Source organism: Petrotoga sp. 9T1HF07.CasAA.8.2, from assembly GCF_002895585.1.
Lineage (GTDB): Bacteria > Thermotogota > Thermotogae > Petrotogales > Petrotogaceae > Petrotoga > Petrotoga mobilis.
This window is the reverse complement of record NZ_AZRI01000025.1, coordinates 57,672-115,342: the sequence shown is the minus strand read 5'-3', so window position 1 is coordinate 115,342 and position 57,671 is coordinate 57,672. Positions and strand designations below refer to the sequence as shown.

Genomic DNA, 57,671 nt, shown 5'->3' with positions numbered 1-57,671 from the left:
GAATAGTATCGTTAGGGTTACGGAGAGAGAGACAGATGTTAAAATGGCTACATAAATGGCAATTTGGTATTTTATAGCTGTTTGTGGAGATGCACCTCCCAAAATCTGACCTGTCATCATTCCAGGAAGATATACGATTCCAACTGTAGCCATGCTCGCTATTGTTGGTCTAAGAGCAGATATCAATGCATTCCTTAAATATGGGAGTGTAGCTTCATAAACTGTGGCCCCATTACCCAAGGCAAAAAAATATCGTTGTTTATTTCTTTCTATATCTTTGTAAAAATTACTGATTCCAATAATATCTCCTGTTAAAGCGTTTCCCAAGAGCATTCCACCTAGGACAACGAAATATCTTGCAGTGAAAATATCATCCAATCTTAAAATTATAAAATCAAAGTAAAAAAGTACAATAAAATTAGAAATTGCAAGGGCAAAAAATACTGGCCAAATGAACCTTTTGAAATTTAAACCGCTGCTACCAATCACTCGAAATACAGCAAAAGAGATCATAAAAAATAACCAGCCTATATTCAACCATGTATAATCAAATTGGAAAAGATAAACTAAAATTAAAGACATGATGAAAAGCTGGATGCTCATTCTGATCGTTGAAATTAGAGTATCTCGGGTAATTTTTAAATTAAAAATATAACTCAAGATAATGGGGAAAAATATTAACAAATACGCCATTGCAAGTGAAAATAAAGAAATATCAGTTGTAGGTTCCATTATTATTCCCTCCCATTTCTATTATATTCAAACCTTCTTTATTTAACCATTCCTGATCATGAGATATTGCGATCAAAGTCCACTCTTTTTTCGATAATAAATATTCTATGACTTTATTTTTCATTTCTCTATCTAAAGAAGAGGTAATCTCATCTAGTAAGTATAATTTTTTGTTTAAAAGTGTAAAAATAGATATCAAAACTCTCTGTTTTTCTCCACCTGAAAGAGATTGGAAGTCTTTATCTAAAATATTTGTTGGTAGTTCAAAAAAATCAAATAATTTTATTAAATTTGATTCTTCAAAAGGTACTTTGAGATTTATTTTATAATTCAATATAGTACGAATTATTTCTCTTACGGTTCCATCAGAAACATCTAATTCCTGCCCGATGTACACAGCATCTCTTCTTAAATCCCATACATTTTTACCATTCAACTCTTCATTTTTGTATAGTAATTGTCCTTCATCTGGTTTAATGAATCCTAAAAGTAGTCTAAAAATAGTGGTTTTTCCGATTCCGGATTTTCCAAAGATAAGAGTTTTACTCCCTTCTTGAACCTTGAGATTAAAATTTCTTAGAACGTACTTATCTTGGAATTTTTTTGAAACATTTTTAAATTCGATCAAAATTATTCCCTCCTTATATCTAATGTCGATATCGGAAATCGATATTGTAATTATAACTCTTTTTTTCAAATTGTCAATAAAGATGTCAGTTTTTTCTATTGTTATGGTATAATTTTCTTTTGGAGGGATAACTATTGGTATTAATCAATTCACTGAAAAAATTGTTATGCCTTTGTACCTGATTACAATTAAAAGTAGTTCTTTATAAATTAGATAATTGTGTCTTAAAATAGCTTTAATAGATAAGTGCTTTGAGAGATTCAAAAAATGATAAAAAGAGGTGTGCAGGGTGATTGAAGAAGAAATTTCAAATAGCATTATTTTGGATATTGTACAACCTTCTATCACCTTTCCAGAAATTAAGTTGGAAAAAGGTAATTCGTTAGGTTTATATACCAGTGAGATTGAATTAATGACCTCATATTTCTTTAAATTAATTTCAGAACCTGAAAAGTACGCAAAAGAAGTTAAAATAAATGGATTTCTTGCAAACGGTATGAATTGGGTGGGAAGATCTTTTACTCATATAGTGGTCCCTCAAATTTGGAAAGATAGTATATACAATATACTTAAAAACAAACCTAAAAGGCGTCATTTGATATTTATAGGAGCAAAAAAGTGTGATATTAATTACGACGAGCTTTCTGACATTTCAACGATCATTTCTTATTATAAAAAGGATTGCAGTATATTAGTGATAAGTGATTCTTTTGAACTATTGCAAGCTACCACAGACAGGGTAGTTAATATGTTGGGAGAACCTATCATATCTGGATCAAAAGATTATTTCAAATGATAATTCAGAAAAAACCACTTTTCAAAGCTAAAATTTTTAAAATTTAGGAGGATTTTGATGGCTTTAACAATAGACAGAGATGAAATCATAGGTACTTTAAAAAGAGAAATACAAGAAATAACAGATATGCAGGAATTTCAAAATCTAAAATCTAAATATTTAGGTAAGAAAGGTTTAATCAAATCTCTAATGAACAGTCTTAAAGATATCGATGATGTAGAATTAAAAAAAGAGTATGGTAAAAGTGTAAATGAACTAAAAGAAGAATTAGAAACCCTTTTTGATGAGAAGTTAAGTGAGTTGAAAGAAAAAGAAAGAGAAGAAAAGGAGAAAAAAAACTGGGTTGATATTACGATTCCTGGGGCTCGTAGAAAGATAGGAAAAGAGAATTTGATCACAAAAACAAGGAAAGAAATTGAAGAAATATTCATCGGAATGGGTTTTTCAGTAGCTGAAGGTCCAGAGATAGAAAATTCTTGGTACAATTTTGATGCGCTTAATACCCCTGAATGGCATCCTGCCAGAGAAATGCAGGATACTTTTTATTTATCTTTGGACAAAGAAAAGTTATTAAGAACACATACTTCTCCCGTTCAAGTGAGAACTATGTTGAAAAGCAAGCCGCCTTTGGCAATAATATCCCCTGGAAGGGTTTACAGAAAAGATGAATTAGACGCCACGCATTCCCCCGTTTTTCATCAGGTAGAAGGGTTGTATGTTGATAGAAATGTTTCCGTTTCTCATTTAAAAATGTATCTTGAAATTTTTGCCCAAAAATTTTTTGGAAATAAAGTTTCTGTATTGTTGCGTCCGAGCTATTTCCCTTTTACCGAACCAAGTTTTGAGGTAGATATCAGTTGTATCTTTTGTGGAGGGAAAGGGTGTAATGTTTGTAAAAATACCGGATGGATAGAAATATTGGGAGCCGGTTTAGTTCATCCAAACGTTTTTCAAAGCGTTAATTACGATCCAAAAGTATGGCAAGGCTTTGCTTTTGGAATGGGGATTGAAAGAGTAGCGATGTTGAAATATAACATTCCAGATATGAGAGAATTATACAAAAACGACATTAGGTTTATAGAAAATTCATAATCAATTATCCGTCATTGGCAAGCAAAATTTTAGAGGGAGGTAACGATGAAAGTATCTTTAAATTGGCTTGAAGATTATATAAAAGTCACAAAAAATATCGAAGAATTAGTAAAAGAAATAAAACTCCACTCGGTAGATGTAGAAGGTTTTGAAAAAGCGGGGAATAATCTTAATAATATAACAGTTGGAGAGATTATGGAAATAACCCCACTTGAAAATGCTGATAATTTAGTAGTTTGTAAGATAGACGTAGGGAAAGATATCAAAAATATAGTCACCGGGGATCTTACAGTTAAGATTAGAGAAAAAGTTCCAGTTGCACTTCCTGGGGCAACTTTAGCAAACAATATAAAAATAGAAGAACGAGAATTCAAGGGAGTTATCTCTGAGGGAATGATGTGTTCTTTGAAGGAATTAGGTATATCTGGGGATGCGGATAAAATTTACAGAATAGTGGATGACGTTCCGAATGGAACGGATTTTGTAAAATTTTTTGATCTTTATGACCAAATTTTGGAATTAGATATACTTCCCAATAGGCCTGATTTACTGTCTTACTTAGGTGTTGCCAAAGAGTTAGAAACAATAGATTGTGGTGTGGGATTTAATTTACCTGACTATATAAAAATTAGTAAGGGTGAGGGGTTTCCGGTAAGAATAGAATATGAAAAATGTAATCGATATATGGCAACAGTTGTAAAAGATATAAAAGTTGGTCCATCCCCAATGTGGCTGGTTAAAAGGTTAGGAAGGTCAGGAATAAGAAGTATAAATAATATTGTAGACATAACAAACTATGTAATGTTAGAGACAGGTCACCCCATCCATGCATTCGATTTAGATCTTATAGGTGACCAAATAGTAGTTAGAAAAGCTAAAAAAGGCGAAAAAATCCTGCTTTTGGATGGTAAAGAGTACACCATGGAAGGGGAAGAAACACTTATAACCGATGGTGACAACATAATTGCACTTGGTGGCATAATGGGGGGAGAATTAAGCGGCATCAATGAAAATACGAAAGATATCTTATTAGAAGTTGCCCATTTCGATCCTGTCAATATAAGAAAGTCCTCTACTTACCATAAGATAACCTCTGATTCTTCGTATCGTTTTGAAAGAGGAGTTGATCCAAACGATAGTGAGATGGTTATGGGGAGATTGATTAAATTGATTAACGAATTGGCAGGAGGAAAGGTAGAAGGAGCTACAACGGATATATATCCTAAGCCTATAGAAAATAAAGAAATATTGATTAAAAAAAGTTTTATAAACGATAGGTTGGGGAAAGACTTAGCAGAAAAAGAAATTGAACAAATATTAAAAAAATTAGATTTCTCTTTCACAATAGTGGAAAAAAGTTCGCAGCAGAAGGCAATGGAAGATGTAGTCAAGATGATTGATTTACCTTGGGATATAATAGATGAAGAATGGAACGTTTCTATTCCCACAAAAAGGCCAGATATTACCCAAGATATTGATCTCGTTGAAGAGGTTGGTAGAGTTTACGGTTACTCAAAAATTCAGCCTGCTTTCCCAAATCTAAATGGATTGATAGGAAGTAAGAGAGATTTTGTTTCTTTTAAAGAGAAAGTAGCGAATATTATGTTGGCTAACGGTTATCATGAGGCAAAGACCTTTCCGTTGAACAATGGCAACAGAATGTGGATGGAAAACGAATTGGAGTTAAGATTGATTAATCCTATCTCCTCAGAATTAGAATACATGTCATCCAAATTGATATATGGTTTGTTAGATTCAGTTTCTTTTAATTATAGAAACCAAACAAAAGATATAAAAATGTTCGAAATTGATAAAGTTTTCCAAGCAGATAAAGACAGTGAAACAGGTGCAAAGGAGTTTACTAATCTCGCCTTTGTGTCAACAGGGAGAGAAAATAATGATGATTTCACGGATAAGAGAGAGGTTACATTTTATTCTGTAAAAGGTGCTTTAGAAAACTTATTAAATGAATTTCATGTGAAAGTAGAATACGTAAGAAGTGATCAACCTGGTTTTTTGAAAGCTCAAAGTGCTCGTCTATTTATCAACAACGAAGAAATTGGTTTTTTAGGTCTACTTGATCCGGTGATAGCCGATAATTATTACGAAATAAAAGACCCTATATATATCTGTGAGATAAATTTGGATAAAATATTTGAAGGTAAGAAAGAAATAAAAAGGGAATTCAGAAAAGTAGATTTTCCTGCTATCAAAAGAGAGTATTCTATGATTGTTCCTATAAACATCGAATTTAAAGAGATTCAAGAAATAATAATAAGTGTGGCAGATATCGTAGAAGATTTTAAAATTTTTGATGTTTACAGAGGAAAAAATATAGAAGAAGATAAAACAAGTATTACCGTTTCAATAGTTTATAGATCAGAAAATAAAACTTTGACAGAAGAAGAAGTCAATCAAGTCGAAAGATCTATTTTAGAAAGTTTGAACAATAAAGGGATCAAACTTCGAGAATCCTAGGCATACCATACACATAGACAAAGAAAGGAGAAAGAGATGCAAAGAAATGTCACGAGTTACTTAATAATGTTGAATGTTTTGATATTTATAATGATGTTTTTATTTGGTGGTTTTAGCGCTTTTTCTAACCCACGTATATACATACTTTTTGGTGCACAATTGGGTAATTTAATCACAGCCGGAGAATGGTTCAGATTGATTACATCAATGTTTGTTCATGGTGGGTTATTTCACATATTTTTCAATATGATCGCTTTATTTTACGTGGGTAACATAGTTGAAAGGGCTTATGGAAAAGAAAGATTTATCTCAATATACATGTTATCAGGTATTTTTGGTAATCTTTTAACCCACTTATTTTTACCTAGTGCAATCTCTGTAGGAGCATCAGGTGCGATATTCGGATTGATAGGACTACTTTTTGGGGCGGGATTTAGGCACGATACCCCAACTATATTGAGACCTGTAACAGGGACCGCTTTACTCCCAATTATCTTAATAAACGTGATCTGGGGATTCTTACCAGGTGCTAATATAAACAATTTTGCACATTTAGGAGGATTAGGAATAGGTTTTACCTTTGGTTGGTTAACACCTATAAGGTACACAAAGAGGAGTTACCAAGGGTGGAGAACGCTTTCTTACTTGTCTTACGGATTAATTATTGCAAGTTTTGTTTTACTTTTGATATTCGATTTTAGATACTACATATTTTAATTAAAACTCTTTTTTGAGGTGATGTATTTGACCATAGATGATTTGGTTGGTAAAAATGTCATAGAAGAAAGTATCAAAAAGATTTATGAAAAGGATAAAGAAATAAATTCAGTTTTGAGAATAGAAAAGGTAGAAGGGAATAAAGATGGCGACTATTTTGGCCTACCTTTTTTGGTCAAGGATAACATTTTAGTTGAAGGAACTAAAACAACAAACGGTTCTAAAATCCTTGAAAATTATAATTCTCCTTATACCGCAACTGCCGTTGAAAGGCTTTTAAAAGCAGGTTTTACAGTGGTAGGGAAAACTAATATGGACGAGTTTGCCATGGGTAATACCAACGAACATTCAGCCTTTGGAGCTGTAAGAAATCCTAAGGATTTGGCACGAGTCCCGGGGGGTAGTAGTGGAGGTTCAGCTGCAGCTGTAGCAGCAGGGTACGTTCCATTTTCTCTAGGATCCGATACCGGAGGCTCAGTAAGACAACCTGCCGCTTTTTGTGGTGTTGTTGGATTTAAGCCGTCATACGGTATGATATCACGATACGGTTTAACCGCTTTTTCATCTTCATTGGATCAAATAGGTGTTTTTGCAAATAATGTTAAGGACGTTAGAACTGTTACAGAAATTATGAAAGGAAAAGATCCCAAGGATTCAACCACGTTGGAGCACGATAAAGATCTGGTAAAAGATGTAGATATAGATTTATCCAAAACCAAAATTTGCATTCCAAAGGTTGTTTACCATGAAAATGCAGATAATAATGTAATAAAACAATTTGAAAGGGCTATTAACTTTTTGAGAAGCAAAGGAGCAATAGTTGACGTAAAAGACATACCGGAACTTGAATATTCAGTAGCAATTTATTATATAATAGCCCCTGCTGAAGCTTCATCCAATCTTTCAAGATACGATGGTGTCAAATATGGGTTGAGGAACGATGCCTTAGGTTTGAATAGAATGTATAAATCTACTAGAGAAGTTGGTTTTGGTATGGAAGTAAAAAGAAGAATAATGATGGGAACTTTTAATCTATCTTCTCTTTATTACGATCAATATTACTCAAAAGCCTCAAAAGTAAGAAAATTGTTGAGTGACAAAATAAAGGAAGTTTTAAACGATTATAATTTGATAATGACCCCCACATCTCCTGTTCTCCCACCAAAGATAGGGGAAAAGTTAAAACCTTTAGATTATTATTTAATGGATATTTTTACAATCCCTGCGAATTTAAATGGATCACCTGCCATAAGTATTCCTTTTGGTGATGTCCAAGGGTTACCTTTTGGTATACAATTCATTGGTCGATATATGAAGGATGAGGAATTATTAACTATAGCAGACAATTTCTTTAAAGAGACCTCCAGGGAGTTGAAAAATTATGTATAAAACCATTATAGGATTAGAAATACACGTCCAATTACTAACAAAATCCAAAGCCTTTTGTTCATGTAGTACAGAGCATTATGAAGCTGAGCCGAATATTAATATTTGTCCAGTATGTACAGGCCAACCTGGAACGTTGCCGGTATTAAACGAGGAAGCGCTTAAACTTGCGATAAAAGCTGGATTAATATTAAATGGACGTATAAATAAGTTTTCTAGGTTCGATAGAAAGAATTATTTTTACCCCGATTTGCCAAAGGGTTATCAAATTACGCAGTATTTTCATCCCATAGTAAGTGGAGGATACATAGACGTTGAAGGCAAAAAGATAAGAATAAGAAGGATGCATATGGAAGAAGATACGGCTAAGATGCTTCATGAAGGGGATCAGATTTCCTATGCTCAAGAAAGTTTAATCGATTTTAATAGGGCAGGCATACCTCTTTTAGAAATTGTAACCGAGCCGGATATAGAGACTCCTAAACAGGCAAGGATATTTATGGAGAAATTAAGAAATTTGCTTAGATACGCTGATATTTCAACGGGTGATATGGAAAAAGGAGCTTTGAGATGTGATGCAAATATTTCTATTCTCAACCAAAAAAACGAAGAAATAAGTAAAAGGGTAGAGATTAAGAATATAAACTCATTCAAATTTGTAGAAAAAGCGTTAGAATATGAAAGAGATAGGATTATTAATAATTTAGAAGAAGGTCGAGAGTTAATACAAGAAACGAGAGGGTGGGATGCCAACAAAAAAGAGACATTTTCGATGAGAACAAAAGAAGAAGAGATGGACTACAGATATTTTCCTGAACCAGATCTCCCCATCCTAATTTTGAACGATGAACTTATTGAAACAGTAAAAAAACTCATTCCTGAAATGCCAGAAGAGAAGACTAAAAGGTTTGTTGCACAGTACAACATACCTGAATATGACGCACAAATTCTCTCTTCAGACAAAGAGTTAGCTGATTATTATGAAAGATGCGTAGAATTGACTAAGGATGCCAAATTTGTTAGTAATTTTATCTTAACTGAGTTATTAAGAGAGATGAAAGAAAATGAGGATAGTATCGAAAATGTAAAAATTAAACCCGAGCATTTTGCGGAATTAAAAATGCTTTTAGATACAAATACAATTTCAACAAAGATCGCTAAAGATATTTTTCCCCAGATGTATAGAACAGGTGATAGCCCCAAACTGATCGTTGAAAAGAAAGGCTTAAAACAAATAGAAAATGAAGATGAGTTAAGAAAAATAATTGAAAATGTTTTAAAAGAAAATCCCGATAGTGTTGAAAAGTATAAGAATGGTAAAAAGAAACTTTTGGGATTTTTTGTTGGCGAAGTTATGAAGCAAACAAAGGGCAAAGCTAACCCTCAAAAAACGAACGAAATACTCAATGAATTACTTGAAGATAATTGAAAATCATCACGAGGTGATGATCCTTGAGAAAATTGTATTTTATCGGATTTTTTATGTTTATTTCAACAATACTTTTATCTTATGTAGGGTACACTCCCTTCGGTCCAGAGATAGAAAATAAAGGTGCGACCTTTACACTGTCTACATCGTCTTTTGAAGATTTTGGATTAGAGATCGGTTATTCCGATTACCACTCTTTATATATAGAAAATAAACTCTTCAACAGGACGATAAAACTGAAAACTGGAGAGTCTTTTTTTAATGTGTTTGTGAATGTACCAGTATACAACAGTGAATTTGGTGTAGGATATGAGTACAAACTTGAAAATAATTTTTTAGGAGTTTTGACAGTAAAAAATTTTCAAAGAGTTGAGGTTAAAAATGTCGACCACGATATATATAACTTCACTCAAGCTAAGTTCAATGCCCCTTCATATGCTATAGGAAATTTATTTCTTTTTAACAATAAAAATATAAATCTATTTGAAGTAAAAGCTCGAATATATAGGCCTATAGAAATACCAATTAGTTTAGGTTATTCAAATGGTTTCTATTTAAATGTTCCTCTCGTTAACCTAGACAGCTACTATGTAGATACAATCGACGTAGGAGCAGCGTTAATACAACAAAAATGGTACCCAAATATTGGATTTTCAGTTCCAATGAATATATTCGATCAGCAGTTGCATCTTGGTACAAGAATAGCTTTTGGTCAAGATTTTTTTTACGAATTTTATATTTATAATGAAAATCTTAAGTTGCCTCTACTTTTTTCGTTCAACGAAAAAGGAGGAGGTTTGTTTTTTGAATTCTAATTATATTGCATTATATTTACACATACCTTTTTGTGTGAGGAGATGCCTTTATTGTGACTATGTATCTACAACCGATTTATCCTTAAAAGAAGAATATTTTAACGCATTATACAAAGAAATCGCTTTGAAAGGTAAAAAATTAAAAGATAGGAAGGTTAGAACGATTTATTTTGGAGGTGGAACCCCATCTTTTACTGAGGAAGAGTTTATTTTGCAAACCTTTCGTTCATTACAAGAAAATATGGATTTATCTGATTTAAAGGAATTCACGATAGAGGTAAATCCAGAAAGTGTTGATGAGAAAAAAGTGCAGTTTTACAAAGAAATAGGGATTAACAGAATATCTATGGGGTTCCAGAGTACTTCTGATAAGATATTAAAAACCGTGGGAAGAGCCCATGATTTTAATAAAGGCTTAGAATCTTATAAACTTTTGGCATCTTTTTATGATAATATAAATGTGGATTTTATTCTTGGATTACCTTATGAAAATTTTGAAACGGTTAATAGTAATTTAGAGTTTATAGAAAAGATGAAACCCTCTCATATTTCTTATTATTTATTGGATTCTTCACACGATACTCCTTTAAAACATTTTCTTGAAACCAAGGAAATGAAACTTCCGGATGAAGACTTTGTATATGAACTTCTTGATTATATCTATGATCAATTGGAAAAATTAGAATATAACAGATATGAAATTTCAAGTTGGTCTCTACCCAACAAAGAATGTATGCACAATAAATTTTATTGGTATAACCTAGATTATGTAGGATTTGGGGTTTCCGCAGGAGGGCATATCAACAACGAAAGATATGTCAATACTTCAGATGTTAAAGCATATATTACAAAATTAAATAATGAGGAACTTCCATACGACACAAAAAATGTGAACGATGAGTTTACCGAATTGATAGAAACCCTTTTTTTGTCTTTGAGACTAACAAGGGGAATAACCTATGATTCTTTGGTACAAAGGTTCCCCAAAAATTTGGTTGACAATGTCTTAAATCAGTTAAAAAAGAATTTGGAAGAGTATATATCTATTGATGATTCTATTAAATTAACTACAAAAGGCTTGAATTTTTCAAGGTATGTTTTTGAGAATTTGTTAGAGGTATCTCCAACTTAAGGGAGGCTTATTTTTGGGTAAAAAGGACGAAGTTGAAAATTATTTGAAGAATAAAAATTTTAATGATCCCAACTTATTCAAAGAAAGGAAAGATTGGGACAGATATTTTATGGAAGTAGCGGATTTGGTAAGTAAAAGGTCCACCTGTTTGCATAGAAAGGTTGGAGCCGTAATAGTTAAAGAAAAAAGGATCTTAGCGACTGGTTACAATCAACCGCCATCTGGTTTTCCCCATTGCGATGATATAGGCTGCATAAGGGACGATTTGGGTATAAAAAGTGGAGAAAACCAAGAGATTTGTTATGGCCTTCATGCAGAACAAAATGCCTTGATGCAAGCTGCTAAATTTGGGATTAGTACTGATAACGCATCAATTTATATCACACATCAACCTTGTTCCGTATGTGCCAGGTTGATAATAAACGCTGGAATAAAAAAGGTTTATTATAGAGAAGGCTATCCGGATAGTCTAACACAATTGTTTTTTGATACGTGTAACATACAATCAAAAATTGTCGAATGATCAAAATAAATATCAAAATGGAAAGGTGGGATAAAATGCCTGTAGAGAGATACTTTAAATATTTAAGAAAAGACAGAATGACTCACGTCTGGTGCCCAGGATGTGGTAATGGAATAATAATGAAAAATTTTGTGGAAGCGGTCGATAATTTAGGTTTAGATAAAAATAAGGTGGCAGTTGTATCGGGTATAGGATGTTCTTCAAGAGTCACCGGGTACTTAGATTTTAACACTATGCACACGCTTCATGGAAGGGCTATTGCCTTTGCCACTGGGGTTAAATTAGCAAAGCCAGAGTTTAATGTGGTAGTAATGGGTGGAGATGGAGATATACTGGCAATAGGTGGAAATCATTTTATTCACGCTTGCCGTAGAAACATGGATCTAACAGTTATTATATTCAACAATTCTATTTATGGAATGACAGGTGGGCAATATTCACCTGAAACACCTGCCGGAACCTACGCTTCAACTTCCCCTTATGGGAATTTAGAAAACGAGTTTGATGCAGTTAATCTTGCTATAACTTCTGGTGCCACTTACGTCGCTAGATCAACCGTTTTCCATTACATGTTATCCGTTAAATACATAGAAAACGCCTTAAAGCATAAAGGTATGTCGGTTGTTGAAATAGTTACAAATTGTCATACTTATTATGGGAGATACAACAAAATGACGGAACCTACCCAAATGTTGCAATATTTTAAAGATAACTCCGTAATGCTAAGCAAAGCCAAAAATATGGATGAAAATGACTTGAAAGATAAGATTATAATAGGTGAATTTCTGAATGTTGAAAAAGAAGGGTACGTTGATAGGTATGAAAAATTAAGGAAAAAATTGGTTTCACAGGAGGTATCGCCGAAGTGAGTAGTTTAATTAGTACACCTAATTCGGTCAGATTCAGTGGAGAAGCCGGTCAAGGTAACATCTTAATGGGAATAATATTTGCAAAAGCACTGGTGAAAGAAGGATTTTGGGTTGTTCAATCCCAGCATTATGGTGCACAGGTAAGAGGAGGACTTTCTTATTGTGATGTGCTTTTTGATCAAGAACCTATAGATTATCCTGAAGCTAAAAATTTTGATATATTGTATTTGATGCATAATGTTGGTTTAAATCATATTGGAAATCTTAAAAGAAATGGCATTTTATTCTACGATGAAAAATTCGTTGAAAGTATACCTCAGTATGTAGAAAGAATCACCAAGAAAATAATCAAGGTTCCAGCTTCACAAATAGCAATAGAAGAATTCTCAAACAAAAATGTCGCAAATATGGTAGGATTAGGGGTTCTTTGCTCAGTAACTCAGATAATAAGTTTGGAAAGTCTTATAGAAGAAGTCAAATTGAACGTATCGAAAAATTATATAGAGATTGATGAAAAAGCCATCAAAATTGGCTATGATTTGTGCAAAAAAAGGTATCCGTTAGAATCAACTAAAATGTATAAAAAATTAGGGAAAGGTTATGAATAAAAATAATCAAAATAGAAGTCTAAAAAAAAGTTTTTCTTACGCATTGCAAGGGCTCATCGAAATTTATAAATCTCAAAGAAACTTTAGAATACAAAGTTTAATAGGACTGATAGTATTAATTGTTGCTATTTTTGCCAACTTAACTCAAGTAGAGTTTATACTTTTAATATTCACAGTCATGCTGGTGCTGATCATGGAAACAGTGAATACTGTAACAGAACAACTGTTGGATTTTCTTCATCCTTTTTATAGCTCTTCGGTAAAGATAATCAAAGATGTTTCTGCTGCATCGGTTTTTATAACTTCCATCTTCGCAGTTGCAATTGGAATAATTATCTTCGGTCATGCTTTTTTCAATCTGAACCCTAAATATGGTATAATTTTAGCAATAGTTTTTTTGCTTTTTTTGAATTTATGTGGCTTTATATATAAAAAAAGAGAAAAATAATGAGGAGGAAGATACTTGGATCAGATAAGGGTCTTAATAGTTGATGACTCTGCTTTCATGCGAATGGTTCTAAAAGACATTATAGATAAAGAACCTGACATGAAGGTAGTTGGATTGGCTAAAGATGGAGTTGAAGCTGTAGAAAAAGCTTTATCCTTAACACCAGACGTGATTACTTTAGATGTTGAAATGCCTAAAAAGAATGGACTCGATGCTTTAAGTGAGATAATGTTAAAATCTCCAACAAGGGTTATTATGGTGAGCAGTTTAACTTCAAAAGAGGCCTCTATTACGATAGAATGTTTAGAAAAGGGAGCTTTTGATTTCATTCAAAAACCGGCTGGGAGTACTTCTTGGACTATAAGAGACGTTCAGGATGAATTATTGAGAAAGATAAGAGAAAGTATGAATGTCTCAATAGAAAAATTGAAAAGTATTCATTTTGTCGAAACCAAAAAAGTAAAGAAAAGTAATAGAGTAAATATTTTGGGAGAAAAAGTTTTATTGATAGCAAGTTCAACAGGAGGTCCTCGTTCTTTAGATGTTATAATTCCGCAACTACCTGAAAATTTAAATGTTCCTATAATTATTGTTCAACATATGCCCGCAGGTTTCACAGCTTCTTTAGCTTATAGATTAGATAAAATTTCAAATTTAAAGGTGAAAGAAGCCGAAGATGGTGAATTTTTACAAAAGAATGTTGTATACATTGCTCCAGGGGATTTTCATTTAGGTTTAAAGCAGGAGGATCATAAAATTAAGTTGTTTTTAGATCAAAGCGATAAAATTAATAACGTAAGGCCTTCCGCTGATTTTACTTTTGATTTAGCTGCTGAGATTTTTAAAGAAAATTCAGTCGCAGTTATTTTGACAGGAATGGGAAGAGACGGTGCAAAAGGGGCATTTAAAGTTAAACATTACGGTGGGAAGGTTATAGCGGAGTCTAAAGAAACTTCCGTAGTTTATGGAATGCCGAAAATCGTCGCACAAGAAGGTTATGCGGATTTTGTTCTTCCCAATTACGATATTGCAGAAAAGATATTAGAAATCTTAATTGATCAATCAAGGGGGATAAAAAGATGAGTAAAAGGGTAATTCAGCGGTTAATAATTTTTGGCTTTTTATTTCTCTCTTTTACTACCTTTGCAAAAACGCTTTATTTTCAATGGAGAGAGGTAGATCCGGCTTACTATTTTGAAGATGGAGAAAATCTATATGTTAATTTAAAAGTCATTTCTGAAAAGAGTGGAAGAACTTTAGATGTATATAATGATACCTTGATTTATGTAAAAGATAGTAAATGGAACGTTTTCATTTTTCCTCAGAATAGTTTAGCAATTATTAACAGCACCGAATCTATTCGTTTCGATCCAAATGATCTAAAAGTGGTTGATGGAGAAATTTATATAACTACAGAATTGATAGCGAAGTTGATCAACTTAGAACTAATTTCTAATGATTCTGCTGTTTACTTGAACTTGCCGCTAACTCAAGTAAGTTCAATAAAAACAATCATACAGAAAACTGATGCCAGAATAATAATAGAACTTTCTTCAAGTCCTGAAGATGTTGGAATATACCCTTTAGTTAATAAATCCGGATATTTAATAAAGATAAAAGGAGCCGAAATCCCTGATTCTTATTACTATGAAGAATACAACAATAAGATCAATTACATAAAGGCATATCACTATTCACCAACAGAAGTTTGGATACAAGTAAAACTGAACAACTCCGCTGATTTAGAAGAATTAATTGAAGAAAATAGAATCATATTAGACCTTTCTTTTAAAGATACAATTACCTTGCCTGTTTTAGTCTTGGATCCAGGTCATGGGGGAATAGATCCGGGAGCTGTTGGTCCTAACCAAACTTTTGAAAAAGATATTACTTTAAAAGTAGCAAAAAGAGCTCAGGAACTTTTGAAACCGTACAGTGTTAACGTTTATTTGACTAGGACAAATGATGTATACGTTGATTTACACGATAGAGCAGTTTTTTCTAATGAAAAAGGTGCAGATTTATTCGTTAGTTTACACTTGAATGATTATCCTCAAGATACAACAGTTTATGGATCGGAGGTTTACTATTTTGATTTTTCAGAAAGCGCATATGCGAGAAGAATAGCCTATCGGGAAAATTTGGATTTTAATACTGATAAGACTCTCATAGAAACATGGGTAACGGATAAAGAAAACAGTCTAGATGAAAGCGAGAAGTTTGCTAATATATTGGGAAATTATTTGAATGTAAATGGAGTTAAACTTAGGGGAGTTTATACTGCGGAGTTTGCTGTTTTGGCTTATACTAGAAGCCCCGCTGTTTTATTTGAAATGGAATTTATCAGTAACCCTAAAGTAGTAGATGAGTTTACGAGTGGAAAATATGTGGATGTTTTTGCTGAAATTATTAAAAATGCAGTTATTGATTTTTTTAGCCTAAAATAAAACATTGGGGGGATACCCCCCAAGACCCCCCTAGAACCTTTAAATCTATTTTAAGAGTTGGGAGGACATTTTCAAAGACTTGGGCCATTGAAAACCAAACCCCCAAAGACCAAAAACAAAAAACAACAAGAGTTAAAATCTAGGTTTGGGAGTTCACCAAACGGGGATACCCCCCAAGACCCCCCAAGAACTTTAAATTTATTTTAATTATTTGGTTTGCAAAAGGCAGCAAACAAAGGCTTATGCCTTTAAGAACCAAGCCCTCAGATAAATTTTAATTCTATTTTGATTAATTGGTTCGCACAAACCAGCGAACAACAGAGGAGGTAAATTATTTGCAAGAGAAAGCAAAAATTCCCACTGATATATTGATTTTTCTGGTTTTATTTGCTTTAATACCTTTTTTAATGGTACCCAATTTGGTGTATGAGTATTCTACTCAGAAACATTTAGTTTTTTCTTTGTTCATGGTCGTTATTCTAATTTATTATTTGTTCAAATATTTTTCTAAACCTGTTTCAATAAAGTTCACTTATCCACACATTTTTTTATCTTTTTTCAGTATTTCTGCCTTTTTATCTTTGATATCAGTTTATATGGAGAATAAATATTACCTACCCAAGTCTGTCGGAATAGCCTTCTACATAGTGCTTATTGTGTTTTTTTCTTACGTAATTACTACTCGTTTTGGAAAGGATTTTAAATTTATTGAGTACGGTCTTTTTATTTTTATGGTTACAGGGACTGTTATAGCCATAGATGGACTTTTGAACAAGTTTTTAGGCTTTGATTTGTTCTTTGGTAAATATGGGGATCCTTCCCAAAGAATAGTATTAAGAACGACTATCGGAAACCCTAATTTTGTTTCAGACTATTTAGCTCAGCTGTTACCAATTTCTATATATTTTACTTTAAGGAAAAATACTAATACCTACATTAGAATATATGCTTTAGCGAATGTTTTCATAATGTATTGGGTTGTTTTGTTGGCACAAACTCGTTCAATTTACCTTGCGACTTTTGTTGGTTTAGGATTTGCTATAGTATCTTACCTCATTTCAAATAAAAAAGACACCTTGAAAAATTATGTAAAAAGTAATGAGTTTAAAATATGGGTGATTTTGGTTTTATCTGTTTTAGCCTTTTTATTCCTTATGTTTAATTTTGAGACGCCATTCAACAGAGGTGGAGAAGTAATCGCGGCAGATCGTTTCGCAGCAATGGCTTCTGTTTCTTCTTGGGATGAAAGAAGTTTGTCATGGCTTTCCGCTGTAAAACAATTTGCAGATGAGAACCATAAAAACCATTTTATAATTGGAAGTGGAATAAATACATATCCAGTGTATGCGGTTCATTACTTAGCTGAGGTACAGGCAGAAAACCCCGAAAGGTTTTTATATGCATGGAATAATTTTAAAAGGGCTCACAACGACTATCTACAGGTATTGGGAGAGACAGGTATTTTAGGTTTTTCTTCAATAGTGTTAATGCTCGTAAGTTTAATGGTGGTATACTTTAAAGTTTTAAAGCTCGAAAAAGATGATGACAACAAAATCCTTTTATTTCCCTTATTTGGATGGAGTGCCACGATCATGGTAATCCACGCATTTACAGAGTTTGCATTTCACATGCATCCCAACCTTATATTAAGTGTATTTATCCTCTCAAGTGCTGTATCAGAACAGTTCCATCCACATGTGAAAAGCTTAAATATCAAAAAAAGTCAGTTTGTGATTATTCCTTTAGTTGTGGTTGGAGTAGTAGCGTCTTATTACAAAATAAACGAGGTTACATCCGAGGCCCTCTTCGTTAAAGGAAATCGTGAATACAATTCAATGGTATCTCTTATTAACGCTACTGAAAGTCAAATACCAAATATTATAAGCCAACTTGAATCTCAAAAATCCACTCTTCAAAAACAATTAGCAAATTACACTCCAGGAAGTGCAAATTTTCAAAGGATAACACAGAGTATAAACCAGATAGAGACGCAGATAGAAGATTATAAAAATATGCAGTTATCATATGAAAGTAGAGCTGAACAAAGCTATAATAATGCTTTTGAATATTTTCAGAAATCATTAAAATGGGACCCTAATTTTGGTAAATCGGCATTTTACCTGTCCCAGCTTTTAACGTCCAGTATTCGGCAAAATTCTCTTACTTATGAAGATTTACCTAAAATATTTGAAAAAGAAATCGATGGTTACGATTTTATTATCGAAGAGTTTAATGGCTCACTTGATTTAATGCCATTTCCTGATAACATTTTGAGAGACACCGTAGAACCGATTTATTCTATCGACCTAAGCAACAATGCTAAACAGATTACATTAAAAATTCAAACCCTATACGATGGCATAAATCAATTGGAGTATTCATACTTATCATTCAATGAAAAAAATGCCTATAGATTGATAGGCAGAATATATTATAACATCGTAGTTCTATACGAACAGTTAAAAAATTATATACCACTGGATAAGTTAGAAGTAGTAGAAGAACTTCAAAATGAAGCTTACAGTAATTTTCATCATTGGGAGCAGCAAGCTATTTACATCCTTCCTGGTGGTTGGAATAGGTTCCCTGAATGGGAAGACGTTTATTATGAATATTTGCTGTTAACTGCAAGGCTGATAAACATATATCCACAAGATGAATTAATAAACAAAATAATTTTTATAACCCAGAAAGAGGGAGAAGCGGACTATTACATGGCACAAAAATTTAGAGGGATACCAGATAGTTCCTTAAAATTGTTATCTGAGTTATACTCAACCTTGAGGGATGAAAATTTAAAAAATCAACTAGCAGAAAATGTTGTTAGCAATTATGAGGCTGTTTACAACTATTACAAGGGTCAAAAAGAAGAAGGATCTCCTAATTATACTAGATATCAAGATAGAATCGAAAGTTTCTTCAGTGATTACGAATTTTTTACAAGAAGGTTGGTAAAGTAGTGAACAAGGTAATGACATTTTTGTTGCTGATATCTTTGAGTTGGTTTTTGATCGTATTTTCTGTTTATTTGAAAATAAACTCTTATGGATACACACTTGAAGGTAGCTTGAAAGATTTCTACGTTGAAAATGCTTCTTTGATGAAAGTTATGCCTTTTATAGAAGATGGTCACATTGAAGAAGTTGAATTGAATGGATATAAAATTTATAAGAAAGATGATAAAATTATTATAAGGAAAGTTATTGAGTAATGTTGAAAAATATTCTCTCAAAAAGTAGGAGTTTTCATGAGCAATGATTGAAGAAGTTATAAATTCTTTTGATTATATAGTTCAACTGAAAGAAAAGGGTATGATAACTTGGGAAGAGATCTTCCCAAGTTTTTATAGCATTGCAAAAAATAATTTCAAAGTAATTAAAGAAAATGGCCTTTTAGAAGATGTTAAGAAGATTTTGGCTTATACAAAACCTCTTAAAACATTGTCAGAAGAACGTAAAGAAAGGCGTCTAGAAGGCTTAAAGGATTCCTTAAAGATTTTAAAAGAGCGGTATTTAGTTGATGAAGTTTTGGAAAAACCAGAAAAAAAATTGGCACCACTCACCGATATAAAATATATAAAAAAAGTAGGAACAAAAAGGGCTTTAATTCTAAATAAATTAGGTATTTTTTCGTTAAAAGATTTCTTTTACTATCCACCTAGGGATTACGAAGACAGAAGAAAGGTGGTAAAAATATTCAACGCCAAAGAGGACGAAAAAGTCGTAATAATAGGAAATGTAGTAAAAAGTGAAGAAATCAAAATAAATAAAGGTTTAACTATTTACAACTTTTCTGTGGAAGATGACAGTGGAGTCATAATCGTTACTTTTTTCAACCAGGATTACGTTAAATCTTATTTAAAAAGAAGTGTGAAATCCGCTTTTTATGGAAAGATAGAATATTCATACGGTATGAAACAGATGAAGTCTCCAGATTTTCAAGTGATTGAAAGTGATGAGGATTTCAAAAGTGAAATTCTGCCGGTTTATCCATTAACCTTTGGTATCTTCCAAACAACTATGCGAAGAATAGCAAAAGAAGCCATCCAACAGACATATTTTTTAGAAGAATTTTTACCTGAAGAATTTGTTCAAGGGTTCAATTTGTTAGATTTGAAAAAGCGAATAAAGGGAATTCATTTCCCTTTAAGCATTTATCATAAAGAAAGGGCTTGGTACTCTTTAAAATACGAAGAGGCAATTTTATTTGAATTAGCAATGATCTATCTAAAGTTAAAGATGAAAGAAATGAAAAAAGGTGAGACGAAAGAGATAAAGGGAGAATTATCAAAAAAATTTCTCAATACTTTAAATTTTGAACTCACACAAGCCCAAAAAAGAAGTTATGAAGAAATAAGAAAAGATTTAATTTCTCCATATCCTATGAATAGACTTTTACAGGGAGATGTTGGTTCTGGTAAAACCGTTGTTTCAGAACTAGCGATTATAGATGTTTGTGAAGCTGGATATCAAGCAGCAGTTATGAACCCTACCTCTGTTTTAGCTAAGCAACAGTTTAAGAAGCTTTCAAAAGATTTAGAGCCGTTAGGTTTGAAAGTAGTTTTGTTAACAGGAGATACTAAGGAAAGCGACAAAATATTAATAAAAGAAAAGCTAAAATTAGGAGAAATTGATGTTGTAGTTGGTACTCACGCAATTATTCAACAGGATGTTGAATTTAAAAAACTAGGGTTGGTGGTGATTGATGAACAACATAGATTTGGAGTGAATCAAAGACTTGAACTTATTAAAAAGGGGAATCATCCAGATATTTTGGTAATGACTGCTACTCCCATTCCTAGGACTTTGGCAATGACTTTTTACGGCGACTTAGACGTTAGCTTAATTGATGAGATGCCTAAAGGTAGAAGACCTATTAAAACAATACTTATTGCTGAATCCAACAGAAAAAGTTTGTATGAATTTGTTAAAGAAGAATTGGATCAAGGGAATCAAGTTTTTTTCGTGTATCCATTGATAGAAGAATCTGAAGCCTTAGAATTAAAAAACGCTATCAGTATGTATGAAGAGCTAAGTAAAGTATTTGAAGAATATAAAGTGGGGCTTTTGCATGGGAGGCTTTCACCTTCAGAAAAAAATGACGTGATGGACAAATTTGTTCAAAAAGAGTATGATATATTAGTTTCGACATCGGTAGTAGAAGTGGGGATAGATATCCCTGATGCTACGGTAATGGTCATCGAACATCCCGATCGTTTTGGATTATCTCAATTGCATCAGCTCAGAGGAAGAGTGGGCAGAAGTGATAAACAGTCTTATTGTTTTTTAGTAATAGATGATGATGCCAACAATGAGATAAAAAGTAAAATGAACTCCTTTTCTAAGACGTTAGATGGTTTTGAAGTGGCAGAAATTGACTTAAAATGGAGGGGACCAGGAAAATTCTTTGGAGTGGAACAGCACGGGATACCAGAATTTAAATTTTTGGATTTAGTCGAAGATATAAATATAATAGAGAATTCAAGAAAAAAGGTAGAGCGATTTTTAGCAACTATCCAAAGTTTCGATAGATATCCTAATTTAAAACAAGAATTGCAAACAAGATATGGAGATTCAATACATTTGGTCAACGTTCTATAGGGATTTTTTGGCTTTTAGGAGGAGAGTATGAAAAAGGATAAAGTCTTTTTAAACACTTTGTGGGTTTCGCTAACCTCTTTTTTAGTTATTTGTATAGTTGTCTTACCAAAAAGTTTTTCTGGGGAATGGTATTTCAGCCCTGTTTTAGTCACAGTTGGTCCATTAGAAATAAGATGGTATGGACTGTTAATTGCTTCATCCATACTGTTGGCAACTTTTATTGCTCAAAAAGAAGCTGAAAGAGAAAAAATAAATGAAGATGATCTTTTCACCGCTGTTTCTTTGGGAATTATATTTGGGATTATAGGTGCAAGATTGTATTATGTTCTTTTTAATCTTGAATATTTCTCTCAAAATCCTTCAGAAATTTTTAAGATTTGGCATGGAGGATTGGCTATACATGGAGCGATATTGGCTGCTTTTTTGGTAGTTTTTTTGTATACACGTTTGAAAAAAAAGTGTACCTTTACATTTCTTCAAGGATTAGATTTATTCACCTTTGTTTTACCGTTAGCTCAGGCTATTGGAAGATGGGGTAATTTTTTCAACCATGAGGCATACGGTTCACCAACAAATCTTCCCTGGAAGATGTACATTTCATTACCGGATAGAATGCCAGGGTATGAAGCCTATGAGTATTTTCATCCAACATTCTTGTATGAATCTGCATGGAATTTGTTGGTATTTCTAATATTGTTTTATTTTATTAGAAATAAGAGAAAAACATATGGAGAAGTGACTGCTCTGTATTTAATTCTTTATTCTATTGGGCGAATTCCTATTGAAAGGTTAAGAACGGACAGTCTCTATATTGGGGATCTACGAGTTGCTGTAGTTATAAGCATTATATTGATAGTGTTGGGTTCTTTGCTTTTTGTATACCTCAGAAATAAAAGAGTAATCGTCGAAAAAAAGGAGTGAATATTGATTGATAAATATTCTATTGATAGCTTTAGGTATTTTTCTCTTAATAAGAGGTGCAGATAGGTTAATAGAAGGTGCCCTTGGATTGACAAGAAAACTAGGTGTTTCCGAACTATTTGCGGGTTTGACGGTGGTGGCCTTTGGTACCAGTGCGCCGGAATTAGTTGTTACGATTTCTTCGTCTATAAAAGGAGCCAGTGTAGGTTTAGGAAATGTTCTTGGCTCAAATGTTGCAAATATTGGTTTAATTTTGGGGATCTCTTTTTTAATTTCGCCAACAAAAATTCAAAAATCTACAGTAAACATAGAAATGCCTTTTTTGCTTATTATTTCAGTGGTTATATTTGCAATGATAATGGAAGGGAATAGTGTTCTAACTAGATACGATGGTATGATTTTGATAACCTTTTTGTTTATTTTTATGGCTTATCTTTATTATATGGCAAAAAATGATCAACAAGTCAGGAAACAACTTGTTGAAAATGAAGAAATGAAAAAAGTTGAAAAAGAAGAGTCTTGGGCTAAAATAATCACTTTTTCTGCCTTGGGGCTGGCTATGTTGATAATAGGGGGAGAATTGACGGTAAGTAATGCAGTTATATTTGCTAAAAGTATTGGGATCTCAGAATCTTTGATTGGGGTAACTATAGTTGCTATAGGAACTTCCCTTCCGGAATTAGTTACCGCTATTGTCGCAGCAGTCAAACATTCGGATGATATAGTGATGGGAAATATAGTTGGTTCCAATACGTTCAATATCGCTGCCATACTTGGTATATCAGCGCTAATAAATGGTGCCAGGGCAGATAGACCGGTTACTTTTGATGTATCGTATGGGCTTTTACTGGCATTGGTCTTGTTGTTTGGTGCACTGATCAAAAAAGATAGAAAAGTTGGAAGAGGTTTGGGCTTCATACTGCTTACTTTGTATGTAATTTACATAATCATTAGCATTCAAATTGGGTAACTTTTCTAATTGTTGAGGAAGGAATGAAGATGAACTTCTATAAGAAAAAAAGGACTTTACTCGTTATTTTTGTTTTTGTTTTATTTCTATTTTTTTTCTTTTATCCAGTAACTTTTGTTGATGAAGAAGATAATAATATTAGAATATTTTCGACGGGGTTAACAAAGGTAATTTTCTATCAAGATATAGAACACAGTTTTATAGAAAAAAGTATCTTTTTTTACGCACCAATTCCTTTTGAAGAGTTTGCCTTGTTAAATGTACAAAACAGTTTTTTGCTACGACAAAATGGAGATACTTTAATTCAAAGGCAAAGTAACGATTCAACGGCCATGGTTTATTTCAAAAGTAAAAATACTCTTTATAACTATGATAATTTTTTCTATAACAAAATATGGTTGGAAGATAGGATTGTTCAATCTAAAGATTTTTTGGAAAATATTTCAGAAATCGATGAACCTATGTATATTCTTTATATGGATCAAAGTAGGTCTTTTCAAGTTTTACCAAGTGTTTACGTTGTTAATTCTGTCAAGGATTTAGTTCATGAGTTATCTCATTATTTTTTTGGTTACAAGGTGAAAGCTTCCTCAACGGATACTTGGCATGAAATATTAGCAGAAACTAATTCATTATTGTTTCTTAGAGAAGTTTATCCAGAGGAGTATCTGAAAGAGTTAGAACTCAAAAAATCAGGTTTTTATGATGAACCTTATGGGGAAAGTGTAATATCTTTCATGGAAAGATTGGATTTTGACAAAGAAAAAATATTTGATATAGAAAGATACATTTTAAATAATTTTGATAGATTAGATGACAAAAGGTTTGAAAATTTAGTCGAAAACATTAATTAAACAACGAAGGTGTTAGAAGTGAAAAAAATTCTGTTGGTTTTTCTCCTTGCCCTTTTAGGATATTTTTCTTTTTCATTTGACTATGTTTTTTTGTTTATAGCCGATGGAATGGGAATTCCACATATGCAGTTATCTAATATGTACAAACAATATTTATACACAGATCAACTGCACATGCTTGAACTACCTTACTATGGAATGGTTGAAACTTCTTCGATTAACGGAGTAACGGATTCAGCAGCAGCCATAACGGCAATTTTATCTAAAGAAAAAACCTACAACGACAGGATAAACATTAATCCTGATGATGAAAAGATACTGCCCATTACTTATGAATTAAAAAAACGAGGGTACAAAATTGGTGTCATAACAACTAACACCATCATCGATGCTACCCCGGCGGGAGCTTATAGTTTCGTTGAAAATAGAAGAGATTACCAAGAGATAATGCAAGATCTTTTAGAAAGCAATTTTGATCTTTTCATAGGGGGAGGAAAAGCTTATTTTAAGGATAGAAACACAAAAGAGTATGGATATTTATACACAGAAGAACTAAGTAAAATTCCGTTTCCTGGTAATGAAATTGTTATGTTGTATTATGGAAATTTTACTTTTTTAACAGACGATCCGAAAAGAGTTACGTTAGAAGAAACTTTAAATTATGCGTTGAGTAAATTTAAAGGTTCTCCTTTTTTCATTTTGATAGAGGGGGGAAGAATCGATCACGCTGCACACGCACATGATACTTATTCATTGATAAACGAGATATTAGATTTTGACAATGCAGTAAAAGTTGCTATCGATTTTTATAAGCAATATCCTCAAGAAACCTTAATCATAGTAACTGCGGATCATTCAACAGGAGGTTTGAGTTTAGGCGATGGTTTTTTGGCGCTGAATAAGCTTCAACCCACTGAGTTTTCTTATGAAAAGCTGATAAGTACATTTAACCAATCTAAGAACTATGAAGAGTTTCAAGAAAAATTGGGTTTGACGCTTGATTTAGAAAAAGAGTTTTACGATACCAAGAATTCAGAAGAAAATGTAACTTATCAATCGCCAATAATCAAAAGTTTTTATGAAGCGTTAAACGATGCTGTGGGTATAAATTGGAGTACTTTTGGGCATACATTAGATTACGTACCTCTTTTTTCCAACGTTCCATTTGATAAAAATATAATATCAAATAATGAAATTTTTTCTATTTTTGAGATTTATTGACTTAAATGGGGTTAAACGACTTTAATCGCTGCTAATTGAAAGTAATTGCCTATAATTAGATTTTGAGAAAAAAATTTCATGATGTATAATATCTCTACAGAGCACTTTTGTAGGTTACCCTCCCTCCTGGAGTGTTCTGTCCCCGGAAGAATTCATTTCCAAATTAGGGCCTTATTAAGGCCCTTTTTTTAAGGTTTAAAAAAGATTAGAATTTCAATATCACCGTAATCTCTTACTTCTTCTCTAATTAAATTTTTAGGTATATAATCAGATTTTTCATTCTTATATTTTTCAATAATGATGTAGCCGCCGTTTCTAATTAAAAATACATTTGAATCTATGAATTTCAAAAATTCTTGGACATAACTGTTATTAAAAGGTGGATCAGCAAATATGTAATCAAACTGTTCATTTGAAAGTTTTGTAATAGATTTTCTAAAATCTGATTTTATAACTTTTATTTTATTTAGTACCCCTAAAGATTCAGCGTTTTTTAAAATCGAGCTCACGGCCTTAGTCGAAATATCAACCATTGTAGAACTTTTTGCCCCATTACTTAAAACTTCAAAACTCATTATGCCGCTACCTGCAAAAAATTCTAAAAAATTAGCTCCTGTAAAATCAAAAATGCTTATCAGAGCTCTTCTTAAAGTAGCGGGAGTATATCTCGTCCTACGATCATCAACTGTTTCTATATTGGTATTCTTAAATTTGCCGCTTTCAATCTTCAAAGCCATTTTTACACCTCATACAAACAAAGAAGGGCTTCATTAAGCCCCTTTCGTTTTTGGAGCGGATGACGGGACTCGAACCCGCGACTCCCAGCTTGGGAAGCTGGAGCTCTACCAACTGAGCCACATCCGCATTTGAAATTTTTATTTTAAATCAAATATATTATACCAATAATTTAAAACAAAATCAATATTTAATATTTTAATTATATCTTATCCTTGTTAACGTCATAAAATAATTTATGAAAGAACTTTTGTAAATTGTTTTGAGAAATCTTTTTTGTCTCTAATTCCTTAGTTATATCAAAAAGGCCAACATCTAAATCATCTTCAAATAATAATTCTTTTTCTTCTTTTTTCATTATCGAAGAAAAGTTATTTTTTATCTCAGAATCAGGTTTTATGACATTTTCCAAATGAGAATACTCTTCTTGGTTCTTTCCATTACTTTCCGCTTCAAGATTAGCTGGTTCTTGAACTCTACTTTTGTCACCATTACCTTCTAACTCATTTAGAATTTCTTCAATCTCTTCCAGGCTTGATTCTTTCAAGATATCGTTTATATCCTTATCAAGTTTATTCTCAAGGTCTTCTATCTCACTTACTTTGCCATCTTTTTGGTCTTTGGATACAATAGCTTCTTCTAGTGAAGGGTCTTCATTTGAAGTTATCCCAATAAGTTTTTTTAAAGGGGATGATACTTGCCAAACGTTTTTTATGTATGGTTCATTAAATTGGTCTATTGTTTTGTATTTGATTCCTTGAGTTTCTACTTTGTTTATATTGGTCAGAGTTTCCATATTATTTAACTCGTTCTCTCTTTTCTCAAAAGTAACATGTCGACGAATCAAAAAAACAGTAAAAAATGAGGCAGCTAAGGAAATAGCAAATATTATTAGCATTATGGTAAAAAAGGTTAAAAGATTAAAGTTTTGCTGTTCTTCTTCCAACGGTTGAGTATTATTAATTTTTAGGTTTGATGTGTCTAAAAGCTCTGATTGTTGAGATGTAGATTCAATAACACTTAGAGCTTCATCCACAATGGGGATACCTTTTAGGGGTTGCAAGTATATTTTAGCTGTGGCATAATCTTTGTTGTGAAATGCAGATAATCCTAGATACATTTTTATTTCTGGTATTTCACTTTCTAATCTAGGTGATAGTTGCAAGGCTTGCTCAAAAAAAATTTGAGCTAAATCATATTGGGCATTTCTATAGTAGTTTAAGCCGTTCATATAGTATTCGTAGGCAACTTCGTAATTATCAGCAAATATTAGCATTATGTGGAGCAGAATTATCAACAGAGTGATTGCTTTCTTAATGTTGACACACCTCACAAGGAAAAATTAATTAGTTCAATTTGGTTATTTTTGGTAACCATCCATCCTTTGCCCCTTTTATCGATGAGGACATCAATTATATTAGTATCTGATCTTTGAAAAAAACCGGGGAAAGTAGCTTCTTTTAAAAGTAAGTAACTCACATGATCTTTCCCAAATACAAATAATTTATCATTAAATATTTGTAATTTTAATTTTCCTATGTTTCCGTCTTCTATGAGTTGTAACCCATTTTTTGAACTATCCCACAGAACTAATTTATAGTTTGAAAATAAAATAAAATAGTTATTGTTATATAAAGCAAAATCAGTAATCTCTCCTAACTGAGTTCCCAAAACTTCTTGAATTGTAGAATTATTTATCATTTCCACAATATCCATGTTTTGTAGTTTTGATATTTTATCCTCAAAGATGACATATACTTCCCCATTTATTACTTTTAATGATATAAAATTGCTGCCTTCATTTATCAGAGAATCGTTGAGATAGACATTACAATTGTTTGGTTCATATTCCACACTTAAAAACCCTACATTTGGTAAATAATAAATTTCGGTACCTTTAGAAGGTATTTGTGAATTAATTTTATCAATTTTGCCGTTTTCATTCAAAATGTATACTCCATCAACAGTAGATATATAATACTGGTTGTTGAATACTAATCCACCCATAATTTTATTTGAAAATATTTTTTCTAGTTTGCTGTTGTAAATAGCATTAGGACTTTTAAAGTAAATATTTTCTCCTACTTCGATAATGCTCATTGTATCTTCGTCTATTTCTCCTTGCTTTATTGGATTTAGTAAAATTGTACTTTCTTTATACGCTGAAGGGAGTTTAAAAGTAGAAATAATAGTTGGGCGGGGATTTTCACTTTGATCTGGAGTTGGGGTACCTTCTACTGTTTCGTATGTGTATTCGACGAAATTATCATCTGTAAAGGGCTCCACTGAATATGAAGGGACGGATTCTTCTAAAAAATTAACTATTATATTCAAAACATCTGAATCATTGTAAATTTCATAAAAGCTCTTTTGAGAATAGTAAGTTTTATCAGTCCCTTCTAAGTTAGCGCTGTCAACACTTACTATTCCATCTCCCTTTCCTCGAACAAATTCTGGATACAGCCTGGCAATATATTTATTTGATAAATCTTCATCAATTGCGGGACTAGTACCAATAATCGTTAAATATCTGATGTCATTTCTTGTGCCAAAAGAGTTTAATTTGTTCAGAAATTCAGAGTCAGGAATAAGATCTTCATAGTACGAATTTATTTGATCAAGGTAAGAACCAATTTGCAAAGTGATTTTTAATATCGTGCTATCCTCAACATTAAACAATTGAGATAAAATATCTGTATTTTTTCCAAAGAGTAAATTGAAAAAAAGGGGGTTTGCTAGGTTACTTCCTTTATTTGGAGTAGAAATGAGTACTAAATTTTCAACATTTTGAATTGTTTGAGTAGACTCCAAAGCATATCTAGCAATTAATCCGCCAATGCCATGTGCAATAATGTCAAACTTTTTATTAGGAAATCTAGAAAGTTCTTGAGCGAGACGCCTTCCTTCAAATTCAATGTAACTATCAATCCCTGTTCTTTCAACAAAACTGATAAAAGAATCGTTGTAATTTTTACTTCTAGTAGATGTCAGTGGGTAATTGTAACTCCAAATGGTTCTATTTGGAAAAAGGGATGACCAAAAAGATTGTGGATAACCATTTTCAGGTACATTCATTATCTTTCCTAAGAAATTAATATCAGTTCCAGGAATTAAAATAATATCAGGTTCAAGGGTTGGTGGCGCTTCTTTTATAACCTTGAGCCCACTGGATGATTCTTCTGGAGATTCAATGACTAGACCTATATAATTTACTTTAGTTATTTGGAATGTTTGCGCTTCTATGTAATACTCGTCATCTATTTTTACTATTTTTTCTCCACTGAATTCAGAGATAACAGGAGGTTCTTCCTGTGTGATGTAAGCCAAGGAGAAATTGACGAAGTTATCTCCAAAGTAATTATCCTTTGGAATCTTGTATCTTAAGGTAATTGGTAAAATAGAGGATTCATTACTTTCATCTGAGAAAGTAATTTTATATATTTCACCGTAAAAATTTTTGTAGTTGATCAATTCTTGATATTCCGCAGAACTTTTATCCACAACGCTTATATCAATGTGTTTCTTTGAAGGAAAAGCAAAATCAGGAACCATTATTTGAATATTGGTAGAAGAAGGAGTTATCTGATTTGGAGGCAAAAATATGTTTTTAAAAATAATAGAAAAAACAAGAATTAAAATACCTATTACAACAATCGATAAGAGAATTTTGTATTTTTTTTCCATATATTTAATTTTATTTAAAAAGTTGAAAGGTTTGAATTTTATAGCTCAGTCAACTCCTTTTGAGACTTTTACCTTGTTTCTATAATCTTTCGAACTTCTTTCAAAAGTTGAGATAGTTCTTTTAGATTTAGGTCTTCCAATTTTTGTAAAACATTTATATAAATATTATCGGCTATTATTTGTGTTTCTTGAAAATTATAAAAATTTAAAAGAGTTTTTTTGTTTGCATCTTTATTAGTTTCTTTTCCAATATCTTCTTCTTTAGTAAAGATATCTTTTAGATCATCGAAAATTTGGAAAGAAACACCAAAATCAGTTCCTATTTTATTCATCTCTTTAGCAAGCTCTGCTTCCCCAGCCATTAAAAAAGGAGATGCAAAACAAAAACCAAAAATCGCCCCTGTTTTCTTTGAATACATCTCAAGAATTTCTTTCTCACCTACATTTTTATCTTCTTTTTCGAAGATTAGATCTTCCATTTCTCCTTGAAATAATTTTAAAATGGTTTTTATAAAATAATCCACTAAGAGAAGTTTGTTCCCTTCTTTAATATTATCTAAACCGGCAACAATCTGTAGTGGGAGAGTGAATCCATAATCTCCAGCTAGTATGGCTTTATATTCTCCAAACTTTAAATGAGTAGTTAGAGCTCCTCTTCTTAACTTTGCATTGTCTAAGGCAGGTAGATCATCATGTATCAAGGATGATGAGTGTAAAATTTCGACAGCTATCGCAATGTCAATTAAATTCTTTTTATTTATAGAGATTATTTGTCCGAAGTTATATATTATCCAGGGTCTAAGTCTTTTGCCTCCATTTTCTATGTAATAAAACAGTGGCTCTTTTAAATGATCTTCCAGGTCCAAATTTTCGAAAAAATTCTTTATCTTCTTGTCAAAGAAATCTTTAAACTCTAATAATTTTAGAAATTCCATTGATTCACCTCGTGCTTTTAGAAAAAATTATTCGTCATCTTCATCTTCAGTTTTATTTTTATTTTCGAACTTCCTTCTCAGTTCGTCTATATCGAAGTTTTCAATATCTTGTCTGAACTCGCTTTGTTCTTCTGCGTTTATAAAAGAAGCTTCAATACCGTGTTCGGATACTATTTCTTCGTCTATGTAAATAGGTAAGTTATTTTTTAATGATAAAATTATGCAATCAGAAGGCCTGGCATCGATATAGATCTCTTTTGAACCACTATCTTTCAGGACTAATTTAGCGTAATAAATATCCTGCTTGAATTGGTCAATTTCTATCTTAATAGGTTGAGCTTTAAGTTGTTCGATAATATTACCAATGAGATCGTGCGTTAAAGGTCTTTCAAAATCTTCGTTTCTCAATATTAAAGCCAAAACACCAGCTTCACATGGCCCAATCCATATTGGTACAACAACGTTTGTATCTTCTACCTTTAAAAAAACTATCGGTGAATTTGAAACTTTATCTATTCCCATAGTAACATTGCTTACTTTTTTCATGTTTGAAAACCTCCTTTAAAAAACTGAAATTACGCTCTTGTTTCTTTTAAAGCTAGTTGAGGTTCGCTTGTAATATTTTCGCTGATTATGCTTTTGAGACATTCTCTTAATTCTCCTTCGCTAGCGAAAAGTTTTGGCTCGACTGGTTCATGTATGAATAGATTAACATTCGAAGGTTTGATAAAGACGCTTCCTTTTTTGCTCATTTTGATAGTTCCATCTATTGTGACAGGTAATAGTTTTATATTATATCTAAAAGGGATTAAAAGAGCTCCCTTTTTAAATTCACCTACTTGACCATCTAAACTCCTTGTTCCTTCAGGAAAAATAGTTATAATTTCCCCTGATTGAGATATTTTTGCAAATTTTTTAAGAGCTATAGCGCCACTTTTTGAATTATTCCTATCTATGAAGATAGAGCCAAGTCTTTTGATGAAATTTCCTAATATAGGAATCATAGAAAGCTCTTTTTTTGCAATAAAAGCTGTGGGATATATATATCCTAAAATTAAAGGAATATCGAAAAGGCTTTGATGATTCGCTACTACTACATAAGGGCCTTGCTGAGGAATATTCTCTTCACCATGAACTGAAATCTTACTATTTAAGAATTTAAAAGTAACTTTTCCAAACCAAGATACAACCTTTCTAATATATTCTTGAGAGACTTTGTGTCCCTTTCTTTTTTCCAAGATATTGGCTTTTATCAACACATAACTTCCATATACAATTACAACTCCGAGAAATCCGATAATTAACCATATTGTGAAGAATATTGCCTTTATTGTTTCTAATACCTTTTTCATGAATTGTCCTCCTTTTTCTTCCCTTTTCTTTAAGATACATGAGACTATGATTCAAAGTGATCAATTTATGAGACTTTACTATCTTCAATCTTATACTTTTTAACTTCATCTAAAGCATCTTTTTCCAATTTACTTAGATGTTGTAAAGAATCCTCAATTGATTTTATGTAATTTGTATTTGATTTAGTGGCAGGTTTAGAAGGTATAAATACGCTACATGAATCTTCGTATGGTAAAATAGATGTTTTATACAATGCGAATTTTTGGGATAATTTAATTGTTCCGTTTTTTGTTAAATCTTTTGAAGATGTACCAATGGGTAATCCGCTTGGTCTTTTTAAACGATTGTCAAATATAATCGTACCTTCTTTTCTAATATCTATTTCTATATCAAGCTCCGGGTTATTTAAGTCAACTTTTAGTTTAGGGAAATTGTTCAATATAAATTCACCTATTATTCCAGCAAATTCTTGACTGTTGTAGGGAAGAGATTTATTGGCTCTATTGACGTTTATTTTAAAAGTACTATAATTGTTGCTTTCAAGAGATTTTTTGCTACTTCGTAGACTTTATTTTTAAATGAATCTATATTTAATTCAGTTTTTTCAGCTATTGAAGATGAATGTATTCCAAAAATCTTTTTTAGAGTATCGATATCTTTAACGGTTATTCCCATATTTTGTTGAGGAATTAGATATATTCTATTGTTGTTAACCTTGAAAATGAAGTTTTGGGAAATTTTGCTTTGGATGTTGTTTTTAAGTTTATGCATAAAAGACATTTTATTTTTATTTTTTAGACTGATCTCGTCAACCCTTACTACTAAAAATAGCATTCATTTGCCACCTTATAATTTATAAAAAATATTTTCTTCAACTAAATTATAACATAACTGGGTTTTTTCAACTATATTTTTTTAAGAGTCACTTTGGAAAATATTGAGGAAAAGAGTCGACCAATTCAAAAAAACAAAAAAGTAACTTTTTCAACGAAAATATGTAATTAGAATATCTTTTCTGAAAATATTAAGTTAAGAACATACGATTGTTATTTTATTTAATATATGTGCTTTCTATTGACTTTAAATAAAGGGTTATGACTTATTATAAAATGTACGTTATTAAATTAGACAAATTCAGTCATATTTGAATTATTTTTCACAATAGTTTATAATTTAACTGACTGACCAGTCAGTCAGAAAAGAGGTGATCCAAATGAACACGGGGTTAAAGATTTTGGATAAGCAAGAACGAAAAAAATACATTGCAGAAAAAACGTTGGAATTAATAAGCGAAAAAGGTTTGTCAAATCTAACGATGGAAGATGTCGCCTCTTCGTGTAACTTATCTAAGGGTTCTATATATAACTATTTCAAAAATAAAAATGCACTAATTGTTTCTGCTTTTAGTGCTCTTTTAGAAAAAGTCCAAGGTTTTTTCGAAGAAAATGAATCGATGCCCTCTCAGGATTGTGTGGAAGCAAGTGCTGATTTTTATGCAAATCTTTATTCGCAAATTTTAAATACTTTTCCTTCAAAAGAATTGATGCGATTGTTTGAAATTTTAATAAATTCTACACATGATCAAAGTATGATGAAAATTTTAACTCAAACATTCAAAGAAAATTACGGAAAGATCCTTGGCAAATTTGAAAAATTATTTAATTCAAAAACGAAAGCTTTTATGCTGCAAGCGATGTTTGATGGTTTAGTTATATACAGGGCCGTAGGAATAGAATTTTCTAATGATGAAATAAAGAATAATTTTAAAAAAATGATTTTAAGTTTTACAGAAGATGACAAAAATTAGGAGGTGTCCGGTATGGCAGTTGTGGACTCAATGAAAAATATGTTACTTAAACAAAGTTCTAAATTAATAACCAACGTTGTAAGACATTCTGATGTGGATCAACTTGGGAAGTTGTTATGGACATTATCAAAATTCTCTAAGGAACCTGCAAAAAGTGGGCTTAGAAAATTAGCAACTGGGGCAGAAAATCATGATCCGATGCTGGAGAATTGGGCTAATTTGTTCAAGAAATCTAATCCCAAAGTTGTTGAAAAAATAATAAACAATCTAATCATTAACGAATTTGCAGTTGGTGAAAAAACGAGACAGGATAAGATGCATGAATATGGGATAGTCCTTCCAAAATTAGCTGTGCTTTCTCCAACATATGCATGTAACCTCAGATGTGTGGGTTGTTACGCTGCTATGTATGGTCACAAGTATATGCTTTCCAAAGAAGAAATTTTTGATGTAATAAGACAATTCAATGATTTAGGCATCTATTTCTTCATTATAACAGGTGGAGAGCCATTTGTATATCCTTATCTATTCGATGTACTAGAAGAGTTCAGCGATTCTTACTTTTTGCTTTATACGAATGGAACGTTAATTAATGAAGAAAACGCTAAAAAATTAGCTGAATTGGGTAACGCTACATTGGCTATATCAGTAGAAGGATATGAAGCTGATACCGATTGGAGAAGAGGTAAGGGTGTTTTTGAAAAAATTCAAAACGCTTGGAAGCTCTTAAGTGAAAATGGGGTAATATATGGAGCCTCTGTCACAGCAACAAGAAAGAATCACGATGCAATAATGAGTGATGATTTTTGGGAATATTTAAAAGAAAACAATGTGAGTTATGCATGGGTTTTCCAATTTATGCCCGTAGGAGCAGATGCTTCGATGGATTTAGTACCTACTGCCGAACAAAGGTATGAAAGATTCTACAAATTGGAAGAGTTAAGGTTAGGTGGAAAGTTTGCGTTTGTTGCTGATTTTTGGAATCATGGTTTCTTAACTAACGGTTGTTTAGCAGCGGGAGCTAAATATTTACATATAAACGCCAAAGGTTATGCTGAACCATGTGTCTTCCAACAGTTTGCCGTGGATAATATAAGGGAAAAACGAATTATAGATATTTTAAAATCACCATTTTTTGAGGCTTATAAGAGGACCATTCCCTATTCCAATAATTTATTTAGACCATGCCCCATAATAGACAATCCAAAAGTATTCAGGGCAATGGTAAAGAAGTTCAACGCTATTCCACAACATCCTGGTAGTGAGCGAACCGTGAATGAATTAGCTCCTGAATTAGACCAACTTGCCGAAGAATGGAAAAAATATGCCGATAAACTTTGGTACGAAGAAGGCTACGCTGAGAAGTATCCTTCAAAAAGAGGTGTATATAACTACAAAGTAAGGATGAGAAGATATTCAGAAAATGAAGAAAAATTAGCACTGGATAAAAAAGCATAATATTGATTCTTCAAAAGTAGTATTATCTTTTAAAATAACGGGTATTTTCTACCCGTTATTTTAATTTTTCAGTTAATAATACTTAGGTTTGATATGGTATAATATAAAAAATAAAAGATTATTCTAATAAGATAGAGAGTTATAGTACATAGTCCTTTCTTAGAAACGAGGGGTGGGAAGAAAAGGGCATTATAGCAAGTGTGGGGTTTCCATAATAGTAAAATAATAATGGTATTAGGAGGAAATCGATGGAGTACGATTTTTTATCTGTCACATTAAATCCTTCGCTGGATAGAGAAGTTATAATTGATAATTTTGAAGTAGGTAACATGTATAGAATAGAAAATCCTTCAAATTCCAAAATGGAACCAGGAGGTAAGGGTATTAACGTTTCAATAATGCTATCTAATTTGCAAATGAAATCGATAGTAACAGGTTTTTTGGGGGGACACATAGGTAGGGTTATTCAGAGTAAGCTTTCTGCGTATGAAAATATAACGATGAATTTTGTTTATTCAGAAGAAGAAAGTAGAGAAAACATTGAAATAATAGATCCCTTGAAGGAAGTAATGACTCTAATAAACAGTAAAGGTCCCTTCATTAATGATGAAGATTACGATCATTTTTTAAGGAGATATAAAAATTCTCTTTCATTAGTGGAACATGTCGTAGTGTCAGGAAGTGTTCCTCCTGGCTTGAAAACTGATGTTTATTCCGATCTGATGTTTGAAGCTAAGAAAAGAGGAAAAACTACTTACATGGAATCAATTGGACCGTGTTTTGAAAAAGCTATTTTAAATAATTGCCCTACCGTTGTTAGACCAGACTTTAGAAGAAAAGCAGAAATTTTCGGGAAAACCCTTGAAAGTATAGATGATTTTATTGATGCTTCAAAAAAAATTATAGAAAATGGTGCCAGATTAGTTGTTATGAGTTATCAGATTTTTGGTGATGTGATAACAACAAATGAGGGTGTCTGGCTTTTTAATCCAGAAGAAAGGATTGAGAAATCACATCTTTTTGGAGCAGGAGATGCATTTATGTCGGGAATAATATATTATATTATAAATTATAATTTTAATTATTTTGAAGCTGCAAAATTCGGTATGGCTAGTGCCATTTCCAAAACGGATTATATAGAAAAAAAGATAGGAACTTTAGAAGATATAAAAAGAAGTTTAAGTAGGTTTTCCATTGAAAGATTAGAATAACAAAGAGGTGTTTACCTTGAAAGCTAAGGAAATAATGGAGAGAGATCTAACGTCTTTAATGGAAGATGAGAAAGTAGAGCGTTTTATTACGGTATGTCGTAGGCATAATTTATCTGCGCTTCCCATAGTTACAAGTGATTTTAGACTGGTGGGATATTTAAGCGAAAGTGGTATCATTGACGCCTCACTTCCGGGGTATTTGAAGCTTATGGAAACTACTTCTTTTATACCGGATAGCCATCAATTTTTTAATGGATTAAAAAAAATATTGGATCGTCCAGTATCTGATTTTATGATAAAAAAGCCATTTAAGGTTTACTTTGATGATACGGTTTTACATGTAGCAGATGTAATAATAAAAAATAAATTAAAGGTTCTGCCAGTTGTTGATGACAATGAAAGATTAGTGGGGGTTATTAGAAGAATAGGTTTACTTAGTAGAACATTGACTGGTGAAATAGAATATGAAGCGTAAAGTTTCTTTTATTACTTTTGGATGTAAAATGAACCAAGCTGAAAGTCAAGCGATGGCCGAGAAACTATCTCCTCATTTTGATATTGTATTTGAAGAAAAAATGGGTAAGAGTGATATCTACGTTTTAAACACTTGTGCCGTAACTTCAGAGGCTGAAAGAAAGGTAAGGCAAACAATTAGGAGATTAAAAAAATCAAATGAAAATTCCAAGATTATAGCTACAGGCTGTTATTCTGTATCTGATCCCGAAGAATTAAAAAAAGTAGGCGCCGATTTGGTCTTAGGTAATTTAGAAAAAAAACAAATAGACCGTTTATTGTGTGAAGAAGGTATATACTCAGATAAATATTTTTGGTTCCATAATGAAAAATATGACATATTAGTTCCCAACGAACCGTATGGTGACAGAACACGGATCTTTTTACCTATTGAAGAAGGATGTATTAACTCATGTACATTCTGTAAAATAAGATTCTTGAGAGGATTAAAAATAGTCAGTTTACCAACAGAAGAAGTTATAAAAAGTATAGAAAAATTTATTGAAAAAGGGTATAAAGAAATAGTGCTAACTGGAACAAATTTGGGATATTATGGAATGGACAATTCAGAAACCTTAGAAGAACTATTAAATCAAATCGGGAAGAGTTTTGCTGATAAAGAAATTAGAATAAGAATAACGTCTCTATATCCTGAAATAATTACTGACAATTTGTCTACCATATTGAATTCTTATCCAATATTTGAAAAACACATACACCTTTCGATTCAACATTTTTCTGATAAAATTTTACAATCAATGCATAGAAAATATAATAGAAAAATGATTTATACAGCCATCGAAAACTTAAGAAAATACGACTCAAAGTTTTCTATTACTTGTGATCTCATAGTTGGTTTTCCTGGTGAAGATGAGGAAGATTTAAGAATCCTGTTTGATTCAATTGAAGAACTTAAGGTTTTAAAAGTCCATAGTTTTAGGTACTCATTACGTGAGGGAACTGTAGCAGCTAAGATGCAAAATCAGATACCTGGAAATGAAAAAAAAGACAGACTTTCACAAATGGATAAAATTGCTGATCTCTCAAGAAAAAATTACTTGAATGATATGTTAGGGTCTAGAGTTAAAGTATTAACAGAAAGTAGCTCAAAAAAAGGTCTTTTTGGATACGATGAATATTACATCCCCCATAATGTTCAATTTCATGAGAAAAAAATTGAAAAAGGTGAGTTTTTTAGTACGGTGATATCTTCTTTGTCTAAAGAAAATAAAGGGGTGGTATCGAATGTTCTATAATGGTAAAGAGTGGGTAGAATTTCCATTGGTTAGTGGAGATGATGAAGGGTTCGTGAATGGTTATTCGATTTATGATGTACTTAGAACTTATTCAGGTATTCCTTACAATTTAAAAAGACATTATGATAGATTGAAACGATCTGCTGATTTTATGGCATTTGAAATACCACCTCTTGAAAAGATAAAAATAATTTTAAATCAGGCAAAAAAGATTCATAATTATGAAGAATTCAGATTTAAAATATATGTAACTCCTTTCACTTCTAAATATAAAACATTTTATTGCTTTGTTGAAGAGTTGAAAGAGGATGTAGATTTGATCGAAGAAGGTGTTGTAGTTAATATAGCGAGAGAAAGAAAAACTTCGTCTCCTATTATTCCTTATTATGTAAAAACACCTTTAAATGGTTCAATCAAATACATCCATAAAAAATATGATTATTATTATGATTCCATCGTTTTAAATGAGTTCGGTAATGTAACCGAAGGTACATACTCTAATATTTTTTATGTCAGTGGAGGTGTTTTATTGACTCCTCATATTTCATCGGGGATATTACCAGGGATAACTAGAGAAGATGTCCTTGAGTTAGCAAATGATTTATCTTTAGAAGTTGAAGAGAAAGCAAATGTTCAAGTATGGGAACTTTTATCTGCCGAGGAAGTATTTCTTACCCACACTTCAAGAGGTGTAGTACCTGTTAGAAGAATTTTTCCTGATTTTACTTTTACTGTACCTGGTGTAGTAACGGAAGCTATTCTTGACAATTGGAAAGATTTTATAACAGAAAAAATAGAAGATTGAGAGGAATACTTTACTATTAAGATGGTCTAAAATGGAGGAAAAATTTGAAGGTGTTTTAAAACAACTTTCTAAAAAAAATTTGGTTTACAAAAAAATATATATAATAAAAAGATTAAGAGAAGAATTACCTAAGTATATTCCTGAGAATTTATCAAAAAATGTAACAGTTAAAAATTATCTCTTAAAAGATAAGATAGTGGAAATAGCCTGTGCTGACAATTATGTTAAACAGGAAATACTTTTTAGGGAAAAATTATTATTGAACGCGATAAATTCTATTCTGGAAAATGAAACGATAAATAGAATTAGAATTGTTTCTTGAGAAACGCTTGTGGAGGTGTTTAAATGGTAGAAAAAACTTATTCTGGAAACGATATAAAGGTCTTGAAAGGGTTAGAACCTGTTAGGTTAAGACCTGGAATGTACATAGGATCAACGGGTAAAACAGGGTTAAACCATATGGTTTATGAAATAATCGATAACGCCATAGATGAGCATGTTAACGGGTTTTGTGATACAATTCGAGTTACTTTGAATGAGGATGATTCTATTGAAGTTGAGGATAACGGAAGAGGTATACCTGTAGATATACATCCAACTGAAAATAAAAATACATTGGAGTTAGTTATGACTTCGCTTCATGCTGGTGGAAAGTTTGATAAAAAAGCCTATAAGGTTAGTGGAGGACTTCATGGAGTAGGAGCATCGGTTGTTAACGCTTTGTCCGAATATATGGAGGTAAAGGTTTACAGAGACGGGAAAATATACTATCAAAAGTATGCAAGAGGTGTTCCTCAAACAGATGTAATTATTGTAGGCGAAACAGACAAGAGTGGGACTGTTGTGAAATTTCTCCCTGATAAAGAAATATTCGATGATGGAGATATAACTGTTGAATCACGATTAATAGAGAATAGGTTGAAAGAAATAGCCTTTTTAAATCCTAACTTGAAAGTTATCTTTGAAGATAGAAAAAGAGATTACAAGCAAGAATTTCATTTTCTTGGCGGTTTGAACGAATTTATAAATTACATCTTGAAACGGCGGAAGATGAATTCTATTTCCGAGCCGGTTTACATGTACGGATCATATCAATATAGTAAAGTGGAGTCAGAAATTCAAGTGGAAGCAGCTTTTGTCTATACGGATTCTGAAGAAAGCGAAGTAATCTCTTTTGTGAACAACATTAGGACTATCGATGGCGGGGAACATGAATCTGGATTCAAACAAGCTCTAACAAGATTATCAAATGAATATGCAAGAAAGTACAATGTTTTAAAGGAAAAAGACGAGAATTTTAGTGGAGAAGATGTGAGAGAAGGATTATTAGCCATAATACATATAAAAATGCCCAATCCTGTTTTCGAAGGTCAAACAAAGGGAAGATTGGGATCTAAAGTTGCCAGAGAAGCAGTAAATCAAATAACTACAGAGAAATTATCTTTATATTTTGATGCAAATATAAAAGAAGCAAAAAATATTTTTGAAAGAATGTTTTTAGCATATAAAAAAAGACTTGCTGCTAAAAGAGCCAGAGACAGCATTAAAAGAAAAACAATATTCGAAAATACAACTCTACCAGGCAAATTGGCAGATTGTACATCGAGGGATTTAAACGAATCAGAACTTTTTATAGTTGAAGGAGATTCGGCTGGGGGAAATGCCAAACAAGCTAGGGATAGAATGTACCAGGCGATTTTACCTTTGAGGGGGAAAATTCTAAATGCAGAAAAAACTGATTTTTTAAAACTTTTAAAAAATGAACAAGTTTCGAATATTATCATTGCATTAGGAACTGGTATAGGAGAAGAGTTCAATTTGTCTAAATTGAGATACGGTAAAATCATTATCATGACTGATGCAGATGTTGATGGCGCACATATTAGAACTTTAGTGTTGACGCTTTTTCACAAATACATGCGTTCTTTAATAGAGGAAGGATATGTATACATTGCTCAACCTCCTCTGTATAGATTTGAGATTGGTAAACAACATTTTTATCTTTATTCCGACGAAGAACTTGAAGAGTTGAAGAAAAAATATGGGGATAAAAAATGGAGAATACAAAGATATAAAGGATTAGGAGAAATGAACCCTGACCAATTGAGAGAGACCACTATGGATAGAGACACTAGAAAACTTGTAAAAATAAAGATGGAAGATTTAGAAATGGCAGAAGAGATGATAGAAATACTCATGGGATACGATCCCTCTATTAGAAGAGAGTTTATTGAATCTAATGCTAATAAGGTGAAAGAGCTAGATATCTAGTGCAATGGAAAAAGTTAATCTTAACCTTTTTTTACCTTCTACTTTTAATAATTTGTGTTTACAATCTCCTCCCTTTTTTTGAAACTCAAGAAGAATTTTTTGTTTATAAAGATAAAGTAGAAATTGAGAAAAGTATTTATTACGTAGAAATAAATAATAGATATTTTTATTTTGATATTTATGATAAAATAACATTTGTTAGCGATCATCCCTATCCAAAATTCATCAAAGTAATTTTTTCGAAAGATAAAATAAAAAAAGAAGAAGAACTCAATTTTGTCAAAAGTATTTGTTGTAATACGTCGATTAGAGAAATAAATTTTCCGAATAAAGAAATACTTTGTTATAATAACATTAGAATTGAGTACCTTGAATTACCAGAAATTAAAGATTTTTTGATCACTCTTAGTAATATAGAATTTTTGGGACCTGGGAATTATTTCATTAGTAACCATAGTTTCTTTAAAATCGATGATCGGGGGCTTTAGTATGGCTAAGAATTATTTGATTGGAATAGATATCGGTAGTTTTTTTCTAAAGGGAGTACTTTTTGAAATAGAAGAAGATGGAAGTATTGTGCCAATTTCACTGAGTAAACTTCCAGTGGACGGTATCATTAATGGTGAAATACAAGATATGGAATCACTACGTAGATCAATTGAAACGCTTATAGAAAAGTTGAACCAGGAGTCTCCAAAGAAGATTAAAAATCCAGAAATTATTGTAGGATATTCCACTAACTCTTTGAATATCACAGAAGAGCATTTTACTGTTGAGTTTAGCAAAAGGACAGAAATAAGAGAAGAGGAACTCAGAAACATCAAGAAAAGCATTATCAAAAAATACACAGACGAGGGAAAAATAATTTTAGATTCAAACTTTGTGAAGTTTCATATCGACGAAAAAAAAGTAAAAAATCCAGTTTCTTTTTTTGCTGAAAAATCTTTAACTACAACACTAAACATTGTATGGGTAGATGAAAATTCCTTTTCGCTGTTAATTAACGTCTTAAAAGATATTGTCTATACTTCTGAAATTCCTATATACGATTCAACTTTATCGAATAGTTATATAATTACCACCCCCAACGATAGAAATGTCGGCATCACTGTGATAGACTTTGGGTACAATTCTTGTAGAATAATCATCTTTAAAGATGGAATTCCAAAATTATTCTACACTTTTCCGTATGGAATTAAATATGTATTAAAAGATATCTCCAATATACTCAAGGTTTCTGAAAGAGAGGCACATAGGTTATTGGAAGAGGAAGGGGCATGTTCAAGAGAAACGAAAACAATGAAAAAGGTGAATTTCCAATTATTGACAGGTAGTGGGTATTCTTATGTTCCTCTAAGTCTTTTAAATAAAATTATTTTTGCTCGAGTCAGAGAAATTATAAGCAGGTTAAATGGAGAGCTCTCAAAAATAGGTTATGAAAGAACTTTTGAAGTAGGTGCTTTACAGGGAGGAATAGTATTGACCGGGGGAGGTTCGAAAATAAAAAATATTGAAACCACCGTTAAAGAACTAATGGGTGAAAATTTCAGGAAAAGTTCCATAGTATCTTTTGACTCGTTCAAGAACATTCCAGAAGAATTAGCTAAGGATCCGGAATTTCAAACTGTTTTTGGGTTAATAGAAAGGTACAGAATCGATTTGTTAGAAGAAAATCTTTATGAAAAAAACAAAGAGACGCGTTCAGAATCCTCCAAAAGAAATAAATCTTCCAAAAAAACAACATCCACCTTAAAGACTTTTTTTAAGAAAATAACGGGAGGTGAAGAAGAAGATGCCCTTTGAAATGGAAGAAATCAACAAACGAAATAAATTGTTTAGTAGGAAAACGAGTTATAAGATAAAAGTAATAGGCGTTGGAGGAGCAGGGAATAATGCTATTCAAAGAATGATAAAAAAAGGCATTGATGATGTAGAACTGATTGCTGCAAACACGGATGTACAGGTATTAGAAAATAATGACGCACCTACAAAAATTCAATTGGGTAAAGAACTGACAAAAGGTCTAGGTGCCGGTGGAGATCCAGAAATTGGTAAAAAATCAGCTTTAGAAAGTCAGGATGATTTAAAAGAAACTTTGAAAGATACAGATCTTTTATTTATAACCGCGGGTTTAGGGGGAGGTACAGGAACAGGGGCTGTACCTATTATAGCTGATTTAGCTACACAAATGGGTATTTTGACTGTGGCAATAGTTACCTTACCTTTTCACTTTGAAGGATCAACAAAAGAAAGAATAGCTTTGAAAGGGTTTCAAGAAACTAAAAAGTATGTGGATAGTTTAATTAAAATATCAAACGATAAACTTATAGATAACGATGATGATATTCCAATTGACAAAGCCTTTGAGAAAGCTGATGAAATACTTATTCAAGCAATTACTGGTATTTCCGATTTGATAACCAAACCAGGTATGATCAATTTAGATTTTGCAGATGTAGCGTCGGTATTACGCATAAAAGGTTCTGCGATGCTTGGTATTGGACTTGCAAAAGGAGAAAAAAGAGCTGAAGAAGCTATAAAAAATGCATTGAATAGTAAAATTTTAGAGGATCCTGTAAGGAATGCAACAGCTGCTTTAGTAAACATCGCGGGTAAGACTCCAACCACACAAGATGTCAAAATTGTCAATGAAATTTTACGTTCATACGCAATTGATGATGCACGACTAAAAATGGGAATTACAATTATAGATTTGCCTCCTGAAGTTATTAAGGTAACGGTTATAGCATCCGGTTACGACAAATTGCCTGGAGAAGAAAACTATCTAGATCTTTATGAACAACCAGCATTATATAGACAGTTTGGAAAAGGTGTGGTTGCCGAAGAAATATCCAGATTGAACAAGTATTTGCAAGATCATGTAGAAGAAATTCCAGGAGAAGAAGTCCAACAACAATAACAATAATAATGAAAAAGAAACCCTCTAATTTCTACCTCTTGTATAATAAAGACCTAAAGAATTATGAAGTAGAAGAAAATATTTTAGACAACTTTTTGAAAAAATATGACGATGAAAATATTACAGATTTTCATTTTGAACCTCATGACGAAAAGGTAGGCGTTAAAGCCAGATACTGTGGAGATTTAATAACTTTAGAAACTATGGGGGCATATGAATACGAAGTAGTGCTAAACAAATTGCTTATCAATTGTGGGTACGATATAGTAAAAGATTTTGAAAATATTGATGGTTCTTTTCGTTTCCAGAACATCAATTATAGAGCTTCCTTTGTTAGATCTTCTGGAGGAATAAGTTGTGTCTTAAGAAAATTGAGAAACATAAACGACATAAAAGTTTTCATGGAACCAATGATTCTTTCTAACGTCGAAAAATTAATTGATCAAAAATCAAAAATGCTTATTTTTTCTGGTCCTACAGGGTCTGGCAAAACTACAACGATGCAGTACATAGTTAATAAGTTCAAAAAAAGGAGAAAAGTTCATAGCATAGAAAATCCAGTAGAGTATATTAATCCAGGTATAATTCAAATAGTATCAAAAAACGAGGAAGACAAAGCAGATATTTTAAAATATATATTGAGACAAGATCCTGATTTAATAGTTGTGGGCGAAATTAGGGAGGAAAATTTTGCAAAATTGTTATTTGAATCTTCGATAACAGGTCATTTGGTATTTTCCACGTTACACGCTAAGAATGTTTTTTTAGTGCTTCAAAGGTTGAAGATGTTTGGAATAGAAGTAAGAAATCTCTCTGAAAGCTTAGATCTCATCCTTAATCAAAGATTAATCCCTAAAAACTGTCCTTTTTGCCAAGGAAATGGATGTGAACACTGTTATAATACAGGGAAAAAAGGTTTTATAACTGTTTTTGAAGGTTTGATAATTTCAAAAAATTTGAAAAGAGACATATCACAAGGTAAGAGTATTAATTTTGTAAGTGAAAAATACAAAGATTCTGATTGTTATATAGATCCGTTGCCCACACTTCGGGAATTTTTTAATAAAGGGGTAATCAATGAAGATCAGTATTTAAGTAACTTATCTTCCTTCTAAATAATATTGAAAATAGTGAGATGAATTCATGCAATATTTTTCAAAAAGCCCGGAAGAATGGCAAAAGTATGATGAAGAAAGGAAAAAAGAAAGAGAAAGAAGAGAACAATCTAAAAAAAGAATAATTAGATGGACATTTTACATCGTTATATTTTTGTCCATGTTAGTGTTCATATTTATTATTATGGGGCGTAGAGGTTCAAGATTTGATTTACCTTACAATGTAGTTATAAAAGGGATTCATATCAATTTAGAATCAAAAGAAGAATATTACTATCCAGATAATTTAGATATAAAAGTTACTATACAAAATACCAACAACAATGATTCTCATGTAGAAATTAATAACTTTTCATTTTTGATAGTAAATCAGGAAAGTTCTGAGGTTGAATACAGTTATGTGTTCTCACAACCTGTAGAAGCTGATATCTCACCGTATAAAACAATTTTAGTTTTTGACCTGTTAAGAGAAAAGGAGATTTCAGATTTAGAAAAAGGAACCTATGAAGCCCGAGTGTCCTTTATCTTAAATGACGAAAGTGTAAATCTTGTTAAAACCTTTGAATACAATAAAGGATTGATTATAGATGTTTCTGCTAAAGAGATGTTTTACTTAACTACGGAATTCCCTTCTATTAGCATATTAGCAATAAATGGGACCAATGAAACCTTTAACAAAGAATTATTTGGAACGCTAACAATAAAACAAAAAGAAAAGGTTATCCATTCACAGAAATTTTCCTTTGGAACATTAAATTTGAATCCTCTGTCTTCGATACCTTTAGATTTTGAAATCAATAAAAATTTCGATCCAGGAAATTATTATTTATTATTCGACTTTGATTCTTTTGAGCAAACTTATGTAACCACTTTGAATATAGTTAATCAAATAGATAGAAATTACAACGATATTTCCCTTTTAGTTTATGTTATTTCGGCGGCCTCAAGAGGAGATCAGCTTTATTTTGAAGGTTTACTAAGAAATTCTAATGAAGAACCAAAAGCCTTTGAAATTTCACAAGTGATCTTTAGGTTATTCTATGAAGGACAGCTAATTTATAATTACGAGAATAACGATTTATCTCGAGTATATATAACAGAATTGGGAACGGCAAAAGTATTTGATTTATCGAACGTTAAAACTATAAATTTAGATAGATCAGGAAAGTATGAAATTCAATTCAGTGTGAATATAGGGGATAAAACATTTTCAAAGAAACATACAGTGAAAGTTTATTAAATTCACCTAACTCCTTTATCCTTATGCGTCGAAAGCTGGGCCAAAGGCTATACTCCTTTATCCTTATGGGTGGGCTGCGGGGCGAAGGGGCGCTAAAATAAAATTTCTAAAGAGAGAAAAAATACTACAAATGAGGTTGAAATAATGTACGGATACATATCTATATATTTTACTCCAACAGAAGAAGAGAGGAAAAATTATCTATATTACTATTGTGGATTATGTCACTCTTTAAAGGAGAATTTAGGTGAGTTCTATAGACTCACGACAGTAAAAGAAGTGGTTTTCTTTTCCATGTTGAACAACCCTGTTGAGAATATAAACGAATTCAGATGTCCATATGTAGGATTAAAAAAACGATTTAAACCTGAAAATAATTCTTTTATGACACCTTATGCGTATCTCAATTTGCTTATAATCTATGGAAAACTTTTAGATTACAATTTAGAAGGGAAACCAGTTCCAAAGAAAATTTTGAAAAAGTTGGAAATGAAGTTACTTGAACAGTTTGATCCCATAACTATCAATGAATACAAACATCTATTAAAAATGCAACAAAGGGTAGAAGAACAAAATTTAGATTTGGATGATTATGCCAAACCATCTCAAGGAATTATGAAGATGTTATTCGATGAATTTTTCCCTCAAGGATATCCAGCAACCATGCCTGTTGTGACAGCTTATTTGCTATATTTGGTAGATAGTGTGTACGATTTTAACAAAGATATAAAAAAAAGAAATTTTAACTCTATAGCAAACTCTTTTGGGGTAAAAAAATTAGATGAATTAACTCAAGATCAAAAAGAAAGAATTTTATTTACTTACGATTTATGTTCAAAAGAGTTCTTAGAAAATGTTGAAGAAGTCGCAAATTTTAACAAGCATTTAGTAAAAAAGCTAGCGACTTTTTCTTTAATATATCACAGAAATTCTGTCACAAAAATTTTAGATGGAGGAGAAATTGATGAAAGAGCAACAAACCATTCTAGAGCAAATAAAAAAGGGAGAGTTCAAAAACCTATTTTTAAAATATAAGGAAGATGAAAAGTTTAGAGAAAAAATGGATACTTTTAGAGCTGGTTACTATAGCTATGGAAGAAGTGGATGTGGTAATTGTTTAGAATGTTTAGGAGCCACTGTCTGTTTAGATACCCTTTGTGAATGTGGTGGCGGAGATCTTTGTAATTGGTTTTAAAAATTTATGAATTTAGTTATAAAAAATCCCCTTATAAAGACAGCTTTTTTGGTTATCCTTTTTTTCTTGCTATTCCTTATGTCAAGATATTTGAGAATTGCTCCCACTGTGGTTAGTTTAACTCTTCCTCTGGGAGTTTTCTTTTTAGAAAAAAGATATGCATTTATCTTCAGTATTTCAATTTTCTTTTTAATATTTATCAGTGGATTTGTTGTTGAAGCAATTGGAATATTTTTACTCTTTTTTCTTCCGATCCTTGCTTTTACTGTTGTAGAAAAAAGGTTATTTAAACACTTATTTATTACAACCCTTTCAATTCTCGCCTTTTATCTTATGTTTACTTTTTTTGGTGAACTTCTTCCGGATTTTGCAACACAAGGAAAAGGGTTATTCTTTATAATATTTATTTATTTGATATTTACCAATATTTATGGGTATTTATTGAAGAGATTGAAATGTGAGATTTCTTCCTTACTCCAAAATTTTTCTAAAAAACAATAATACAATCAACTGGTTATTTTAAAAAAGGAGAAGATTTGATATGCTCAATGGTATAACAGACGTACCAGGAATAAAAGTAGGACACTATACTGACAATAAATCCTTAACAGGTTGTACGGTAATTCTAGCCGAAAATGGGGCGGTAGGTGGGGTTGATGTCAAAGGTTCAGCCCCAGGTACAAGAGAAACTGACTTACTAAAACCGGGGAATCTTGTTCAAATGGTACACGCTGTCTTATTAACCGGGGGAAGTGCTTTTGGCTTAGATGCAGCAAGTGGGGTCATGCAATTTTTAGAGGAAAATGGTATAGGCTTTCAAACAAATACTGTAAAAGTCCCCATAGTACCTGCTGCAGTTATTTACGATTTGGATATAGGAGACCCAAACGTTAGGCCAGATAAAAGATCTGGTTATATTGCAGCAAATTTAGCAACATCAAATTGTGTTGAAGAAGGATGCGTTGGTGTAGGAACCGGGGCACTCGTTGGTAAGGCGGCAGGCGTTAATAGTGCTATGAAAGGTGGGGTAGGAAGTTACTCCATTGAATTAGGTAACGGGATAATAGTCGGGGCGATAACGGTTGTGAACGCTACAGGAGATGTTTACGAAGAAGGGGATATAATAGCCGGAGCTATTGATAAAAACAATAAATTTTTGAATATATCTGAATATATGAAAAAATCGAGTTTTAATGCTAATCCAGGTGAAAATACAACTCTATCCGTTGTAGCTACAAATGCAAAATTATCTAAAGAAGAAGCCAACAAAGTTGCTCAAATGAGCCACGATGGGTTGGCAAGAGCGATAAGACCTGTTCACACCATGTACGATGGAGATACTATTTTTTGCTTGTCTACGGGTGATTTGCAAAGCGACGTTACTTTAATTGGTGAAGTGGCGGCAGAAGTAGTAGAAATATCCATTATAAGGGCTATCAAATCGGCAAGAAAAGTTGGTAATGTTTTCAGTTACAAAGATTTGAATCCTAATAAAAGATAATTCCCACTACTCCTGTCATAATTATTATAAAAATCGGATTTAATTTTGTGAAAAACAGGAGCAACAAAACCCCAATAAATATAAGAAAGCTCGCCAAATTTACGATATTAGCAACGCCAATTGTATATGCGGAACCAAGAATCAACCCGATAACAGCAGGTTTTAGAAATTTAAGAATATTTTGTTGAGTATCACCATTTCCGTTCTTAAAATATCTGCCTACCAATAATCCTACAATTAGCGAAGGTAGTATAACAGCAGTTGTTGCAACCAACGAACCAACTACCCCAAAAACCCTATACCCAACAAAAGTGGCACTATTTACTGCTATTGGTCCGGGAGTAACCTCTGCTATAGCTATTAAATCGAGAAATTCTTGGATCGACATCCAACCTCTTCTTTCTAAATGTGTTTGAATGAGTGGAATCATAGCGTAACCACCGCCAAATCCAAATAAACCAATTTCAAAAAAAGAAAGGAACAAACCAAATAAAGTTTTCATGAATTTTTTCTCCCTTGCGGTATTGAATAAAGGCTGCCTATAATGAAAGCGATAACAATTATATAAATAGGATTAATGTTAAATACTCCAATTGCAACAAAAGCCCCTGCAGCTAATAAAACTAAAACCATGGACCATTTAACTGATTTTGATAAACTTATCCCCGCGTATACAATAAGTGCGGCTATAGCAGGTCTTATTCCTTCAAAGGCACTTTGTAAAACGCTGAGTCCCGCTGTTTTCGTAAGGGTAAAAGCTATTGCCAATATTATTATAAAAGAAGGTAAAGAAACCCCTATTGTTGATATAACTGCTCCTAATACTCCCTTTATATCGTATCCCACTAAAATGGAAAGATTAATAGCCACAGCTCCTGGTATAGTTTGAGTTAAAGAAACCGTGTCTGTAAACTTATCCTTTTCCACCCACTTTTTATTTTCTACGACTTCTTTCTCTATCAAAGGAATCATTGCGTACCCACCACCAAAAGTGAAGAGCCCTATTTTAAAAAACGTAATGAACATTTTTAACAATATTTTTGATTTGTCTTTTTCATCCATTTTTATTATTCTCCCTACAATTTCAATTCAGTAAAGAATCTAAAATGATCAGCTCTTATAAGACTTTCTCTGAATTCTACCAATCTATTTTCGGAATCATATGTGTATCTTGTGGTTTGAAAAAGGGGAATATTTTCTTCAATTTCTAGCAGTTCTTGGGCTTCTAGCGAAGGAAGAACGGGTTCAAGATATTCTTTTGCATTGACACATCTTATTCCTTCTCTGGCAAGTAAATCATACAGAGGTTTTGTTTTCAGATTTTCATTATCCACTTTTTTTAAAAATTCGACAGGGATGTAAGAGGTTTCCAATATTAAAGGAATTTCACCAACTAATCTCAACCTTGTAATTTCCCATAATTCTAGGTTCTCAAATTCATCAACATCTTCCAAGCCAGAGACGTTTTTTACCGATATTAGTTTAGTATTAGAATTTTCAACCTTGCTAGCTATACTTTTTCCAAAACTGTAAAACTTTAAAAGACTTTGCTCCCATAAAAGAGTTTGAACTTTATACCCTCTTCCTTGGTAACTTTTAATTGTTCCTTGCTGTTTCAATAAACTTAAAACTTTTCTTATCGTAGTTCTTGTTACATGAAATTCCTCGGCTAACTCATTTTCTGACGGAAGAAATGAGTTCATTGGATATTCCCCTTCATATATTCTTGAAACTATTTTGTCAGCAATCCTTTGATAGATTGGCGTCTTATAATCGGCCATTTAAGTTACCTTCCTTCAAGAAAGATATACAAATATGTCTACTCATACTTGTATACACAAATTATATCAAATAAAACGAATCAAGTCAAGAATTCTCAGAGTAATCTGAAAATATGAATGATTTTCTAAACAAATTGATTGTAGTGAAATAATATTAGCAAAAATTCGAATGCTATTATTAATCAATATATTAAAAAAACATTGATTGCCTTAAGTGTGGGAGCCACACAAAAATTCAAAAAATAAGGTAAGTTATCAGCAACTTTTTTTATAGAAAGACATTCTGACTAGTTGTTTTATGGAGATTTAAAGAGGTTCAAATGCAAAATATGTTTTGAAGAAGATGAGAATTGAAAACGACCATAATCCTATTGAAACATCAATTGCAGAAATATTTTCATTTAGTATATAAATGAGCAACATTCGTAGCTGCAAATGATTCTGGTTTTATTTTATAATCATATCCCAGACCCTTCACATAGCCAGTGACAACATTAAAAACCTCTTTTGATCTACCATTTAAACCTATATCAAGGTGTATTTCTGGCTTTATTAAATTTAAGTGATTTTCGATAAATTCTGCGGTGTTTAAACTAAATTCTGCTTCTCTTATCAATCTTGAGTACATATCATATGATCTACGTTCGTGAGTGACATAATAAAAATAAGTAGCCCCATTACCTACTTTGTAAATTACTATAGCGGTAGCAAAAGTTACCACTCCATCTCTTGCATGGCTATCTGTTCCCACCCAAACTTTGTAACTTTTGTTTTCTAAAAATAATTCAATGAAATTAGTCAAGTCTTTGAATTCTATAGTGCCTATAGTTGGATTTTTTAACTTGAAAACGTTACCCCCTTTTTTCAAAATAAGTTTTTTTCAATTATACACCAAAATGCAACGATTTTTATTAAAAACTTTTAAGATTAATTAAGAATGATACTAAAATTCGAATTAAAATTTTGATATAATACACTAAAACATGTGAATAAGATGAGGGATTATAGGTTGATTAGAGCGTTTTTTTGGCTTTTGTTAGCCACATTAATATGGGGTACTACTTTTCCGATTCACAAGGTGGTGTTGACGGATCTTCAAACCTTGCCTTATTTGTTTATCAGGTTTGGTATTGCTGCCGTTTTGTCTTTTCTTATTTGGAAAAAACATTCTTTCAAGTACGGGGCAACCTTAGGAATAATTTTAGGACTAGCACATGCCTCGCAAACTTATGGAATTAATTTTACAGATGCTTCCAAAAGTAGTTTTATTACCTCTTTATATATTCCACTCACTCCCATAATTTCTTATCTAATTGAAAAAGAGAAACCCAACTTTATTCAGTGGGTATGTTTTCCTTTGTCTTTGTTAGGTTCTTACATGCTTTTTGGAGGTATTTCGGGATTTAATTTTGGAGATTTCTTAACGTTTTTGAGTGCTGTTTTGTTTGCCGTTCATATTGTTTTAATAACAAAATTTTCAAAAGTTGTTGATGAAACTTCGCTTTTAGCTTATCAGTTTCTATTTGCTGCTATAATCAATTTGTCAATGTCATTCAATTCTAACTGGAAGTTAGGTGTTCCGATTTGGTTAACAGTTATATATACAGCGATCGCTGCAACCATAGTAGTGAATTTTTTGCAAGTTAAATATCAAAAGGTAATTGGTTCTAATTCCACCGTTCTTATATTCATTGGAGAACCCATATTTGCTTCATTATTTTCATTTATTTTTTTGGGAGAGAGATTTTCTGGATTGCAGATAGCCGGGGCTTCAATTATGATTGGAGTAATAATTTTAACTACTTTTTCGTACAGGGTTAATAAATATTTGAAAAAGAAATTAGATTTAAAAGAGCTTTGAGAAAGAGGAGGAGTTTTAGTGAAATACATAGACATCAGAAGTGATACCGTTACGCAACCTACTCAAGAGATGAGAGAAGCCATGTTTAAGGCAGAAGTTGGTGATGATGTATACGATGAAGACCCAACAATGAAAAAATTAGAAAAATACGCTGCAGAAGTAGTAGGAAAGGAAGATGCACTTTTTGTTCCTAGTGGAACGTTTGGTAACCAACTTTCCATCTTTACACATTGTGAAAGAGGAAATGAAGTTATCCTTGATGATAGTTGCCATATCGTTGTTCACGAAGTCGGTGCGGCTTCAGTAATAGCTAGCGTACAATTGAGAACTATAAATAGTGATAAGGGGGTTATGTCGCCTAAAAGTATTAAAAAAAGGATAAGAAAGGGAGAAGAGGATCTTCATTTCCCATCTACAGGTTTGATATGTCTAGAGAATGCTCATTCCAATGGAACGGTTGTGCCGCTTGAAAATATGAAAGAAATATCTGAAATAGCTCACGAGAATGAGATCCCCGTTCATTTGGATGGAGCTAGAGTATTCAACGCTGCAACCTACTTGAATGTTGATCCTACGGAGATAACTCAATACTGTGATTCAGTCATGTTTTGCCTTTCAAAGGGTTTATGTGCACCTGTAGGTTCTATTGTGGCTGGGAGTAAAGATTTCATTCAAAAAGCCAAAAAGAAACGCAAACTGATGGGTGGAGGTTTAAGGCAAGCGGGATTTCTAGCTGCAGCAGGGTTAATAGCCCTTGAAAAGATGAGATTCAGACTAAAAGAAGATCATGAAAACGCCAGATATCTGGGAGAAAGGCTGAGCGAGATCCCTGAAATTTCTTTGAACTTAGACGATATTCATATAAATATGGTTTTTTTCACAATAAACGAAGATATAAATTTTAGGGAAATGGTATCATTTTTTTTAGAAAAAGGTATCAAAATAAATCCCCCAGAAAATGGGGAATTCAGATTTGTAACTAATTATTGGGTAAGCAAGAAAGATGTGGATTATATTGTTGAAACAATGAAAGAATATTTAAAGAAGTGATAAAAAATGTCTAATTCAAAAAAAGCAGTAGCTTTACGGTATAAACAAGGAACGGATCAAGCACCTAAAGTAGTTGCAAAAGGTATAGATTCAATAGCCAGGAGAATCATAGAAATTGCAGAAGAGGAAAACATACCAATAGTTAAAAGTGAAAAAGCCGTAGAAGAGTTTTATGGTTTAGATTTGGATGAAGAAATTCCTCCCGAATTGTATGAGCTAGCGGCTGAAATAATTGCTTTTGTCTTTAAGTTAGATAAAGAGTTCAGTTAGCATAAATTACTTTGTATAATGTACTACCTGAACCAGACATCAAAGCAAATATAATTCCTTCATCCTTTTCCATGTCTTCCTTTTTTTGCTTCAATTTAGGATATTCTTTGAATGCCACTTGTTCGAATACGTTAAACGCATTTTGTTTAGCAGTTATAATGTCGTTATTTTTTAAAGCTTCGTACAAGTTGTATGGATCACCGAAATGGTTTATACTTTCCCAATTTTGATCAAGTTTTTCGTACATTTTTTTAGTATCAATATTATATTTCATCTGGAATATTTTTATATTTAATTTTAAAGGTTCCAAAAATTCCAAAATTTCTCCTTTTCCTTTACCTATAGCGGTTCCACCTTTTAGCAAAAATGGGACATCACTCCCGATTTTGCAACTTATTTCGAATAAGTCTTTTTCTGATATTTTAAAATTCTTTGAAAGGAAGTTTAAAACAGCAGCAGCGTCGGCACTTCCACCCCCTAGTCCTCCACCCATAGGTAAATTCTTAATAAGCTTAATTTTTAAGTTAAAATTGTCAAAACCCGTTTCTTTTTTAAAGGTCTCTATGGACTTTTTTATTATATTATTATCCCATGAAATATTTAAAGGAGGTTCTGATTCGAATATTTCACTTTCAGAAAAATCAATAAAAATATCGTCGTGTTCGTTAATAGATTGGAAAAGGGTTAAAATATTATGGTAATTATCTTTTCTCCTACTAATTACATCTAAGTAAAGGTTAACTTTTCCAAAGGCTTTTAAATGCATTTAACTCCTCTTTCATTCGTTTGTCTCTTCTTCTTTTAACATGGCTTCTTCGTCTTCGAAAGCCATGGGTTTTACAATTGGAAAAGGTATAATGTCGCGAATAGTTGGAGTATCAGTAAGCAGCATACAAACCCTGTCAATACCTATTCCTAGTCCTCCAGTTGGAGGCAAACCATATTCTAACGCCCTAATGAAATCAAGATCCATCATTTGAGCTTCTTCATCGCCCAACTCTTTCAGTTCCATTTGCTTTTTAAACCTTTCAAATTGGTCTTGAGGATCGTTCAATTCAGAAAAGGCGTTCGCTATTTCATTGCCCTTTATTATTAATTCAAACCTTTCGGTTAACCTTGGATCATCTTTTTTTCTTTTTGCCAGTGGAGATAATTCGATAGGATAATCCATAACAAAAGTAGGTTGAATTATCTTATCTTCGACTAAATCCCATATTTTATCGAGGTAATGGTATCTGTCTTCTATTTCTACCTCTTCACCCTTGTTTTTCAAAAACTCTTTCAGTTCCTGATCACTCGCCTCGACTATATCTATTCCAAGATTTTCTTGTATGAATTCTCTCATCTTTATTCTTTTGAAAGGAGGTGTGAAATCTATTTCTTCTCCTTGGTACATAATCTTTGCTTTGTTGTGAACTTTTTTGGTAATGTTGTACAAGAGATCTTCGGTTAGTTCCATCATATCGTTGTAGTCAGCGAAAGCTTGGTACAATTCAATAGATGTGAATTCAGGATTATGTTTGTTTGAAACACCTTCGTTTCTGAATATTTTCCCTATTTCATAAACTCTCTCCATCCCACCGACGACTAGTCTTTTTAGATGTAATTCCGTGGCTATGCGTAAGTACATATCTATATCATATACGTTTAGATGGGTAATAAAAGGTCTTGCATTTGCTCCACCCATTATACTTTGAAGAACTGGGGTTTCAACTTCTAAAAAACCTTTGTTGTTTAAATACTCTCTGATGTATTTTATGATTAAAAAACGTGTTCTGAGGGTTTTAATGGTGTCATCGTTTGCGATCATATCCACATATCTTTGCCTATATCGAACTTCTTTATCTTTAAGGCCATGCCATTTTTCAGGAAGAGGGCGAATAGCTTTTGAGAGTAATTCTATATCTAAAGCCAAAAGAGTTAATTCGCCAGTTCTCGTTTTGAAGGGATAACCTTTTATTCCTATCCAGTCTCCAATATCAATATATTCTTTGAAAAAATCATAGTTTTCTTGCCCTACTTGATCCAAACGGATATATACCTGGATACGTCCAAATTCATCTTTTAAATCAGCAAAAGCAGATTTACCATGTTTTCTCAAATTCATCAGTCTTCCGCCGAAATTAAAAACTTCATCCGGTAATTGTTGGCCAGCCTCTATTTTACTATCGAAAAGGTCTTTGATCTGTTGGGAATTATAATTTTTTTGAAAATTGTACTTATACGGATTGTATCCTTTTTCCCTCATTTCTTTTAATTGATGCATTCGTATATTTCTAAGGTCCATACTTTGCCTCCTGCTTGGTAAGGTTAGTTTTGTGATCTATGAAATCTTAGCTTATCTCTTTGATTTCTATTTTTTTTGAACTTCCTCTGGCGGTTTTAATGTTGATAACTTCACCTTTTTTCCTTCCTAGTAATGATCTTCCAATAGGAGATTCAATACTGATCTTATTTTCTTCTATATTTGCCTCTTGAGGGGTAACTAGAACGAATTCCTGCTCTCTATTCAATCTATAGTCTTTTATTTTCACTTTTTTCCCCAAACTTACGGTAGAGTTATCGTGGTTGCCTCCATTTTCAATTATTTCTGCATTGTCTAATATATAATCTATCTCTTTGATTCTGGAATCTATCATTCCTTGTTCGTTTTTTGCCTCTTCGTACTCACTGTTTTCTGAAAGATCTCCCAATTCCCTGGCTTCTTTAATTCTTTCGGCAACTTCTCCCATAAGTCTTTTTTTAAGCTCTTCTCGTTCCCTCTTTAATTTTTCGTACCCTTCTCTGGTTAGTTGGTATACTTGTTCAGCCACTTTTGTATCGCTCCTCCCATTTCTAATAATGGTGATTAACTATTTTTTAATTCTCTTATAGCTTGTAAAAAGCTGTCTAAATCTCTAAATTCTTTATACACGGAAGCAAATCTCACATAAGCTACCTGGTCGATTGATTTCAATTGCTCCATAACCTTATCACCAATTTCAGAAGAATAAATTTCTGAATTGCCACTTCTTCTTAATTGTTCTTCTATATTATCAACAATT

The 57,671-nt window shown here is 32.2% G+C and carries 57 protein-coding genes and 1 tRNA gene (2 of these 58 cut by a window edge); 39 read left to right on the top strand and 19 right to left on the bottom strand.

The annotated features are described in order from the left end of the window. Positions 1 to 732, bottom strand: partial view of an ABC transporter permease gene (locus X925_RS05510; protein ID WP_121959354.1) — the 5' portion only. The gene continues 60 nt to the left of window position 1, outside the view; only the first 732 of its 792 coding nucleotides appear in the window; its start codon is at positions 730 to 732; the stop codon falls past the left edge of the window. Further along, entirely contained in the window at positions 716 to 1,360 is a 645-nt protein-coding gene (locus tag X925_RS05505) for an ATP-binding cassette domain-containing protein (RefSeq protein WP_158245425.1), read from the bottom strand. Before X925_RS05505 ends, X925_RS05510 begins: the two co-directional genes overlap by 17 nt. Before the next feature lie 289 nt (positions 1,361 to 1,649). Here X925_RS05505 and X925_RS05500 point away from each other — a divergent pair, with 289 nt between their 5' ends. The 21 genes from X925_RS05500 (at position 1,650) to X925_RS05400 (ending at position 25,666) form a co-directional block, all read left to right on the top strand. Further along, positions 1,650 to 2,156 carry a hypothetical protein gene (locus tag X925_RS05500; RefSeq protein ID WP_121959352.1) on the top strand — a complete coding sequence of 169 codons (507 nt, stop codon included), beginning with the start codon at positions 1,650 to 1,652 and terminating at the stop codon, positions 2,154 to 2,156. 57 nt (positions 2,157 to 2,213) lie between these two features. Continuing rightward, entirely contained in the window at positions 2,214 to 3,248 is a 1,035-nt protein-coding gene (locus X925_RS05495; protein ID WP_121959351.1) for a phenylalanine--tRNA ligase subunit alpha, read from the top strand. Between the two features lie 45 nt (positions 3,249 to 3,293). Next, positions 3,294 to 5,726 carry a phenylalanine--tRNA ligase subunit beta gene (gene pheT, locus X925_RS05490; RefSeq protein ID WP_121959350.1) on the top strand — a complete coding sequence of 811 codons (2,433 nt, stop codon included), beginning with the start codon at positions 3,294 to 3,296 and terminating at the stop codon, positions 5,724 to 5,726. 36 nt (positions 5,727 to 5,762) lie between these two features. Beyond that, positions 5,763 to 6,443, top strand: a complete 681-nt coding sequence (locus tag X925_RS05485) for a rhomboid family intramembrane serine protease (RefSeq protein WP_103065381.1) — start codon at positions 5,763 to 5,765, stop codon at positions 6,441 to 6,443. A 27-nt stretch (positions 6,444 to 6,470) separates the two neighbouring features. Beyond that, a complete protein-coding gene (gatA, locus tag X925_RS05480; protein ID WP_199171493.1) occupies positions 6,471 to 7,832 on the top strand; it encodes an Asp-tRNA(Asn)/Glu-tRNA(Gln) amidotransferase subunit GatA in 1,362 nt (453 codons plus the stop codon). Continuing rightward, positions 7,822 to 9,258 (top strand): Asp-tRNA(Asn)/Glu-tRNA(Gln) amidotransferase subunit GatB, encoded by a 1,437-nt coding sequence (gene gatB / locus X925_RS05475; protein WP_369973997.1) that lies wholly within the window; start codon positions 7,822 to 7,824, stop codon positions 9,256 to 9,258. Before gatA ends, gatB begins: the two co-directional genes overlap by 11 nt. A gap of 23 nt (positions 9,259 to 9,281) precedes the next feature. After that, the gene (locus tag X925_RS05470; protein ID WP_103065378.1) at positions 9,282 to 10,073 is read left to right on the top strand and encodes a hypothetical protein; all 792 of its coding nucleotides are present in this window, start codon (positions 9,282 to 9,284) and stop codon (positions 10,071 to 10,073) included. Further along, on the top strand, positions 10,063 to 11,205 hold the full coding sequence (gene hemW, locus X925_RS05465) for a radical SAM family heme chaperone HemW (protein ID WP_158245424.1): 1,143 nt from the start codon (positions 10,063 to 10,065) through the stop codon (positions 11,203 to 11,205). The genes X925_RS05470 and hemW overlap by 11 nt, the downstream gene beginning before the upstream one ends. A 13-nt stretch (positions 11,206 to 11,218) precedes the next feature. Next, complete coding sequence (locus tag X925_RS05460) at positions 11,219 to 11,728, top strand: dCMP deaminase family protein (RefSeq protein ID WP_199171491.1); 510 nt, start codon at positions 11,219 to 11,221, stop codon at positions 11,726 to 11,728. Positions 11,729 to 11,763: 35 nt separating this feature from the next. Next, on the top strand, positions 11,764 to 12,597 hold the full coding sequence (locus tag X925_RS05455; RefSeq protein WP_103065376.1) for a 2-oxoacid:ferredoxin oxidoreductase subunit beta: 834 nt from the start codon (positions 11,764 to 11,766) through the stop codon (positions 12,595 to 12,597). After that, positions 12,594 to 13,205 carry a 2-oxoacid:acceptor oxidoreductase family protein gene (locus tag X925_RS05450; RefSeq protein WP_121514413.1) on the top strand — a complete coding sequence of 204 codons (612 nt, stop codon included), beginning with the start codon at positions 12,594 to 12,596 and terminating at the stop codon, positions 13,203 to 13,205. The genes X925_RS05455 and X925_RS05450 overlap by 4 nt, the downstream gene beginning before the upstream one ends. After that, positions 13,198 to 13,653 (top strand): diacylglycerol kinase, encoded by a 456-nt coding sequence (locus X925_RS05445; RefSeq protein WP_121514412.1) that lies wholly within the window; start codon positions 13,198 to 13,200, stop codon positions 13,651 to 13,653. The genes X925_RS05450 and X925_RS05445 overlap by 8 nt, the downstream gene beginning before the upstream one ends. A gap of 57 nt (positions 13,654 to 13,710) precedes the next feature. Then, positions 13,711 to 14,736, top strand: coding sequence for a chemotaxis response regulator protein-glutamate methylesterase (locus tag X925_RS05440; RefSeq protein WP_369973996.1), 1,026 nt, complete (start codon positions 13,711 to 13,713; stop codon positions 14,734 to 14,736). Then, positions 14,733 to 16,100, top strand: coding sequence for an N-acetylmuramoyl-L-alanine amidase (locus X925_RS05435; RefSeq protein WP_121959347.1), 1,368 nt, complete (start codon positions 14,733 to 14,735; stop codon positions 16,098 to 16,100). Before X925_RS05440 ends, X925_RS05435 begins: the two co-directional genes overlap by 4 nt. 335 nt (positions 16,101 to 16,435) lie before the next feature. Further along, entirely contained in the window at positions 16,436 to 19,060 is a 2,625-nt protein-coding gene (locus tag X925_RS05430) for an O-antigen ligase family protein (protein ID WP_121959346.1), read from the top strand. After that, entirely contained in the window at positions 19,060 to 19,311 is a 252-nt protein-coding gene (locus tag X925_RS05425; RefSeq protein ID WP_103065370.1) for a hypothetical protein, read from the top strand. Before X925_RS05430 ends, X925_RS05425 begins: the two co-directional genes overlap by 1 nt. A gap of 43 nt (positions 19,312 to 19,354) precedes the next feature. After that, positions 19,355 to 21,700, top strand: coding sequence for an ATP-dependent DNA helicase RecG (gene recG / locus X925_RS05420; RefSeq protein ID WP_121959345.1), 2,346 nt, complete (start codon positions 19,355 to 19,357; stop codon positions 21,698 to 21,700). Positions 21,701 to 21,727: 27 nt separating this feature from the next. Continuing rightward, a complete protein-coding gene (gene lgt / locus X925_RS05415) occupies positions 21,728 to 22,621 on the top strand; it encodes a prolipoprotein diacylglyceryl transferase (RefSeq protein WP_121959344.1) in 894 nt (297 codons plus the stop codon). Positions 22,622 to 22,628: 7 nt separating this feature from the next. Then, entirely contained in the window at positions 22,629 to 23,591 is a 963-nt protein-coding gene (locus X925_RS05410) for a calcium/sodium antiporter (RefSeq protein WP_121959343.1), read from the top strand. Between the two features lie 29 nt (positions 23,592 to 23,620). Beyond that, complete coding sequence (locus tag X925_RS05405; RefSeq protein WP_121959342.1) at positions 23,621 to 24,445, top strand: hypothetical protein; 825 nt, start codon at positions 23,621 to 23,623, stop codon at positions 24,443 to 24,445. A gap of 18 nt (positions 24,446 to 24,463) precedes the next feature. After that, entirely contained in the window at positions 24,464 to 25,666 is a 1,203-nt protein-coding gene (locus X925_RS05400; RefSeq protein ID WP_121959341.1) for an alkaline phosphatase, read from the top strand. Between the two features lie 188 nt (positions 25,667 to 25,854). Here X925_RS05400 and X925_RS05395 read toward each other — a convergent pair whose 3' ends face one another. The 9 genes from X925_RS05395 to X925_RS05355 all read right to left on the bottom strand — a co-directional run bounded on the left by X925_RS05395 (position 25,855) and on the right by X925_RS05355 (position 33,207). Continuing rightward, a complete protein-coding gene (locus X925_RS05395) occupies positions 25,855 to 26,403 on the bottom strand; it encodes an RsmD family RNA methyltransferase (RefSeq protein WP_012208044.1) in 549 nt (182 codons plus the stop codon). Positions 26,404 to 26,454: 51 nt separating this feature from the next. Then, positions 26,455 to 26,530: transfer RNA gene (locus tag X925_RS05390), tRNA-Gly, on the bottom strand. A gap of 73 nt (positions 26,531 to 26,603) precedes the next feature. Next, positions 26,604 to 27,698 carry a tetratricopeptide repeat protein gene (locus X925_RS05385; protein WP_146026689.1) on the bottom strand — a complete coding sequence of 365 codons (1,095 nt, stop codon included), beginning with the start codon at positions 27,696 to 27,698 and terminating at the stop codon, positions 26,604 to 26,606. A 32-nt stretch (positions 27,699 to 27,730) separates the two neighbouring features. Continuing rightward, entirely contained in the window at positions 27,731 to 30,085 is a 2,355-nt protein-coding gene (locus tag X925_RS05380) for a hypothetical protein (protein ID WP_121959339.1), read from the bottom strand. A 68-nt stretch (positions 30,086 to 30,153) separates the two neighbouring features. Beyond that, positions 30,154 to 31,020 (bottom strand): polyprenyl synthetase family protein, encoded by an 867-nt coding sequence (locus X925_RS05375; RefSeq protein WP_121959338.1) that lies wholly within the window; start codon positions 31,018 to 31,020, stop codon positions 30,154 to 30,156. Between the two features lie 27 nt (positions 31,021 to 31,047). Next, positions 31,048 to 31,566 (bottom strand): bifunctional nuclease family protein, encoded by a 519-nt coding sequence (locus X925_RS05370; RefSeq protein ID WP_012208040.1) that lies wholly within the window; start codon positions 31,564 to 31,566, stop codon positions 31,048 to 31,050. A 29-nt stretch (positions 31,567 to 31,595) separates the two neighbouring features. Then, positions 31,596 to 32,372 carry a 1-acyl-sn-glycerol-3-phosphate acyltransferase gene (locus tag X925_RS05365; RefSeq protein WP_012208039.1) on the bottom strand — a complete coding sequence of 259 codons (777 nt, stop codon included), beginning with the start codon at positions 32,370 to 32,372 and terminating at the stop codon, positions 31,596 to 31,598. Between the two features lie 65 nt (positions 32,373 to 32,437). Beyond that, positions 32,438 to 32,887: a THUMP domain-containing protein gene (locus X925_RS05360; protein WP_081429146.1), complete on the bottom strand. Its 450-nt coding sequence runs from the start codon at positions 32,885 to 32,887 to the stop codon at positions 32,438 to 32,440. After that, entirely contained in the window at positions 32,884 to 33,207 is a 324-nt protein-coding gene (locus X925_RS05355; protein WP_041533993.1) for a hypothetical protein, read from the bottom strand. Before X925_RS05355 ends, X925_RS05360 begins: the two co-directional genes overlap by 4 nt. A gap of 379 nt (positions 33,208 to 33,586) precedes the next feature. On the opposite strand from X925_RS05355, the gene X925_RS05350 reads away from it, so the two are divergent. The 15 genes from X925_RS05350 (at position 33,587) to X925_RS05270 (ending at position 49,665) form a co-directional block, all read left to right on the top strand. Then, positions 33,587 to 34,180, top strand: coding sequence for a TetR/AcrR family transcriptional regulator (locus X925_RS05350; protein ID WP_012208038.1), 594 nt, complete (start codon positions 33,587 to 33,589; stop codon positions 34,178 to 34,180). A gap of 12 nt (positions 34,181 to 34,192) precedes the next feature. Then, complete coding sequence (locus X925_RS05345; protein ID WP_012208037.1) at positions 34,193 to 35,638, top strand: radical SAM protein; 1,446 nt, start codon at positions 34,193 to 34,195, stop codon at positions 35,636 to 35,638. A gap of 248 nt (positions 35,639 to 35,886) precedes the next feature. Then, a complete protein-coding gene (locus X925_RS05340) occupies positions 35,887 to 36,849 on the top strand; it encodes a 1-phosphofructokinase family hexose kinase (protein WP_012208036.1) in 963 nt (320 codons plus the stop codon). 16 nt (positions 36,850 to 36,865) lie between these two features. Next, positions 36,866 to 37,324: an HPP family protein gene (locus X925_RS05335; protein ID WP_012208035.1), complete on the top strand. Its 459-nt coding sequence runs from the start codon at positions 36,866 to 36,868 to the stop codon at positions 37,322 to 37,324. Continuing rightward, a complete protein-coding gene (gene mtaB / locus X925_RS05330; protein ID WP_121959337.1) occupies positions 37,314 to 38,618 on the top strand; it encodes a tRNA (N(6)-L-threonylcarbamoyladenosine(37)-C(2))-methylthiotransferase MtaB in 1,305 nt (434 codons plus the stop codon). The genes X925_RS05335 and mtaB overlap by 11 nt, the downstream gene beginning before the upstream one ends. Beyond that, positions 38,608 to 39,423, top strand: a complete 816-nt coding sequence (locus X925_RS05325) for an aminotransferase class IV (protein WP_012208033.1) — start codon at positions 38,608 to 38,610, stop codon at positions 39,421 to 39,423. Before mtaB ends, X925_RS05325 begins: the two co-directional genes overlap by 11 nt. 31 nt (positions 39,424 to 39,454) lie before the next feature. Next, complete coding sequence (locus tag X925_RS05320) at positions 39,455 to 39,745, top strand: DciA family protein (protein ID WP_012208032.1); 291 nt, start codon at positions 39,455 to 39,457, stop codon at positions 39,743 to 39,745. A 23-nt stretch (positions 39,746 to 39,768) separates the two neighbouring features. Continuing rightward, entirely contained in the window at positions 39,769 to 41,694 is a 1,926-nt protein-coding gene (locus X925_RS05315) for a type IIA DNA topoisomerase subunit B (RefSeq protein ID WP_012208031.1), read from the top strand. Beyond that, the gene (locus tag X925_RS05310; protein WP_012208030.1) at positions 41,694 to 42,182 is read left to right on the top strand and encodes a hypothetical protein; all 489 of its coding nucleotides are present in this window, start codon (positions 41,694 to 41,696) and stop codon (positions 42,180 to 42,182) included. The genes X925_RS05315 and X925_RS05310 overlap by 1 nt, the downstream gene beginning before the upstream one ends. 1 nt (position 42,183) lies before the next feature. Further along, the gene (locus tag X925_RS05305) at positions 42,184 to 43,497 is read left to right on the top strand and encodes a cell division protein FtsA (RefSeq protein ID WP_158245423.1); all 1,314 of its coding nucleotides are present in this window, start codon (positions 42,184 to 42,186) and stop codon (positions 43,495 to 43,497) included. After that, entirely contained in the window at positions 43,487 to 44,614 is a 1,128-nt protein-coding gene (ftsZ, locus tag X925_RS05300) for a cell division protein FtsZ (protein ID WP_012208028.1), read from the top strand. Before X925_RS05305 ends, ftsZ begins: the two co-directional genes overlap by 11 nt. Before the next feature lie 8 nt (positions 44,615 to 44,622). Then, positions 44,623 to 45,729, top strand: coding sequence for a GspE/PulE family protein (locus X925_RS05295; protein WP_012208027.1), 1,107 nt, complete (start codon positions 44,623 to 44,625; stop codon positions 45,727 to 45,729). Positions 45,730 to 45,757: 28 nt separating this feature from the next. Further along, positions 45,758 to 46,969: a hypothetical protein gene (locus X925_RS05290; RefSeq protein WP_121959335.1), complete on the top strand. Its 1,212-nt coding sequence runs from the start codon at positions 45,758 to 45,760 to the stop codon at positions 46,967 to 46,969. A gap of 144 nt (positions 46,970 to 47,113) precedes the next feature. Then, the gene (locus tag X925_RS05285; RefSeq protein WP_121959334.1) at positions 47,114 to 48,004 is read left to right on the top strand and encodes a DUF5685 family protein; all 891 of its coding nucleotides are present in this window, start codon (positions 47,114 to 47,116) and stop codon (positions 48,002 to 48,004) included. Positions 48,005 to 48,705: 701 nt separating this feature from the next. Further along, positions 48,706 to 49,665: a P1 family peptidase gene (locus X925_RS05270; protein WP_121959332.1), complete on the top strand. Its 960-nt coding sequence runs from the start codon at positions 48,706 to 48,708 to the stop codon at positions 49,663 to 49,665. Here the strand turns inward: X925_RS05270 and X925_RS05265 are convergent. From X925_RS05265 to X925_RS05250, 4 genes are all read right to left on the bottom strand, one after another. After that, positions 49,652 to 50,167, bottom strand: a complete 516-nt coding sequence (locus tag X925_RS05265) for a chromate transporter (RefSeq protein WP_121959331.1) — start codon at positions 50,165 to 50,167, stop codon at positions 49,652 to 49,654. The two genes, X925_RS05270 and X925_RS05265, sit on opposite strands and share 14 nt — an antisense overlap. Further along, positions 50,164 to 50,727 (bottom strand): chromate transporter, encoded by a 564-nt coding sequence (locus X925_RS05260; protein ID WP_121959330.1) that lies wholly within the window; start codon positions 50,725 to 50,727, stop codon positions 50,164 to 50,166. Before X925_RS05260 ends, X925_RS05265 begins: the two co-directional genes overlap by 4 nt. Positions 50,728 to 50,741: 14 nt before the next feature. Continuing rightward, positions 50,742 to 51,446 (bottom strand): GntR family transcriptional regulator, encoded by a 705-nt coding sequence (locus X925_RS05255; protein WP_121959329.1) that lies wholly within the window; start codon positions 51,444 to 51,446, stop codon positions 50,742 to 50,744. Positions 51,447 to 51,843: 397 nt separating this feature from the next. Further along, positions 51,844 to 52,314 (bottom strand): ribonuclease H-like YkuK family protein, encoded by a 471-nt coding sequence (locus X925_RS05250; RefSeq protein WP_103065355.1) that lies wholly within the window; start codon positions 52,312 to 52,314, stop codon positions 51,844 to 51,846. A gap of 141 nt (positions 52,315 to 52,455) precedes the next feature. Here X925_RS05250 and X925_RS05245 point away from each other — a divergent pair, with 141 nt between their 5' ends. Genes X925_RS05245 through X925_RS05235 form a run of 3 tightly spaced genes read left to right on the top strand, consistent with a single transcriptional unit; the run spans position 52,456 to position 54,627 of the window. After that, positions 52,456 to 53,307 (top strand): DMT family transporter, encoded by an 852-nt coding sequence (locus X925_RS05245; protein WP_233186692.1) that lies wholly within the window; start codon positions 52,456 to 52,458, stop codon positions 53,305 to 53,307. 18 nt (positions 53,308 to 53,325) lie between these two features. Next, positions 53,326 to 54,357: a low-specificity L-threonine aldolase gene (ltaE, locus tag X925_RS05240; RefSeq protein WP_121959328.1), complete on the top strand. Its 1,032-nt coding sequence runs from the start codon at positions 53,326 to 53,328 to the stop codon at positions 54,355 to 54,357. Between the two features lie 6 nt (positions 54,358 to 54,363). Further along, the gene (locus tag X925_RS05235) at positions 54,364 to 54,627 is read left to right on the top strand and encodes an EscU/YscU/HrcU family type III secretion system export apparatus switch protein (RefSeq protein WP_012208015.1); all 264 of its coding nucleotides are present in this window, start codon (positions 54,364 to 54,366) and stop codon (positions 54,625 to 54,627) included. Here the strand turns inward: X925_RS05235 and ispE are convergent. The 4 genes in view from ispE to nrdR are tightly spaced (at most 46 nt apart) and all read right to left on the bottom strand, a layout consistent with a single transcriptional unit that may run on beyond the window. Further along, positions 54,620 to 55,393: a 4-(cytidine 5'-diphospho)-2-C-methyl-D-erythritol kinase gene (gene ispE, locus X925_RS05230; RefSeq protein WP_103065352.1), complete on the bottom strand. Its 774-nt coding sequence runs from the start codon at positions 55,391 to 55,393 to the stop codon at positions 54,620 to 54,622. The two genes, X925_RS05235 and ispE, sit on opposite strands and share 8 nt — an antisense overlap. Before the next feature lie 12 nt (positions 55,394 to 55,405). Further along, on the bottom strand, positions 55,406 to 56,914 hold the full coding sequence (gene lysS / locus X925_RS05225; protein ID WP_121959327.1) for a lysine--tRNA ligase: 1,509 nt from the start codon (positions 56,912 to 56,914) through the stop codon (positions 55,406 to 55,408). A gap of 46 nt (positions 56,915 to 56,960) precedes the next feature. Then, on the bottom strand, positions 56,961 to 57,440 hold the full coding sequence (greA, locus tag X925_RS05220; RefSeq protein WP_012208012.1) for a transcription elongation factor GreA: 480 nt from the start codon (positions 57,438 to 57,440) through the stop codon (positions 56,961 to 56,963). 35 nt (positions 57,441 to 57,475) lie between these two features. Beyond that, on the bottom strand, positions 57,476 to 57,671 hold the final stretch of the coding sequence (gene nrdR, locus X925_RS05215) for a transcriptional regulator NrdR (RefSeq protein ID WP_012208011.1). It continues 257 nt past the right edge of the window; 196 of the gene's 453 nt are visible here — the last part of the coding sequence; the start codon falls outside the window, past its right edge; it ends in the stop codon at positions 57,476 to 57,478.

What these genes read in the sequence shown, in the direction of transcription:
- X925_RS05495 (WP_121959351.1), top strand. Translation starts at nt 2,214, where the DNA reads ATGGCTTTAACAATAGACAGAGATGAAATCATAGGTACTTTAAAAAGA.
- pheT (WP_121959350.1), top strand. Translation starts at nt 3,294, where the DNA reads ATGAAAGTATCTTTAAATTGGCTTGAAGATTATATAAAAGTCACAAAA.
- X925_RS05485 (WP_103065381.1), top strand. Translation starts at nt 5,763, where the DNA reads ATGCAAAGAAATGTCACGAGTTACTTAATAATGTTGAATGTTTTGATA.
- X925_RS05455 (WP_103065376.1), top strand. Translation starts at nt 11,764, where the DNA reads ATGCCTGTAGAGAGATACTTTAAATATTTAAGAAAAGACAGAATGACT.
- X925_RS05445 (WP_121514412.1), top strand. Translation starts at nt 13,198, where the DNA reads ATGAATAAAAATAATCAAAATAGAAGTCTAAAAAAAAGTTTTTCTTAC.
- X925_RS05440 (WP_369973996.1), top strand. Translation starts at nt 13,711, where the DNA reads ATGCGAATGGTTCTAAAAGACATTATAGATAAAGAACCTGACATGAAG.
- X925_RS05435 (WP_121959347.1), top strand. Translation starts at nt 14,733, where the DNA reads ATGAGTAAAAGGGTAATTCAGCGGTTAATAATTTTTGGCTTTTTATTT.
- recG (WP_121959345.1), top strand. Translation starts at nt 19,355, where the DNA reads ATGATTGAAGAAGTTATAAATTCTTTTGATTATATAGTTCAACTGAAA.
- lgt (WP_121959344.1), top strand. Translation starts at nt 21,728, where the DNA reads ATGAAAAAGGATAAAGTCTTTTTAAACACTTTGTGGGTTTCGCTAACC.
- X925_RS05405 (WP_121959342.1), top strand. Translation starts at nt 23,621, where the DNA reads ATGAACTTCTATAAGAAAAAAAGGACTTTACTCGTTATTTTTGTTTTT.
- X925_RS05395 (WP_012208044.1), bottom strand. Translation starts at nt 26,403, where the DNA reads ATGGCTTTGAAGATTGAAAGCGGCAAATTTAAGAATACCAATATAGAA.
- X925_RS05380 (WP_121959339.1), bottom strand. Translation starts at nt 30,085, where the DNA reads ATGGAAAAAAAATACAAAATTCTCTTATCGATTGTTGTAATAGGTATT.
- X925_RS05375 (WP_121959338.1), bottom strand. Translation starts at nt 31,020, where the DNA reads ATGGAATTTCTAAAATTATTAGAGTTTAAAGATTTCTTTGACAAGAAG.
- X925_RS05370 (WP_012208040.1), bottom strand. Translation starts at nt 31,566, where the DNA reads ATGAAAAAAGTAAGCAATGTTACTATGGGAATAGATAAAGTTTCAAAT.
- X925_RS05365 (WP_012208039.1), bottom strand. Translation starts at nt 32,372, where the DNA reads ATGAAAAAGGTATTAGAAACAATAAAGGCAATATTCTTCACAATATGG.
- X925_RS05355 (WP_041533993.1), bottom strand. Translation starts at nt 33,207, where the DNA reads ATGCTATTTTTAGTAGTAAGGGTTGACGAGATCAGTCTAAAAAATAAA.
- X925_RS05350 (WP_012208038.1), top strand. Translation starts at nt 33,587, where the DNA reads ATGAACACGGGGTTAAAGATTTTGGATAAGCAAGAACGAAAAAAATAC.
- X925_RS05345 (WP_012208037.1), top strand. Translation starts at nt 34,193, where the DNA reads ATGGCAGTTGTGGACTCAATGAAAAATATGTTACTTAAACAAAGTTCT.
- X925_RS05340 (WP_012208036.1), top strand. Translation starts at nt 35,887, where the DNA reads ATGGAGTACGATTTTTTATCTGTCACATTAAATCCTTCGCTGGATAGA.
- mtaB (WP_121959337.1), top strand. Translation starts at nt 37,314, where the DNA reads ATGAAGCGTAAAGTTTCTTTTATTACTTTTGGATGTAAAATGAACCAA.
- X925_RS05325 (WP_012208033.1), top strand. Translation starts at nt 38,608, where the DNA reads ATGTTCTATAATGGTAAAGAGTGGGTAGAATTTCCATTGGTTAGTGGA.
- X925_RS05320 (WP_012208032.1), top strand. Translation starts at nt 39,455, where the DNA reads ATGGAGGAAAAATTTGAAGGTGTTTTAAAACAACTTTCTAAAAAAAAT.
- X925_RS05315 (WP_012208031.1), top strand. Translation starts at nt 39,769, where the DNA reads ATGGTAGAAAAAACTTATTCTGGAAACGATATAAAGGTCTTGAAAGGG.
- X925_RS05305 (WP_158245423.1), top strand. Translation starts at nt 42,184, where the DNA reads ATGGCTAAGAATTATTTGATTGGAATAGATATCGGTAGTTTTTTTCTA.
- ftsZ (WP_012208028.1), top strand. Translation starts at nt 43,487, where the DNA reads ATGCCCTTTGAAATGGAAGAAATCAACAAACGAAATAAATTGTTTAGT.
- X925_RS05295 (WP_012208027.1), top strand. Translation starts at nt 44,623, where the DNA reads ATGAAAAAGAAACCCTCTAATTTCTACCTCTTGTATAATAAAGACCTA.
- X925_RS05290 (WP_121959335.1), top strand. Translation starts at nt 45,758, where the DNA reads ATGCAATATTTTTCAAAAAGCCCGGAAGAATGGCAAAAGTATGATGAA.
- X925_RS05285 (WP_121959334.1), top strand. Translation starts at nt 47,114, where the DNA reads ATGTACGGATACATATCTATATATTTTACTCCAACAGAAGAAGAGAGG.
- X925_RS05270 (WP_121959332.1), top strand. Translation starts at nt 48,706, where the DNA reads ATGCTCAATGGTATAACAGACGTACCAGGAATAAAAGTAGGACACTAT.
- X925_RS05265 (WP_121959331.1), bottom strand. Translation starts at nt 50,167, where the DNA reads ATGAAAACTTTATTTGGTTTGTTCCTTTCTTTTTTTGAAATTGGTTTA.
- X925_RS05260 (WP_121959330.1), bottom strand. Translation starts at nt 50,727, where the DNA reads ATGGATGAAAAAGACAAATCAAAAATATTGTTAAAAATGTTCATTACG.
- X925_RS05255 (WP_121959329.1), bottom strand. Translation starts at nt 51,446, where the DNA reads ATGGCCGATTATAAGACGCCAATCTATCAAAGGATTGCTGACAAAATA.
- X925_RS05235 (WP_012208015.1), top strand. Translation starts at nt 54,364, where the DNA reads ATGTCTAATTCAAAAAAAGCAGTAGCTTTACGGTATAAACAAGGAACG.
- ispE (WP_103065352.1), bottom strand. Translation starts at nt 55,393, where the DNA reads ATGCATTTAAAAGCCTTTGGAAAAGTTAACCTTTACTTAGATGTAATT.
- lysS (WP_121959327.1), bottom strand. Translation starts at nt 56,914, where the DNA reads ATGGACCTTAGAAATATACGAATGCATCAATTAAAAGAAATGAGGGAA.